The sequence below is a fragment of the Nitrobacter sp. TKz-YC02 genome (assembly GCF_049852135.1).
Classification (GTDB): Bacteria; Pseudomonadota; Alphaproteobacteria; order Rhizobiales; family Xanthobacteraceae; genus Nitrobacter; species Nitrobacter vulgaris.
Map to the genome: position 1 here is coordinate 453,997 of NZ_CP180728.1, position 57,671 is coordinate 511,667.

Below are 57,671 nucleotides of genomic sequence, written 5' to 3' on the forward strand. Positions count from 1 at the left end.
GTCCGATCAGAAACGAGCGGTTGACGGCTTTCTCAGCCGTGAGCCGCAATGCGAGCGAGCCGACGTTGAGGTAAATTTTCAATTCGCGCGCAAGATCGCGATAACCGCTGAGCGAGCGGTCGTCGTCCTCGGTCCGAAGATGCTCAAAGAGTGCGGCGCGATCGGCCTGCATGATGTTGCTGGCTTCGGGGGTCTGCACGAAGTCAGCACCCTGCGCCGCCGCCTCGCGAATCAGCCTTGAACCCTGATCGAAATTCGGCTCGGGAAAAAGACCGCTCCGCATCTGGATCATTGCGGCGATGAACGTGGGCTTGGTGTTCATGTCCTTGCCTTTCGCCCGCGAAAACAGAACAAGGCTCCGGGGTCAAAGCTCAATTATATGGGGGCTTTCATGGTGTCGACAACCCGCGCGAATACCAGCACATCGACCTGTGCGGCTTTCGCGCGCAGCAGGACGCGCGCGCAGGCATCCACTGTGGCGCCAGACGTCAGGACGTCGTCGATCAGGATGACGCGGCGGCCCTGGATCTGGCTGGTGCGTTCCGCCGCGACTTTGAACGCGCCCTGCACATTGCGGGCGCGGTCATTTCGCGACAATCCAACCTGTTGCCGGGTCGGACGGGTGCGCCGCAGCGCGTCTGGCGCGACCGGAATTCCGGATTGTCGGGCGATGACGCGCGCCAGAACGCCCGATTGGTTGTAGCGGCGGCTCCAGCCGCGTCGCCAGTGCAGCGGCACCGGGATCAGAACGTCGGCGCCGTCGAGCAATTCCGAGCCCGCGCGAGCCATCCAGCGGCCCATCGCGGGCGCGAGATCGGTGCGGTCCTGATACTTCAGTGCATGGACCAGCACCTTGGCGACGTCGTCATAGCGTACCGCAGCGCGGGCGCGCTGATAGGCCGGGGGATTGGCAATCGCCTCCATCGACAGCATGCCGGAACCCGGATCATAAACAAAGGGCGTGCCGAGGCGAGGACAATAAGGACGTTCGATGAACGACAATTGCGTCCAGCAATCCGCACAGACGCCGACGCCAGCCACCGGTTCGCGGCAGGCGACACAGAGCGTTGGCAGCGCGATGTCCAGCGCCGAGCGCGCCGCATGGGACATGACGTCGCGACACGCGCGCCATGCGCCGCGCAGCGGATTGGCTCGCTGCGGCGAAACCAGGTTGTCCGTTGTGGTATCCATAGCGGAAGGCTATTCCTCGAGGTGGCGGTACTCAAGCCAGACAAAGCAGGTCCTTTGCAATCGCGTTGCGGCGGATTGCCAGCGCCGGGTTGATCGGCGTACCAAACCGTATGGCTTCGAACCAATCATCGCCGCCTGTTTTGTTCGATCGCACCCTGCTGCGCGTGCGCCAGCGCCGTGCGGCCGGGATGGGAGCTGTGCCGTTTCTGCTCGATCGCGTCGCGGAGGATATGGCGGAGCGATTGAATGCCGTGTTGCGCGAATTTCAACACGCGGCGGATATCGGCACGCCGGGCGATCAGGTGCGCGGCGCGCTCGCGGCTCGTCTCAGAGAGCTTGCCCGCGTCGATCTCCCGATTGATGAGAGCGAAGCCGTGCGATTGTCGCCGGACTCTCTCGATCTTGCCGTCTCCGGACTTGCCTTCCAGTTTGTCAATGATCTTCCGGGCCTGCTGGTGCAGATCCGCCGTGCCCTGAAGCCGGACGGCTTTCTGCTGGCAGCCACCATCGGCGGTGAGACGCTCACCGAGCTGCGTCAGGCGTTCGCTATAGCCGAGGCGGAGCTTGAGGGTGGCATGTCGCCGCGCGTTGCGCCATTCGCCGACCTTCGCGATGTCGGCGCACTGCTGCAACGCGCGGGCTTCGCACTGCCGGTGACGGACGTCGACCGCGTCGTGGTACGCTATGACGATGCTTTTGCGCTGATGCATGATCTGCGCCGTATGGGCGCGACCAATATCATGGCCGAACGGCGGCGGACGCCTTTGCGCCGCGCGACGCTGCTACGGATGGCGCAAATCTATCATGAACGCTTCACTGATCCCGACGGCCGCATTCGCGCCACCTTCGATATCGTCTGGCTCTCGGGATGGGCGCCGCATGAGAGCCAGCAGAAGCCGTTGCAGCCCGGTTCGGCGAAAGCGAGCCTGGAGCAAGCGGTAAAGGGGCGTGGCAAGACTTGAAAAATAGTGTCCCGGGCGCGATGCGGCATTCCCGATGCCGCTCCGCAGAACCGGGACTGCCGAAACTTATTCCGTGCATGAGTCCCGACTGCACAGCACCGTTTCGCGCTGCGCCGCCCGGCGCGCGAACTCACATCAACAGATCAACCAGCGGCGGAATAAGAGGGATATCCGCGGGCGGCATCGGGTAGTCGCGAAGCTTATTGGCCCGAACCCACTTCAGCGCCTGCCCCTCTTTTGAGGTCACCGTGCCTTCCCAGCGCCGGCAGATGTAGAGCGGCATCAAGAGATGGAAGCTCTCGTAAGCGTGGCTTGCGAAGGTCAGCGGCGCGAGGCAGGCCTCCTGCGTGACGATGCCGAGCTCCTCGCGCAGCTCACGAATCAGCGCCCCTTCGGGACGTTCTCCGGGCTCGAACTTGCCGCCGGGAAATTCCCACAGGCCGGCAAGCTGCTTGCCTTCCGGTCGCTGCGCGATCAGCACCCGGTTGTCGGTGTCGATCAGGGCGCAGGCGACGACGAGTGTGAGTTTCACGACCTGTAATCGCCGTTGATCGCGACATACTCCTTGGTGAGGTCGCAGGTCAGCACGCGGTCGCGGCCCTTGCCGAGACCTAGCGTCGTCTTGATCTGAATTTTGTCGTTCTTCATGGCTTTCGAGACTTCCGCCTCGTCGTAAGACGGGTCCCGCGCGCCGCTTTTAGCGACGCGAATGCCGTTGAAATAGATCGACAGCTTGTCGCGGTCGGCCGGCTCTCCAGCCTTGCCCACCGCCATCACCACGCGACCCCAGTTGGCGTCCTCGCCAGCGATCGCGGTTTTCACCAGAGGTGAGTTGGCGATCGACTTGGCGATCCTGCGCGCCGATGTCTTCGACATCGCGCCTTCGACGATGACCTCGACCAGCTTACGCGCGCCTTCGCCGTCGCGCGCCACCTGTTCGGCGAGATCGGCCAGCACGCCGTGAAATGCTTTCGCGAACGCTTTCAGGCGCGGATCGCTGGCGCGGGTAATTTTCGGTGCGCCGCGGGCGCTTGCGTCGCCGGTCGCGAACGCTAGCAGGGTGTCGGAGGTGGAGGTGTCGCTGTCGATGGTGACGGCGTTGAAGGTGTCTTCGACACCGTTTTTCAACAGCGATTGCAATGCTGTCGCCGCTATCGGCGCATCGGTAAAGACGAAGGAGAGCATGGTCGCCATGTCGGGCGCGATCATGCCGGCGCCCTTGGCGATGCCGTTGATGGTGACGGTCGCCTTGCCAAGCTTCACCCTGGCGGTTGCAACCTTGGGGAAAGTGTCGGTGGTCATGATGGCGCGCGCCGCGTCCATCCAGCGATCCGGCGCGGCGTCGCGCGCCAATGTCTCCAGCACGCCGTTGAATTTTGTGGCGTCGAGCGGTTCGCCGATCACGCCGGTCGAGGCGAGATAGATGTCGCTTGCCTTGCAGCCGGCCGCCTTGGCGGCGACGTCGGCGGTCAGCTTGGTCGCCTGGCGGCCGGTTTTGCCGGTGAAGGCGTTGGCGTTGCCCGAATTCACCACCAAGGCCCGCGCGCGCCCGCCCTTCAACTGCGCGCGGCACCACTCGACCGGCGCCGACGGGCATTTGGATTTGGTGAACACCCCGGCCACCGTCGTGCCCTTGTCCAGCAGCGCCAGCAGGACATCGGTGCGGCCTTTGTAGCGGATGCCGGCAGCGGCGGTCGCGAGGCGCACGCCCGCGATTTCGGGCATATCGGGGACATCGGTCGGGGCGAGGGGAGAAATGCCGGTGGACATGTGTGAGGCCTGTCGACAGCAAATTTCGTTGTCATGGCCGGATTTATTCCGGCCATCCACGTCTTTCTTGCGCTGAGCGGATTCCAAAGACGTGGATGGCCGGGACGAGCCCGACCATGATGATTGTCAATACTATCGGTTTCAACGACGCGACAGCGAATTTTACTTCTTCGCTGGCGTTTTGCCGTCCGCGGGTTTGGCAGAGTTGGCCTTGTCCCCGCTTGCATTTGCGGGGTGGGCTGGCTTGTCCATACGCTCGACCTTGGCGGCCTCGCGCAGCTTGGTGACGTATTCCGCCTGCGCCTTTCGTGTCACAAACTGCTCGACTTGCGGCTTTACCTCGTCAAAGTCGGGGGCCTTGCGGGCGCGCTTTTCCTCGACCTTGATGATGTGCCAGCCGAACTGGGTTTTGATCGGGTCGGAAATCTTGCCGGGCTCCAGCGCGAAGGCGACCTTTGAAAATTCCGGTACCATCTGCTCCTTGGTAAAGAAGCCGAGGTCGCCGCCGTCGGAGGCGCCGGGATCCTTGGATTCTTTCTTGGCGAGTTCGACGAAGTCTGCGCCCTTCTTCAACTCGTCCTCGATCTTCTTGGCCTCGTCCTCTGTCTGCACCAGGATGTGGCGCGCATGAACCTCCTGTTCGCTGGTGATCTGCTTGGAGGCATCCGCATAGACCGTCTTCATGGCATCGTCGGTGATCGCCGCTTTAGCTTGGGATGCCAGCAGTCGGTCCATCAGCAGTCGGTCGCGGGCGAAGGCGAGCCGTTTTTTGAACTCCTCGCTATTTTCAATTTTCTTTTCTTCTGCGGCCTTGGCGATGATCTTCATGTCGATAAGGAAAGACAGCACATTCTCCTGCTTCGCCGCCGGATCCATCTGCGCGAGGCTCGGACCCAGTTCCTCCGCAGCAAGATTAACGTCGCTCTGGTGGATCTCGGAGCCGTTAACTTTTGCCAGCACGGGATCCGCATCGGCGCGGAGCGGCGTGCCGACGAACAAGACCGCGGCCAGGCAGCCGCCGAGAGCGGACGAAGCCAGGCGAACGCGCAGACTGTATTTTGTTGCGGGCAATGAGATGGTCATGGGATCCTTGATCTCCAGGAGGAGGATGTGGGCGGACACTCGCTCAATCGTGGGTTCTTGGCAATGCGAAAACTCTGTCAAAATCATGAACGTCCGGACCGGTGGACGCTGCCGCTTTTGTCGCAAACGCTTCGGATCGGTGCTCCGGCCACCGTTGACAACCCACGGGGCCGGCCATATTTCTGCCGGACGGTCGACGGCAAAGGCGGGTTCTGGCTGTGCTTTTGCGATTGAACCCCGGGTCACCGAATCTCAACCCATATGCGGACGCTCGGCTTTCGGGACTTACGGCCCTGATGCGTCACGATGAGTTGAGTTGATAGGCGGCTTGTGCGGTGGTTGCGAAGCTCGCTGTGCAGAACCAAGGCGAACTTTCGGGTTCGGACACTATAGCGTTCTCGAGCGGGATGACCGGTCGCGTGAAGCAAACTCGTTGCCGCTTCTGATCCATCAGAAGCGGAGGGTTCAGGAGACTACCCACATGGCTGCAACGGCGAACCGCGAAGACAGGAATTTGGGATGATTGGCGCGTTTGCCCGCAAGTTTTTCGGTTCCGCCAACGATCGGCGGGTCAAGGGATATCAATCCCGCCTCAAAGCCATTAACGCCTTGGAGCCCGAAATCGCCGCGCTGTCCGATGAGGCGGTGCGGGCGCGCACCGCCGAATTCAAGCAGCAGCTGGCGAGCGGCAAAACTCTCGACGACATTCTAGTTCCCGCCTTCGCCACAGTGCGCGAGGCAGCCAAGCGAACCCTCGGCCAGCGGCATTTCGACGTGCAGTTGATCGGTGGCATGGTGCTCCACGAGGGCGATATCGCCGAGATGAAGACCGGCGAAGGCAAGACGCTGGTCGCCACGCTTGCCGTTTATCTCAACGCGCTCGCCGGCAATGGCGTTCACGTCGTCACCGTCAACGATTATCTCGCACGCCGCGACGCCGGCTGGATGTCGCAGATCTACTCCTTCCTCGGCCTCACCACCGGCGTGATCGTGCACGGCCTCGACGACGTCGAGCGCAAGGTAGCCTATGCCTGCGACATCACCTACGGCACAAACAACGAGTATGGCTTCGACTATCTGCGCGACAATATGAAGTACCGGCTGGAGGATATGGTCCAGCGCGAGCACTTCTTCGCTATCGTCGACGAGGTTGACTCGATTCTGATCGACGAAGCGCGGACGCCGCTGATCATTTCCGGCCCGCTCGACGACCGTTCCGAATTTTACAACACCATCGACACCTTCATGCCGAATCTCGAGAAGGTGACGGACTACGAAATCGACGAGAAGCAGCGAACGGTGGCGCTCACCGAAGCCGGCATGGAGAAGATCGAGACGCTGCTGCGCGAGGCCGGCCAGCTCAAAGGCGACTCGCTTTACGATGTCGAGAACGTCTCCGTCGTCCACCACATCAATCAGGCACTGCGCGCGCATTCGCTGTTCACCCGCGACAAGGACTACATTGTCCGCGACGGCGAAGTCGTCATCATCGATGAATTCACTGGCCGCATGATGCCGGGCCGCCGCTATTCGGAAGGCCTGCATCAGGCGCTGGAAGCGAAAGAGCATCAGCCGGTGCAGCCGGAGAACCAGACGCTCGCTTCCATCACCTTCCAGAACTACTTCCGGATGTACAAGAAGCTCGCGGGCATGACCGGCACCGCGTCGACGGAAGCTGACGAACTGGCCGACATCTACAAGCTCGAAGTCGTCGAGATACCGACGAACCTGCCGATTGCGCGTCTCGACGAGGATGACGAGGTCTACCGTACCCAGAACGAGAAATACGCCGCGATCCTGGCTGAGGTTGAGCGCGCAAATGCGCGGATGCAGCCCGTGCTGGTCGGCACCGCCTCGATCGAGAAATCCGAGGTTCTCGCCGATTATCTGAAGAAGCATGGTTACAAGCAGATCGACTTCAGCGATCCGAAATCGATGCGGAAGCTGTACGCTGCGGCTCGCGCCGGCAAGCCGGCAAAGCTATTTGCGGTGCTGAACGCCCGCTTCCATGAGCAGGAAGCTTATATCGTCGCCGAGGCCGGCGTGCCCGGCGCGATCACCATCGCGACCAACATGGCCGGTCGCGGCACCGATATCAAACTCGGCGGCTCGCTGGAGATGCGCGCTCAAGTCGAGACGGCCGACATCGCAGACGAAGCTGAAAGAGAAGCGAAAATAGGGGAAGTCAAGGCCGATATCGAGCGCTTCCGCGACATGGTGCTTAAGGCGGAGGAGATCGTCGAGATCGAGCCGGCCAAGGGTTCAAAGCCGGCCAAGACCGTGATCCGCCCCGGCGGGCTCTACATCATCGGTTCGGAACGCCACGAGTCGCGGCGCATCGACAACCAGTTGCGCGGCCGCTCCGGCCGCCAGGGCGATCCTGGCCGTTCGAAATTCTTCCTGTCGCTGGACGATGACCTGATGCGGATCTTCGGGTCGGATCGGCTCGACACCATGCTGCAGCGGCTTGGCCTCAAGGAAGGCGAGGCCATCACCCACCCCTGGATCAATAAGGCGCTTGAGAAAGCACAGCAGAAGGTCGAGGCACGCAACTTCGACATCCGCAAGAATTTGCTGAAGTACGACGACGTGCAGAACGACCAGCGCAAGGTGATCTTCGAACAGCGCGTCGATCTGATGCAGAACGAAAGCGTCGCCGAAACCGTCGTCGACATGCGCCATGCGTTCGTCGAGGACCTCGTCACAAAGCATGTGCCGGAGAACCAGTACCCTGAGCAGTGGGATGTCGCCGGCCTGAAAGAAGAGCTGAACCGCGTGCTCGACATCGAGTTGCCGGTGGATGAATGGGCCGCGGAAGAGGGCATCGCCGGCGAGGAGTTGCTGTCGCGTATCGAAAGCCGTGTCGACGAGCATATGGCGGCCAAGGTCGGGCAGTGGGGGCCTGACGTCATGCGCTACGTCGAGAAGACCATCCTGCTGCAGACCCTGGACCATCTCTGGCGTGAACACCTGGTGATGCTGGATCATCTGCGTCAGGTCATCGGCCTGCGCGGCTATGGCCAGCGCGATCCGCTACAGGAATACAAGTCGGAAGCCTTTTCCCTGTTCGAAAGCTTGATTGCTAATCTGCGCGAGGCGGTGACGGGGCAGTTGATGCGCGTCGAGATCGTGCCGCCCGAAGAGGAACAGCCTGCGCTGCCTGTGATGGAAGCCCATAAGTTCGATCCGAATACCGGCGAGGACGAGATGGCGTTTGCGCAAAGCAGTTTTGCCGGGGCCTCGCTGGCGCCGGCAGCGCATGCTGACCGTTCCAGCCGCGATCCGAATAATCCGGCGAGCTGGGGCAAGGTCGGCCGCAATGAGGACTGTCCTTGCGGTTCAGGCAAGAAATACAAGCATTGCCACGGCCGCTACGCCTGAAGCCCTTCCCACGCGGCTGTCATTCCTGCCGGCGAGCGACCCCGAGCGCTTCGAGCGAAGTGGATACCGGTTCGCGTGAAAAACGCGTCAGATTTAAATGATAGAGCTACGCTTTTGATTCTGTCAGAAGCGGAAAAGCTCTTAAGAACGTCGTCGCCGCGCTCGGAATAACGCCCGTCCGACAGTTCTGGATGTTACCGGGATACCGAGAAGCGGCTATCGAACGAGTTCGATGACGCCACCGGCGCTGCGCTCGGAATCGAAGCCGTCGCGGGCGCGTCGACTGCGGGCTTGAGAGGGGGCCGCGCGGTTGCGACGTGTTCAGGCTTAGCTCCCTTTTCAGCGGTCTTCTCTGCTGTTTTGGGCGCTGCGTGTTTCTCCACGGCCGGGCGAGGCGGAACGCTGCGCGCCGGAGTTGCCGTCTTCGGCTTGGCCGGAGCAGATTCTTTGGGTTTGGCCGAAGCCGAAACAGATTCCTTGGTTGTGGCGGTCGTGTCGGCGTCTCCGAAACCCATCTTGCGGGCAAGATTGGTGAAGATGCTGTTCGGCTTGGAGGGGGCTAGCAAAGATGACGACGGCCTTGTCGCGTCGATCTCCGGTTCGTAGGAGGTCGCGACTGTCGCTGCTGCCGAATTGCGTGGCGGGTTGACCGTCGGTGGAATGGTGCCAGGCGCCGGCGAAAACGCAGTGGCCTTCAGGCCGGGTTCCACAGGGTCTGAAAGCCCGGTCTGCCCCTCCGGCAGCTTGGCGGCGAACACCCGGTTCATGCCGCCGTCGATTCCGGTGTTGAGCTTGGCGACCGGCGATCCCTTCGAGATCAGGTTGGCTATTTCGGTATTGTCGCGCTGCTGCTTCTCGCGCACGGCGCTTGCGATCTCGTCAGGCACCGCATAGGCCGGACACTTCGCCGAGGCATTGAACTCAAGCGGTCTGGCGGAGCCGGGCGGGGGCGCCGGATCAAACACGTACTTGTGCTCGCAGAACGCGACCTTCGGTTCTTGATGCGTCGCCTCAAAATGATCGTTGCCTTCCTTGATCATTTTCCAGAACGGCATGTTCGGGTTGTTGCGATGCTTCGCAAAGTTTACGGGCGTCATGCGGAACGGATAGGCCTGGAACTGGAAGGCGCGCTGACCGCCGAAGAATGACTCCCGTCCAATTGCGTAGATTTCGGCGATCTGCTCGTCGGTCATGGCGTAGCAGCCGCGCGAGGAACAGTCGCCATGCACCATCAATTCGGAACCAGTATGACCCAGCGACTTGTCGTAGGCGTTGGGATAGCCGGTGTTGAATGAGAGGTAGTAGGCGGAGCGCGGATTCATCTGCGCCGGCGAGATGCTGTAGAATCCTTCCGGAGCCTGACGATCCCCCTCGCGTGTCTTTGGGCCAAGATCGCCGGACCAGCGGCAGATCGGGTAGGTCTTGAGTAAGGCGAACTTACCGGACCGCTCCTGCTTCCAAACCTCGAGTTCGGCCTCCTGCTTGAATAGCCGGACCAGGATCGGCGATTGCAGTTCCATGTCCTTTGCGGTCATGGCGGCGACAACCTTGGGCGGCACCGGCTGGTTGGCCTTGGCGTTGCTCGCGAGTGAGGCGTCGTCGGTGTTGCAGCCGGCCAGAAGCACACCGCCCGTCAGCACGGCAAAGGTTACGATCGCGCGAGCAGCCGAGCGATTGATCAAAGCAAAGCTCCGCAAAGGACGGGCAAGCTGCACCCCAAATTCATGGCATCGTGCCCCAAGCCATTGAATAAAATATTATCCTTAAGCCTCCGGGCCCGCAAGCCAAGTGGAACCGAACAAGATGAACTACGACTTCGAGTGGTGAATGGAGACTAAATATTCCGGACGGGGCTGAATTAGGGCGGCTCCGCGGCTTCCGGAACCAAAGCCATGGGATTTGCCGGGACCCGGACCCGGTCTCGACAATCGAACAATCGAAAAGAGGCACAGATTCGTATCGCCGAAACGTGGGTAAAGCGCTTGGTACTCAGCCCAGTTTACGCCCGATTTCGAGGAATTTCTGGCGGCGCTGCTTGCGAAGCGAGTCGCGGTCGAGAGTGCGTAGATCGTTCAACGCGTCGGCGATAGCGTCCCCGGCAAGTGCGACAGTGGCGGCGGGATCGCGATGTGCGCCGCCCCGCGGCTCCTTGAGGATGGTGTCGATCACGCCGAACCGCAGCAGATCCTGCGCGGTGATTTTCATGTTGGTCGCTGCTTCCTGTGCCTTGCTTCCGTCGCGCCAGAGGATAGACGACGCCGCTTCCGGCGAGATCACGCTATAGATCGCATGTTCCAGCATCAAAACGCGGTTTGCGGTGGCGATCGCGATGGCGCCGCCGGAGCCGCCCTCGCCGATGATCACGGCGATATTGGCGACGCCGAGCGATAGGCACGCGTCGGTCGAGCGCGCGATTGCCTCGGCCTGACCGCGTTCCTCGGCGCCGATGCCGGGATAAGCTCCGGCGGAATCGACCAGCGACAGCACGGGAATGTCGAAACGGTCGGCCATATCCATCAGCCGGACCGCCTTGCGGTAGCCTTCCGGGCGCGCCATCCCGAAATTGTGCTTCAGCCGGCTTTCGGTAGTTGCGCCTTTCTCCTGTCCGATGACGCAGATGCTTTCGCCTCGGAAGCGGCCGAAGCCGCCGATAAGCGCCTCGTCCTCGCCGAACTTGCGGTCGCCGGCCAGCGGTGTGAACTCGGTAATCAGCCCCTTGACGAAATCAGAGAAGTGCGGGCGCTGCGGGTGCCGCGCCACCTGGGTTTTCTGCCAGGGGGTCAGGCTGGCGTAGAGATCTTTTAGAGCCTGTGCGGCCTTCTCCTCGATACTGGAGATCTCCTCGCTGATGTCGCTGCCGGAGGCGGCGAGCGCACGGAGTTCGTCGATCTTGGAATCGAGTTCGGCGACGGGTTTTTCGAAATCGAGGTAGCTACGCATGGGATCGGGCATTCCAGCAGTATAGAGACGAAGGCGCGTGGAGGCGAAATCTATCGATCGGATAGATAAAAGTCTTTTTGTTCAAATGTTTAGAGATTAGGTGAGGCTGGGGGCCCGATGGCTGGTTAGGTACAGTTGAGCGCGAGCGCTCTTTCGCGGCTGATGGACGTTAAGTCAAGGGTGAAGCGGAAGACGGGAAGTCAGGGTCGGGTCGGGATGGTCTGTTCGAGGGCGTCTGCGCATGAGCGCAGGTCACGCTTCCGCCAGCGGGTGCAGGTCGCGGACCAGGCTTTTCAGGCGTTCTTCCACGACGTGCGTATAGACTTGCGTGGTCGAGATATCGGTATGGCCGAGCAGCGTCTGCACGATCCGCAGGTCCGCGCCGTTATGCAGCAGATGGCTTGCGAAAGCATGGCGTAGCACGTGCGGTGAGACCAGCCGGGGCGCGAGACCGGCCGCCGCCGCGAGTTCCTTCAGCTCACGTGCAAAGTGCTGGCGTGTCAGGTGACCGCTTTCGCCGAACGATGGAAACAGCCATTTTGGCCGTGCTCCTGCGGCTTTGCCTGCGCCGCGCTGATCGTCCATCGCGACGAGATAGTCTGCCATCGCCTGCCGTGACGCGTTGTTGAGCGGTACCAATCGCTCCTTGTTGCCCTTACCGCGCACCACGATCATGCGGGCATCGCGCTGCGCCGCCGACAGCGGCAGCGAGACCAGTTCGGATACGCGGAGCCCGGTGGCATATAGCACTTCCAGCAGGCAATACAGCCGCGCCGCGCGCAATCGCCGGGCAGGTGAGATGTCCGGAGATTCGGCATCCGCCTTTGCGCGGGCGAGCAGGCGGTCCACATCAGCTATCGACAGGATTTTCGGCAGGCTGCGTCCGCGCTTTGGGCCCGAAAGGATGGCCGCGGGATCGTCGCTCCTGACGCGTTCGCTCAGCAGAAAACGAAACAGGTGACGCATCGCTGACAGACGCCGCGCGACGCTTGATGACTTAAACCCCCTCAGGTCGAGGTCATTGAGATAGTCGCGTAGCGCCTGGGTGCCGGCGATGACGAAATTCTGCCGCGAGCTGGCGAGGAATGCGGATAAGTCCTCGAGATCCCGGCGGTAGGCGTCGAGCGTGTTGTCGCCGGCGCCTTGCTCGGCCGCCAGCATGTCGAGGAACAGGGTGGCCAGCTTCGCGTCGGGGGAACTATCGGATTTCATACCGCAGGGGTAGCAGCTATTTCTTGAGAAATTGATCCGGGTGGATGGTCGCCGTCATTTCCCGCGGCGTCGGGTCGACGAAATTCGCCAGCCCGAAAATCACGCCGTAGCCGATCGCACCGAGCGCCGCGACGATTGTCAGAAAGCGGAATAGGCTGGGCATTTGCAGTCCCGAGCACGATATTTACCTTCAGGCGAGCGCAACAAGTACCAACATGTTCGCAAGCCAGGCGCAAGAGTCTCTGGCAACCTCCTTGACGAGAGTAGTATAGCTTGGCCGGGATGAGCGGTCCCGACCTGTCGTGGGCTTGGATTCGAACGTTCGCCGCCGGAAATCATGGAAGGGCCGAATGTCAAATCCACTTCAAACGTGCAACCGCGTTCCAGCAGGTGTTCTTTGACGTCCGAAACCGTTTCACCGACCAACGTCGGCGCATCCCCCGAGACCGCCATTGTCGCGGCGCTCGCCGGGCGGTCGCTGGCGCTTGTCGGCATGATGGGAGCCGGCAAGTCCACCATCGGGCGGCGTCTTGCGGCGCGTCTCGGGATGCGATTCGTCGATGCTGACGCCGAGATCGAGCTCGCGGCCGGAATGTCGATTCCCGAGATTTTCGAAACCCACGGCGAGCCCCATTTCCGGGATGGCGAAGCACGCGTGATCGCGCGGCTGTTGAATGGTGGCCCGATCGTGCTCGCGACCGGTGGTGGCGCCGTGCTACGCGAGGAAACCCGGGCACGCCTTTGCGAGCGGGCGGTCTCGATCTGGCTCAAGGCGGACGCCGAGGTGATTCTGCGCCGGGTGAGGCGCCGAGCCGATCGACCCTTGCTGCAAACGGGCGATGCGGCCGCGACGATCGAGCGGCTGATCGCCGAGCGCGAGCCCATCTACCAGCTGGCGAATATCACGGTCGTCTCGCGCGACGCGCCTTACGAACGGATCGTCGATGAATGCATCGGCCTGCTTTATCTCGGGCTTTGCCGCGGCGAAACGACTGCAAAAAACCCTGATGAGGGATTTAACACCACGCAATGACCACTCCGCTGAAAAACCTGGACCCGATCACCGTTGACGTCGCGCTCGGTGAGCGTTCCTACGACATTGTCATCGGCCGGGGCATCCTGCCGTCGCTCGGCGCGCGAATCGCCGCGCTGCGCCCCGGCGCGCGCGTCGCCATCGTCACAGACGAATATGTTGCCACCCATTGGCTTCAGCGAACCGAGGCATCGCTTATCGGCGCCGGTCTCGCAACGTCGCGAGTTGTCGTCGACGAAGGGGAGGTCTCAAAGAGCTACGAAGGCGTCGAATTTGTCTGTGAGGAACTGATCAAGGCCAGGATCGAGCGCAACGATCTCGTCGTCGCGCTTGGCGGAGGAGTGGTCGGCGATCTCGCGGGCTTTGCCGCCGCGATCGTACGCCGTGGCGTCGATTTCGTGCAGGTGCCAACCTCGCTGTTGGCGCAGGTGGATTCGTCCGTGGGCGGCAAGACAGGCATCAACTCGCCGCAGGGAAAAAATCTGGTCGGCGCCTTTCACCAGCCGATCCTGGTGGTCGCGGATACCGCGGTTCTGGATACGTTGTCGCCGCGTCAGTTCCGTGCCGGTTATGCCGAAGTCGCCAAATACGGCCTGCTCGGCGATGAGGCGTTCTTCGCGTGGCTGGAAGCCAATCATGCAAGCATCGTCCAGGGCGGCGCGGCGCGCGAGCACGCAGTCGCCACCAGCTGCCGTGCCAAGGCTGCCATCGTCGCTCGCGACGAGCGCGAGACCGGCGAGCGTGCGTTGCTCAATCTCGGACACACTTTCGGCCACGCGCTGGAAGCAGCCACCGGATTTTGCGGTCGCCTTTATCACGGCGAGGGCGTCTCGATCGGCATGGTGTTGGCCGCCGAACTCTCGGCGCAACTCGGAATGATCGCGGCTGCCGACGTGTCTCGCATCCAGCGGCACCTGGCGGCGGCGGGTCTGCCGACGCGCTTGCAGGACATCGCTGGATTCAAGCAAGAAGGCTTGGCCGATGCGGACGCGCTGATGACGCTGATGGCGCAGGACAAAAAGGTAAAGCGCGGCCGGTTGACCTTCATTCTGCTGAAGGCGATCGGTCAGGCGGTCGTGTCATCGGACGTCGAGCCCTCGATGGTACGGGATTTTCTGGTCCGCAAGTTCGCAGACGCGCCGGCCTAGAGCCTCGCTTCTGATGGAATCAGAAGCGAGGCTCTAGGATCTTGATTTGACGCGTTTTCTTCACGCGAACCGGTTCCCGCTTCGCTCGAAAACGCTATAGGACGGGATGAGAAAAAGTGTGGGGCGGTTTTCCGCCCGCATCCCGCTCCAAATATTGGAATCGATCACGGTCATGATTTTGGGTCGATTCGATTCAAAGTCCTGAACGTGATCAAGTGTTGATCCCGACGTCGCAATGTCCTTGCAGCAACTTTGATTCTGACATTCGCAGGCAATGCCTGGTGGAGGGGATGTGAATGGTCGAATCGGATAAGTTCGGCAAGGCCATGGGGCCGCAATGAGTTCGACTGTCCTGCAGATACTGCTCGCCTTGCTGCTGCTTGCTGCCAACGGGTTCTTCGTTGCGGCGGAATTCGCGCTGGTGAAAAGCCGCGGCTATCGCGTCAAGGCGATGGTGGAACGCGGTCGGTTCGGGGCGCGGCTGATGCGCGACATCTTGGGCAACATCGAGGCCTATCTCGCCTGCTGCCAGCTCGGCATCACCATGGCATCTCTCGGCCTCGGCTGGGTCGGCGAGCCAACGGTCGCCGCCCTGCTCGATCCCCTGCTGCGGCCGCTCGGCATGCCGGAACCGGCGCTGCATTTGACCTCGTTCCTGACCGGATTTCTTGTGTTTTCGTCGCTGCACATCGTGATCGGCGAGCAGGTGCCGAAGACCCTGGCGATCCGGCAGCCGGAGCCGGTGTCGCAGTGGATCGCTTATCCGCTGTATGTATCCTACATCCTGTTTTACCCGCTGAACTGGCTGCTCAATTCGGCCTCACGCGCCATCCTGCGCGCGCTTCGCGTCAAGGAAGTCTCGCAACATGACGTGTTGACCGGCGCAGAGATCGAAGGGCTGATCGGTGAATCCGCCGAGCACGGCGGAATCGAAAGCGGCGAGGCCGAATACATCCAGAATGTGTTCCGCTTCGGAGATCTCGCGGTGTCAGACGTGATGGTTCATCGCACCGCGATGGTGACGGTCAATGCCGACTTGCCCCCCGAGGATCTGGTCCGCGAGGTGCTTGTTAGCGAATACACCCGCATTCCGCTCTGGCGCGACAAGCCGGAGAACATTGTCGGTGTGCTCCATGCCAAGGATCTGTTGCGGGCGATCCACGCTTCGGAGGGCGATATTGCGCGAATCAACGTCAACGCGATTGCGCTACCGCCTTGGTTCGTGCCGGAGATGCGCCCAGTTTCCGATCAGCTTAAGGCGTTTCGCCGCCGCAAGACTCACTTCGCGCTGGTGGTCGACGAATACGGTGAAGTCGAGGGCATGGTGACGCTGGAAGATGTTCTCGAGGAGATCGTCGGCGACATCTCCGACGAGCACGATGTGGTCGTAGCCGGGGTTCGGCAACAAGCCGACGGTTCGGTCGTGGTAGACGGTTCGGTGCCGATCCGTGATCTCAATCGCGCCATGGACTGGCATCTTCCAGACGAGGAGGCGACCACCATCGCAGGCCTCGTGATTCACGAGGCGCGTTCGATCCCGGAACGTGGCCAGAATTTTACCTTTTACGGCTTTCGCTTCAGGGTTTTGCGGCGCGAGCGCAATCGCATCACCGCGCTGCGCATTCAGCCGGTGCCGCGTGGGGTGGAGACGATCTAGAACAGGTCGGCGCGGGCAGGAGCGTATCCATCATCGAGTCAAGTCCGAGGACATGCTTCGCTCAAAAACGCGCTATGTCACGAATCGGATTTGGCAAGCGCCCGGCCTTTCTTCTTGTTCGGAACCTTGTCCTCAACGAATTTGACGCCAATCTCGTCGCCATTGACGCGGACGAGCTCACAGCGACGAAAGGCGAGGCCGGTCGATGACAGGAGCAGAAAGAACTCCTTGAGGTTCAATCCTTCGATCGAGTCTTTCACCTGAAGACGCGCGCCGCTGTTGGAGATGTCCAGCATGGTGCATGACCGTTGCCATGTTCCGTCGATTCCCATCATCAGGACGGAATAGCCGGTAGCGAACGTCACCCGGTCGTCTTTCCGATTGCCCCAACTCATGGCTCAGATGTCCGAAATGGCGACCGCCGTGTCCGGCGCATCGGCTTTCCTCGCCGAGCCGCGCGCGGACCAGAACCGGATGGTGCGTTGCGCTGATGACAGAGAGAGCGCGTCGAACACTTCGCGGCCGCTTTCGAATTCCTGCTTGGTCAGAGGACGGCAATGCGGGCGATTGCGAAGGATCATATTGGTCGTTGACCAGTCCAGCCGCGCTGCCTTGCAGGCAACGATCAATCCGTCGGGGCGAGGGTTGGAGATCAGCGGCTCGATTGCTTCGATTCTCACTGAGTTCAACAGCGCGAGCGCGGCAATAATGTGGGTGTACTCACCCTGTATCGCAAACCGGTTGATGGTTTGGTCGCCGAGCTTTCCGGCCCGGTTCAGGGCAAGGACCATCGACTCCGACTCGGCGTAGTTGACCGGGGCCACGCTGGGAGAGGCGATCTGTTCGACCACTGATTGGATCGCGGCTTGAATCTTCGCGCGCATTTCAGGGGGCGCCGCCTTGAGCAGACGCTCTCGCACCGCGGCGCTGGCTCGGGAAAGAAGTTCGCGGAGCACCTTGAGCGGGATGTCCAACCGCAGCCCAAGCTTCTCAGCGAGCGTATCGTCCTTTTCGGAGCTTTCAACCAGGACCGCGTAGCCGGTTTCGGAGAAGCGCGCGCCTGCATTCTTGGCCAGCGTATGGGAGACCCGCGAATCGCCGCGTTTAAGCAGCACGTCGGTCACTCCCTCGCTCAAAGTATCGCGGTGCGATATGGCGAGCAGGTGCTGCGGCCCGCGCAGGCTCGCGATTTCAATCAGGTCGCCATCAGACAGTCTGGTTGATTTTGTCAAAACCGGTACTGCGACTGACTCATCCTGATGATAAGCAAGTTGCCGGACGGTCTCCTTCGGCGCGAGGCTTGACCCCGAAAGGTTCGTGCTGAGTTGCGCCAGCGTGCGCGCCTCCATCTGCTCCATCAGCCGGACGAGAACGTCATCGAAGACGCCGATTTGATTTTCGTTGAGCCGGTCGACATCGGACAGGAACAGGTCGGTGACCTGGCGAAGCATCTGGAGCCGTCGCTCGGATGAGCCGCCCTTCACCGCACTTTCCAGTTCGGCGATGAGCGCCGTCGAGGCTGCTTCGGCCATGGATGATTCCAGCGAGTCGAATCCGAATGCGTTACGCCCTACTGCGTTCGCGTTTTGCCGTAACACGGAGGTAGTCTGCTCCGATGTACTGAAAAGCGGGTTAATATCCGATAAAAGCGCAAGGTGAATTTTGAGCGGCGTGTGCGCTGGCGATGGACACGCTGCTTCGAAGCGGTTCTTGCCGGCCGACTATCCACATCCAGTTGAAACCACCACGAGGGACGGACCTTGCTGTCCCCGTGCCCCGCATTCAGCTTCCCGGTTCGCCCGGTACCGTCGCCCGAATCGCCAGCGCGTGAATGGGTCCGGCCAGTTCCACGGCGAGCAGCGTATTTATCATCCGATGACGCTCGACCCGGCTCTTTCCTTCGAAAGCTCGCGACACAATATGAATACGGAAATGCGTCTCGCCGCCCGGCCGATGGCCGGCGTGACCCTCATGAAGATACGACTCGTCGGCGACATCGAGGCTTTCTGGCGCGAAAGCTTCGTTGAGTTTCTGCGAGATGCTATCCTTCACGCTCATGGCGAGCGACTTAACGCCCATCGTTCGTTTCCGTCAATGGCGCGGACGCCGGACGGAATAAATGCGATGTCAAGACTTGAAGCCTAGAGCATTGCGGTGTCAAACACATCATGCCGATAGATTCGTCGAAATTCTTCGATAGCATCCGCATCAAGCCAAGGGCCGGTGCGAAGCAGCCGCGCGCGCGCGAGGAAGTGGTCGCCTGCGAGTGGCCGGACTGTGAGAGCAGAGGGTCACACCGCGCACCGAAAGGCCGTGGCAACGAGCGCGAGTATTTCCATTTCTGCCTCAATCATGTTCGCGCGTATAACCAGTCCTACAATTTCTTTCAGGGCATGAATGCGGACGCGGTCGCGCGCTATCAGAAGGATGCGCTGACCGGCCACCGCCCGACCTGGAAGATGGGCGCCAACGGCACCAAGGGCAAAGGCAAGGCCGGCGACATCGATCTCGACGGCATGGCCGATCCCTTCAGCGTGTTCGGTGAACTCAATGGCCGCGGAAAATGGCGTCCCGGTCCGGGGTCAGGCTCCGAAGCCAAACCCGAGACGCGCAAGGTATTCAACGCGGAGCGCAAGGCGTTACAAGTATTGGGCCTAGGCGCCGACGCGACGCTCGAAATTGTGAAGGCGAAATACAAGATGCTGGTGAAGCAGCATCATCCCGATGCCAACGGCGGCGATCGCTCGACGGAAGATCGCCTGATCGAGATCATCAAGGCGTACAATTACCTGAAGACGGTCGTGCGCAGCGCGTGAGGCGTCGCCTCGCGCGGGTTCCCATCGAAGGTTGACGCGTGTCAACGTTCATCCGTTTTCTTCTCGAGCATCAGTGTGCCTTTTTTCTCAATCACGCCTTGAATTCCGTGGGCCAGGCGACTGAGCAGCCACGGCAATGTCACTTCGAGACGAACATGGTCCTCGGACACATCCATAATTCCCGACACCTGTTGTTTCATGGCAGTGACGGAAAAAACCAGGCGGTCGCCGCTCCACAGTTCTTCATTGACCTGGATTAACTGGGCGTATTGCGTTCGGGCGCTGCCAAGTCCCGCTTTCATCCGGCGCACCGCTTCGTCCTTGCCGAGGCGGTGTGGAATGGACACCACAAGAGGTTTGGTCATGATCGCTCCAATGATAGCGAGTGGAGTGGATTGACATTCGCAACTCACCTGCTGCGGGCGCGCATTGCGAATGTAAAATCCAAAACTCCACTAGAAGTTTCTAGTTGTAGTGGTCCCGTGTTTCTAATACCCGCAAAAGCGCCTGCTGAACCGGGATGCGAATGTTAGAACCGGACCACTAGCCGGTTCGCTTATCCACAGTGGCAGACAGGTTGCAGCCGCGCCCGCGGTAACGCCACCATGTCCCGGCGCCGATGATCGCGGCAACGACGATCACGGCAGCAATCCAGATCAGTTTGCCGAAATGATGAGGTAGCCCGCCATAATGATGCAGCGCCGATATTGCGAGCGCGCCGGGCAAGATATGCGCGGAAGCCCAGAGCAAGATCGCCGGGATGTTCACGGCAGAAAATAGCAACGGCGGCATCCCCAGCGCGCCGGCTGTCAGCGGCACCAGGGCGCGTACCGGTGCGACGAAGCGGGCAAAGAATACGGCCAGCGTGCCATAACGATTGAAGAAGGTTTTGCTCTGCCCGACGAGGCCGGGATAGCGCGACATCGGCCAGATCCCGAGGATTTCGCGTTCGGATCGATGCCCGATCCAGAACGCGCTGCCGTCGCCGATGACGGCCCCGACGATCGCGGCAAGCATGACTGGTAAAAGTTTCAGTTCGCCGCTGCCGATCAGGGCGCTCATTGCGAGAATGATTGTCGAACCGGGGATAAGCGAGCCGAACACCGGAACGGCCTCGAGCAATGCGGCGAGAAAGACGACGAAATAGGCGAGCCCTGCATGGGCGGCCACGAGGCTGCTCAAATGCGCGATGAAATCGGTCACGAAAGTCCTCGCGCCCCGGCTGACGCCTAGTTTCACCAAATGTCTCCAAGGTCTCCTTGGTTCAAGAGTTCTTCCGGCAAAATTTTGGCTGAGCGGGCCTGATTCGCGGAGCAGTCCTTCAAAATCTGCATTTGGTGCATATCTCGATGATATCCCAATGGAACTTTGATCGTCTGACGGGCTTCTGCCGGCTACTGCTCTCTGCTAAATTTCGCGCGGGCCTCTCATCCGTAGCCATGCGCGTCCTGGTTTCGGGAGCGCCCCCCGAACCTCGGAGGATTGATGACGACCGCCGCCATGACCAAAACCGAAACCTCCGCAGGCCTGCCAGACATGAAGGTGTCGGTGCGGCAGGTGTTCGGAATCGACAGTGATCTCGAGGTTCCCGCCTATTCCGGGACCGATCCACACGTGCCGGATATTGATCCCGATTACCGCTTCGATCGCGCAACCACGCTGGCAATTCTCGCCGGCTTCGCCAAGAACCGCCGTGTCATGGTGACTGGCTATCATGGTACCGGCAAATCAACCCATATCGAGCAGGTGGCGGCGCGGTTGAACTGGCCTTGCGTGCGCGTCAATCTCGACAGTCACATCAGCCGGATCGATCTCGTCGGCAAGGATGCGATCGTGGTCAAGGACGGCAAGCAGGTCACCGAATTCCGCGACGGCATTCTGCCATGGGCCTACCAGAACAATGTGGCGTTGTGCTTCGACGAATACGATGCCGGCCGTCCGGACGTGATGTTCGTGATCCAGCGCGTGCTGGAATCCTCAGGACGCTTGACGCTGCTCGATCAGAGCCGAGTCATTAAGCCACATCCGGCGTTCCGCCTGTTCGCGACTGCGAATACCATCGGTCTCGGCGACACTTCCGGCCTTTATCATGGCACCCAGCAGATCAATCAGGCGCAGATGGACCGCTGGAACATTGTTGCCACGCTGAACTATTTACCGCACGACAACGAGGTCGAGATTGTTCTGGCCAAGGCCCGACGCTATCGCACGCCAGAAGGCCGCGATACTGTCGGTAAAATGGTGAGGTTAGCGGATCTCACGCGTAATGCCTTCGCCAACGGCGATCTCTCCACGGTGATGAGCCCGCGTACCGTCATCACCTGGGCAGAGAACGCCGAGATTTTCGACGATCTGGGCTTTGCCTTTCGCGTTACCTTCCTCAACAAGTGCGACGAACTCGAGCGCCCGCTGGTCGCTGAATTCTACCAGCGCTGCTTCAACGTCGAACTGAGCGAATCCGCGGTCAACGTAGCGTTGAGTTGATTCTGTATACCTCTCCCCGCGCGCGGGTCGAGGGAAAGGCGTTATGAGCACCGCATCACCCAGTAACAAGTTCCGTACCGCGCCGAAGGAAGCGCCGACCGAGCCTTTCAAGCGTGCGGTGACGTCCTGCCTGCGCGCCATCGCCCGACAACCTGAGCTTGAAGTGACGTTTGCCATCGAGCGGCCTGGTCTGTCGCCGGGTAAGGCGCGGCTACCTGAGCCCGGGCGCAAGATGAGCAGGCGCGACGCGGCGATCGTGCGGGGTCATGCGGATTCGATCGCGCTGAAGATCGCCTGCCACGATCCGAAAGTGCACCGCAAGCTGATGCCCGGTAATCCGCAGGCGAAGGGCGTATTCGACGCAGTAGAGCAGGCTCGGGTCGAGGCCATTGGCTCTCGCCGGATGACAGGGGTCGCAAAGAATCTGACTGCGATGCTCGACGATCATTTCCATCGCGGCAAATACGACGAGATCACCGACCGTGCCGACGCGCCGCTATCGGATGCGCTGGCGATGATGGTGCGCGAGCGGCTAACCGGCCTGCCGCCGCCTACCGCTGCGTGCAAGGTGGTCGATCTTTGGCGACCGTTCCTGGAAGACAAGATCGGCACTCGGCTGGATCAGCTCAGCCATTTTACCGAGGACCAGGCGAAGTTCGGCGACCTCGTGCACGACCTGTTGTCGGAGCTCGATCTCGGTGACGACACCAATACTGAGACAGAGAAGGAGGAGAACCAGGACGACAACCGCGAGGGCGAGAACGATCAGTCCGGCGCGGAAGGCTCGCTCGACAGCGAGGCCGCCCAGGAGATGAATGCGGATCAGGCGCAGGATGCGACTGATGAAATGCCGGACGGCGCCATGGAAAGCGCGCAGGCTTCCGCGAGCGATACTTTCGAGGATGGCGACCTTGCTGAGGATGAGATGCCCGGCGAGGCAACGCGGCCCAATGTGAGGGGCGCCAATGAACCGCGCGGCCCGGAATATCACGCTTTCGCGCCAAAATTCGATGAGATCATCGCTGCTGAAGACCTCTGCGATCATGACGAACTGGAGCGGCTGCGTAGCTATCTCGACAAGCAGCTTGCGCACCTGCAGGGCATTGTGGCGCGGCTCGCCAATCGCCTTCAGCGTCGCTTGATGGCGCAACAAAATCGCGCCTGGGAGTTTGATCTGGAAGAAGGCATTCTCGATCCGGCGCGGTTGGCGCGCGTGGTGATCGATCCCTATCAGCCGCTATCGTTCAAGCACGAGAAAGAGGCGACCTTCCGTGATACCGTGGTGACGTTGCTGCTCGACAATTCCGGTTCGATGCGAGGCAGGCCGATCACGGTGGCCGCGACCTGCGCCGATATTCTGGCGCGCACGCTGGAACGATGCGGCGTCAAGGTCGAAATTCTCGGCTTCACGACGCGAGCCTGGAAGGGTGGACAGTCGCGTGAGGCGTGGCTCGCCGCCGGCAAGCCGGTCACGCCGGGGCGGCTCAACGATCTCCGTCATATCATTTATAAAGCCGCCGATGCCCCCTGGCGGCGGGCCCGGAAAAACCTCGGGTTGATGATGCGCGAGGGTCTGCTCAAGGAGAACATCGACGGTGAGGCGCTGGACTGGGCGCATAAGCGGCTGCTGGGCCGTTCCGAGCAGCGTAAAATTTTGATGATGATATCTGACGGTGCACCGGTCGATGATTCCACTCTCTCGGTCAATCCGGGAAATTATCTCGAGCGTCACCTGCGATGGGTGATCGAGGAAATCGAAACCCGATCTCCGGTCGAATTGATTGCCATCGGCATCGGTCACGATGTGACGCGCTATTATCGCCGCGCGGTGACCATCGTGGATGCCGAAGAACTCGGCGGCGCTATTACCGAACAGCTCGCCGAACTGTTCAGCGAGACGCATGATCCGCCGCCGGCGCCAGTGCGCCGCCCGCGCAAGCTGCATTCGTAGTAGCTCGGCGCGCGTTGGTGGCATCCCGCCCGGGACGCAAACGCGTTGCTTCGCAAAAGCGGGGCCATTACACACAGCCGGTGTGCGCAGCGACCCCCGGCGGTGCCAACATGCCGCGGCTGCGTATGGGACGCATCGCCGACAGATCGGTCCTCCGCGAATGGCACCATTGATCGATCGCCGCAGCCTGCTTTTCCTGATGTCAACCGGCCTGCTGTTGACGGACCCCTCCGCGGCCAGCGCGAGATTCGCAACCCACGCGCTTGAACAACCGCCGCCTGACGAGCTTACGCCGCCAGCGGCGGTGTCGATTGCCGTGAACGCCCGTCATGTCGCCTCGTTCGATCTGCGTGATCACTCGCGCACACGCTTCGGATCGCTCGCCTTTCGCAGCGGGCTGATCCTCACCTCCTCGTTTCGCGGCTTCGGAGGGTTGTCGAGCTTGCGGTTGGATTCAAAAGGGCAACAGTTCATTTCCGCCAGCGACAAAGGCACCTGGTTCACCGGCCGCATCGTCTACGGGACGGTCGGTGAGATGGTCGGGCTCGCGGACGTCGAGGCTGCGCCGATGCTAGGACACGATGGCAGGCCGATCACAGCGCGCGGCTGGTTCGATACTGAATCGATCGCGCTCGATGGATCGCTGGTCTATGTCGGCATCGAGCGGGCCAACCGGATCATGCGCTTCGACTTCGACAAGGGATATACCGGCGCGCGGGGAGAAGAGGTCGAAGTGCCGGCGGCAATCCGCGGGCTGTCGTTTAACCGGGGGGTTGAGGCGATGGTGGTCGTTCCACGCGACAGACCGCTCGGCGGCACGCTGATCGCGATCTCCGAACGTGGGCTCGATACGGGTCGCAATATCATCGCGTTCCTGATCGGCGGACCCTCGCCCGGCCGGTTCGCCATCCATCGGACCGAGAATTTCGATGTCAGCGACGCCTGTTTACTGCCTGCGGGGGACCTGTTGATTCTCGAACGCAAATTCTCGCTGACCGGCGGCATCGGTGTTCGCATCCGCCGGATCAAGATCGACGCGATCGCGCCCGGCGCGCTGGTGGATGGCCCCTCGATTTTCGATGCCGATCTCGGACAGGAGATCGACAATTTCGAAGGAATCAGTGCGTTCGTGAACGACAAGGGCGAAGTCGTTCTAACGCTCGTGTCCGATGACAACTTTTCGTTGATCCAGCGCACGCTGCTAATGCAGTTCACGCTGGTCGAGAATTGAAGCGGTGGGAAGGTCAGCGCTCGAGGCGGACAATCGGAGCTGCTGCTACTAGAGGCGTTTCCGAGCGAAGCATGTCCTCGGGCTTGACCTGAGGATTATGACCTGTTCGCGTGAAGAAACACGTTAGATTAAAATCATGAGCCTCGCTTCTGATTCCGTCAGAAGCGGAAAGGCTCTAGCTGGCCTTGGCGGTCTGCTTCTTTTGGATCTGGCGCTTGATCTCGACCGCTTTCGGTGAAAGCTCTGAGTCCTTCGCCTTCAATAAAAAGGCATCGAAACCGCCGCGATGGTCCACGCTCCTCAGGGCATGGGTCGACACCCGGAACCGGAGCGAACTAGCCAGAGTTTCTGACACAAAGGTGACGTTCACCAAGTTCGGCAGGAAGCGCCGCTTGGTCTTGATGTTGGAATGGCTGACCCTGTGGCCCACCAAAGGAGCCTTGGCCGTCAGTTCGCAGCGCCGGGACATACGAAAATCCTCTGTCGTCCCCGGCATCTGCTTTCAAGGCGGGCTCGGGGTTCGAAATCGTGTCCATTTTAGGAACGCCGGACGTATAGGGGGACAGCAGCAGGGCGTCAAGGCGTCGGGACCGAACTCGGCTTATTTGCGCTCATGAACCCCATCCGTCTCATTATTCCGGCCGGATTTCTGCGCGCGTTGCCTGCATCGTGTCCTGCATCATATAAAGGGCGCAATCCGTATCGACGGATGGCCATCGACCACGGTGTTGCAGAGGAGGCCGAGATTTGTCAGGGCCCGAAGCGGTAATCCCGAGCCGACCCTGTTTTTTCACGTGTTCGCAGATGTGCCGGGCTGGGTTCCCTCGGTGGCTTCTGCTTAGATGAGGATTCAACGGTCGTTACAACCGGCGATAGTCTGCAGGCTTGGGAAAGCCAAGTCTGTTGGAATATTCGGGACCAGACGGAGACATGCAGGGCCACCCGTTGTGAGCTTATGCCGGACGACGTTGCTCCGATGGATTCTTTGTTCAATTTGGCAACTGGCCGGCGTGCCGTTTGCCATGTTTGCCGCGATGTTGACGGTAGCGGCGCCGGTGGCGGCGCAGGGCAAGCTTGAGGCTCGCTATGACGTCACCTTGGCGGGGATTCTCGTCGGCACCGGCGCCTGGACAGTCGATATCCTCGACGATCAGTATTCGGCCGCGGCAAGCGGGGGCGCCACGGGGCTTCTTAAGGCGCTTGCCCACGGGACCGGCACGGGCTCCTCGCAGGGCCGCATCGTCAACGGCGCGTTGATTCCCGCGAGCTATATTGCGACCATCTCGTCCTCCAAGAAATCCGAGACCATTCGCATGTCGCTGGCGGGCGGCAATGTAAAGGATTTCGTCATCGAGCCGACCCCACCGGTCGACCCCAAGCGCATTCCGGTCAACGATGCGCACAAGCGCGGTGTGTTCGATCCAATGAGCGCAACGCTGCTGCGGGCTCCCGGCACTACCGACCCGCTCGGCCCCAGCGCCTGTCATGCCTCGACCGGGATATTCGACGGCCGCATGCGCTACGACCTGCGCCTCGACTTCAAGCGCATGGACATGGTGAAGTCGGGAAAAGGCTATCAAGGCCCGGTCGTGGTCTGTGCGATCTTTTTTTCGCCGATCGCTGGCTACGTCCCGGACCGCTTCGCGATCAAATATCTTGCCGCCGAGCGCAATATGGAGGTCTGGCTGGCGCCGATCGCCGGCACACGCGTGCTCGTACCCTATCGTCTGACGATTCCAACGCCGCTAGGCACGGGCAAGCTGGAGGCGACAGAGTTCCACACGACTGCCATACCGCCGCAGACGGCAGCTAAAACCCGGTAGGAGTGGGCACTGCGCGGGACCGGCGACAGGTCGTTTCGTTTCAAGAGAATCCTGTTGACTCCTGCTGTTGAATTCATGCGTCCATGGATTCATAAACGAAGAGAAATTGCTGCTCTTGTTAAGCGGCGCAGAACTTGATCTAGTTTCCATAGGTCCATTCAAACACGAGATGTTGCGGTGAACGAAGCCAGATAGATCAGGAGTCAGCGATTCGGGCGCGATTCGTTCCGGACTCGTTCCAAAGCTTAAGCTGCGGCTCGGCATGCGTCGCATTGTGAAACACATCCGATCCCGTGGTGCGGTTGCGTCCCCTCCAAGCAGGGTGCCTACGCAAATGTTGGGATCGATCGAGCCAGGCCAATAGCCTCCAGTGGAGCTTTGGATTTGACATTCGCCTTCCCGCTCCGCTAGCGCCGCAAAAGCCCTCGGAAAATATGGCCTTTTCAGCTTCGATATTTCCGCCCGGCAACGGTCGCGCGCCCGGCGCGGGCGTGACGGCAGTGCTCGGTCCGACCAACACTGGCAAGACCCATTTGGCCATCGAGCGGATGCTGGCGCATTCCTCCGGCATTATCGGCCTGCCGCTGCGACTGCTCGCTCGCGAGATCTACAACAAGATTGTCGACCGCGCCGGGGCGGATTCCGTCGCCCTGGTCACCGGTGAGGAGAAGATCAAGCCGGCCCGCCCGCGCTTTTGGGTCTCGACCGTCGAAGCGATGCCGCGCGATCTTGACGTGTCTTTCCTCGCCATCGATGAAATCCAGATCGCGGCCGACCTTGAAAGGGGCCATGTTTTCACCGACCGCCTGCTACGCCGGCGTGGCCGCGACGAGACGTTGCTGCTCGGTGCAGCCACCATGCGCCCGATCGTCGAGCGGCTTTTGCCTGGCGCGAGTATCGTCACGCGCCCGCGGCTATCCCAGCTTGAATTCGCCGGCGACCGCAAGATCACCCGGCAGCCTCGCCGCACTGCGATCGTCGCCTTCTCGGCGGACGAGGTTTACGCCATTGCCGAACTGATCCGACGCCAACACGGTGGGGCAGCGGTGGTGTTGGGATCGCTTAGCCCGCGCACCCGTAATGCGCAGGTTGCGATGTTCCAATCCGGTGACGTCGATTATCTGGTCGCCACCGACGCGGTCGGCATGGGTCTCAATCTTGACGTCGATCACGTTGCCTTCGCTTCGGACCGTAAATACGACGGCTACCAGTTTCGCCGGCTCACGCCGGCTGAGTTCGCGCAGATTGCTGGCCGCGCCGGCCGCGCCACTCGCAACGGCACCTTCGGCACCACCGGACGCTGTGCGCCGTTCGAGCCCGAACTCGTGGACGCGCTGCAGAACCACACTTTTGAGGCCGTCAGAACGCTGCAGTGGCGCAATTCCGATCTCGATTTTTCTTCGCTCGGCGGGTTGCAAGTCTCGCTGGCGCTGATTCCCTCGCACGAGGCGCTGACCCGCGCGCCGATCGCCGAAGATTTGCGGGTGCTCGATCACGCGGCGCGCGACGTCGAGGTGCGCGCCATGGCGCAAAGCGCGGCTGCGGTGGAGCGGCTGTGGGACGCTTGCCAAATCCCGGATTATCGCAAGATCGCGCCGGCGGCTCACGCCGAACTGGTGACGACACTGTTTGGCTTTCTGATGCGTGAAGGCAAGATTCCTGACGACTGGTTCGCGGCCCAGGTCGCGCAGGCCGATCGTGCCGACGGGGATATCGATACCTTGTCGGGACGGATCGCGCAGATCCGGACCTGGACTTTCGTGGCAAATCGCCCGGACTGGCTGGCTGATCCCGGGCACTGGCAGGCAATTTCGCGAGAGGTCGAAAATAAATTGTCCGATGCGCTGCACCAAAGGCTTACGGAGCGTTTCGTTGACCGCCGGACCAGTGTATTGATGCGCCGCCTGCGGGAAAACACGATGTTGGATACGGAAATCGGCAAGACGGGTGAGGTGATCGTTGAGGGCCATGTGATCGGCCGTCTTGACGGATTTACGTTTGCGCCGGATGCGGCGGAGGCGGGTTCCGAAGCCAAGGCCTTGCAGGCGATCGCGCAAAAGGCGCTAGCTGGCGAAATCGAGGCGCGCGCGGAGAAATTGTCGGGGGCGGCGGACGACCAGTTTGTGCTGACCTCGGATGGCACCATTCGCTGGACGGGAGACGCGGTGGCGCGACTGGTGGCTGCAGACGACGCGCTGCATCCGCGGCTGCGGATCATTTCCGACGAGCGGCTGACCGGAGCGCCGCGCGAGGCGGTGCAAGCCAGGCTCGACCTATGGTTGAAAACCCATATCGAGAAGCTTCTCGGGCCGCTATTCGAGTTGTCTAAAGCGGAGGATATCACCGGTATCGCACGCGGCATTGCCTTCCAGTTGATCGAGGCGCTCGGCGTGCTGGAGCGGCAAAAGGTCGCTGCGGAACTAAAGGATCTCGATCAGCCGTCGCGCTCGTCCTTGCGCAAGTACGGGGTGCGTTTCGGCGCTTACCATATCTATTTCCCCTTGCTTTTGAAGCCGGCTGCGCGGTCGCTGGCCTCACTGTTGTGGGCGCTGAAGCAGGAGAATGCCGACCTTTCGGCGCTGTCCAGCGCGCAGCATCTCGCAAGCAGTGGCCGCACTTCGTTCCCGGCGGACAAGCTGCTCGATCGCGACGCCTATCGCGCCCTCGGCTATCGGCAATGTGGCGGACGCGCCGTCCGCGTCGATATTCTCGAAAGGCTTGCCGACCTGATCCGCCCGGCGCTGTCCTGGCGGGAAGGGGCGCCCGGCGAAAAGCCTGCCGGCGCATTCGATGGCCGCGGGTTTGTTGTGACGCAGGCCATGACGTCGCTCGCAGGCACTGCTGGTGAGGATTTCGCCTCCATCTTGAGCGCCCTCGGCTATCGCATGGAGCGGTGTCCGGTACCGCCACCTGCGACGGAGAGTGGTCCTGTGACGGGGATCACCGCGGAAACGGTTTCTGGCGGAGTACCGGAAAGCGCGTCGCAGCAAGCGGCTGCGATCGGTGGCGTGCTTGAGGGGCAGGAGCCTGTTTCCGACCGCGCGGATACAGCCGATATCCGGCCTGTTGAACCGGAGACTGCGGGGGATGCAGATTCATCCGGAGTTGCGGCAACGGCCGTCGAAGCGGCGACTGAAGTTGCCGAGGAGTCGTCTGCGGCATTCTCAGCCGTCGGGGCCTCGGCGGCTTCCAACGCCGGCGAGGCGGCCATCAACAATGGTGTGCCGACTGATTCCGCGCCCGTTGTTGCCGGGAGCACAATCGAAGGCGATGCGGTCTCCGCCGAGATCGCCGTGAATGTTGCGACACCGGCTGAGGCGGACGGCGCGCCGGCGATGATTGAGGTCTGGCGGCCCGGCGGTCGGTCCGTCGATCGGCGTCCGCGCCACGATCGCAATCGGCATCGCCGGCAACAGGCGCGGCCGGATGGCCCGCAGCCGGCAACCGCTGACAAAGAGACGTCCGAGGGAGCGCAAGGGCGCGAGCGGTATAGGCGAGGCCGGCGTGGACAGTCTGCCGGTGGGGCAGCCGAAAGCGCGCCCGCGGGGAACGAGAGGGAATCGCGTGAAGGCAAGGGGGGGCGTCCGCGCGAGCGCTTCAAAGACAAGGGTCGGGACAGGGACCAGGACAAGGGTGGGGTTCAGGGTTCCCGCAAGGGCGGTCGCGAGGGGCGCTCCGACGCCGGACCCTCGCATCGTCCCTACGCCAGCAGCGCGCCGCGCGAGCGCGAGCAGTCGATAGATCCGAACTCGCCGTTTGCCAAACTGGCCGCACTCAAAGAGCAGCTTGCCGGCCGCAAGGATTGAACGATCGGTCCTGAGAGCATGTCCGGCTGAGTGGAATCCGGATGCTCTCAATCAATAACTTGCGCGTATTCTGATCGCAAAACCGGTAATTACTTTTACGGAACACATGCTAGCGGCGTAGTTTCGCGATTGGAGTGACCGGGTGTGTTGGAGCGCCAGCGTCTCGATAAATGGTTGTGGCATGCGCGGATGGTCAAAGCCCGTACCCAAGCTGCTGCGCTGGTCGAAGCCGGCCATGTTCGTGTCAACGGCATACGGGAGAAATCCCCCGGTCACTCCCTCAAAATGTCTGACGTGCTCACGATCAGACTGGAGCGAGGCATCCGTATCCTTAAGGTCACGGGATTTGCCGAACGGCGAGGCGGTTCGACCGCAGCACGAACCCTTTATGACGACATGTCGGATGTTTCCGGCGGAGCTGATGGCTAGATTGTGATTCAGCTGCACCCGCGCGTGCGACCGTCGTCGTCCGTTTCGATCCGGTTCCTCAGTCGCGGTTCATGGATAACTTACGCCCGTTGAGCGGTTCCCCCGCTTGCGGCAGTGCTATTCCTGCGCTACCCCAGCCTGCAAAACTGAGCGTGCCGGAGCCTTGGATGACTTACGTCGTCAACGATGCCTGTATCAAATGCAAATATACCGATTGCGTTGAAGTCTGCCCTGTCGATTGCTTTTACGAAGGCGAGAACATGCTCGTCATTCATCCGGATGAGTGCATCGATTGCGGTGTTTGCGAACCGGAATGCCCCGCCGAAGCGATAAAGCCGGACAGTGAGCCGGGGCTCGAGAAGTGGCTTGAAGTCAATGCCGAATACGCCAAGAGCTGGCCAAACATCACGCAGAAGAAGGAGGCTCCGCCGGACGCCAAGGAATTTGAGGGCCAGAATGGCAAATTTGAGAAATATTTTTCTTCAAATCCCGGTGCAGGGGACTGAGTCTTTCCGGCGTGTTTTACGCGTCTGATTTTGGGCAGGCGTTTACTGGCCACTATTTACCTTTTTGCGACCAGAAGCGCCGGAGGTCCCGCCAGAGTGCGGGCGGGCGAGCATAAATCATTGATTTTCGCAGAAAATGTGCTAAACTGAGCGGGTTTTCGAATTCGACGATGCTTTTACCTGCTTATGGGTCCGGAAGGGCTCTGGCGTGAACATCCAGGAAGGCGTGGGAATACCCGCGCGCAGGCTGTGTCACAGAAAACACGCAACAAAAATAAAAAAACGAACTCGAGGGCCTCTACCCCTCACCGCGGTGCAGCAAAAGCTCGTACCCGGACTGCTGCCCCGATCACCCGAACGACGGCTGCCAAGGGTTCGGCCGGAAAATCCTCAAGAAATAAAAGAGGCGAAATGCCAAGCAAGACCGCCAGGATGTCCGCTAAGACCGCTGCTTCGAAGACCGCTGCTTCGAAGACCGCTGCTTCGAAAGCCGGTTCGAAGACGATTGCTTCGAAGACCGCGTCTGCTTCGAAGGTAGGTTCAAGGACCTCTGTCAAGCCGACTGTAAAGTCCGCTGCAAAAGCAACCATGGCCAATAAGCCTGCGGTCAATACGCCTGCAGTGAAGTCTGTTGCAAGGGCTGCCGCACACGTCGAGGAGCCGAAGAAGGTTCTGACCCAGCGCCAAGGGTTCAAGACCAACGAGTTTGTGGTCTATCCGGCGCATGGTGTCGGCCAGATTTTGGCGATCGAAGAACAGGAGATTGCCGGAGCCAAGCTCGAACTGTTCGTCATCAATTTCATCAAGGACAAGATGACACTGCGGGTGCCGACGGCGAAGATTGCCAATGTTGGCATGCGTAAGCTGTCCGAGCCTGGTCTGGTCAAGCGGGCGCTCGAAACCTTGAAGGGCCGCGCGCGCATCAAACGCACCATGTGGTCGCGGCGGGCGCAGGAGTATGAAGCGAAGATCAATTCCGGGGACATTGTTGCGATCGCCGAAGTGGTCCGCGACCTCTATCGGTCGGAATCTCAGCCCGAGCAGTCCTACAGCGAACGTCAGCTCTACGAGGCCGCGCTTGATCGTCTGTCGCGCGAGATCGCGGTCGTTCAGCACGTCACGGAGACCGAAGCAGTCAAGGAGATCGAGGGGCAACTGGCCAAGAGTCCCCGCCGCGGTGCCAAGGCGGAGATGGACGCCGAGGCCGACGGCGACATGGAAGCCGATGGCGATGATGCTGCGGTTGCCGACGAAGCTGCGTAACCGGGTTCTGGTGAACCAAGACAAACAAAAAGCCCGGCCGAGAGGCCGGGCTTTTTGCTGTGTGCTGTTCTGATTCCGTCAAGCGCGTATCTTCGTTTGCTCTCAAGCACCCTTACTCCGCTTGCGCCTGCGGATTGGCAATGCGCGTTTAAAAAGTTGGAGAGGTCAGTGCGAGAAATTGCCTGCGCGAGCCGGCTTTGGCGGATTTCGGCCTGAAGTGAGAGGACGGCTCTCGCAAGCGCGAGCGAAGCGTCAAGGGATTCCGTGCTAGTTTAAACCTGTCCTGATGCGCGGTGCTTCGCGTCACTCCACCACGATCTTGACTCGGCTGCGGACACTGACTTGGGCGCGCGGATCGAGGCCATTGACGACGCGAAAACGCTCGGCGGGATGATCGACGCCTGCCATGCGGTGTGACAGCGATTCCACGGTATCGCCCGGCTGTACGGTGATCACCTTGATTCGCAGCGGTCGTGCTGCCTGAATCTCGTCCAGCGACAGACGGCGGAAGGAGGCGACCGTTTCACGCGCGTTGCGTTCGCTTTCCGTTGTCTTACGACGGGTGGCGAAAATGAAGCGATAGACGTCGCTGCCGAAGCGCAAGGCATAAATCCGGAACTGCCATTCCTCGCCGCTGGCAACCGCTGATGCCGCGGGAAAGCCGTTGATAGTTAGTTCCTCGGTCGATGCCTTGTTGACGTTCTCCATCCACCCGGAGTTGAGATACTCGGTAAGCTTCTGTTCCGCGGGCACCCGGACGACGTCGAAGCGCATGGCCTGACTGCCGCCCTCGCGAACGCCGATCACTGCCTGAGCCGTATTGTCGAGTACGAAACCTTCTGGCGCCTGAAACGTAAAGCCGAGCTTTGGATGCAGGAAACGCCGGCCACGAACGAACCCCTCACTCGGATCCTCGCCGTAGACAACGTTGTCGATCGCGTCGAGGTAAGTCTCGCGGTCTCGTTCGCCTTGCGCGGGAGCACTGTATTGCCGCGCATTGACCTGTGCGTTCTGGACGCGCTCTGGCGTTGCGGGATGCGACGACAGGAAGTCCTGCGAGCGCGGGTCCAACGAGGGCTTGCCGGCCTTGAGCGCCGCATTGCGTTCCATTGCCGTCAGGAAGCGCGCTGCGCCATAAGGGTCAAAATGGGCCCGCGCGGAAATCCCGACGCCGATGCCGTCGGCTTCGAATTCCTGGGTGCGCGAAAAGCTTGCGAGCGTCAGCTTGGATTTGGCGAGCGCCAGCGCCGTCAGATCCGGGTCGGTCCCCATTTCGGTGACGACGTGGCTGACGAGGGCGGCCTGCCGCGCCTGGTCTTCGCGGATGGTGGCGTGCTTGGCCAGAACATGCGCCATCTCGTGCGACAGCACCGAGGACAATTCCGAGGTGTCGTTGGCCAGCGCCATCAGGCCGCGTGTCACGTAAAGCTGGCCGGTTGGCAGCGCGAAGGCGTTCACCGCGCCTGAATTGAGGATCGTGACCTTGTAGGTGAGGTCGGGCCGCTCGGACGCCGCCACAAGCCGCTCGACCGTTTTGTTGATCAGCGCTTCGAGTTTGGGATCGTCATACGCTCCGCCGTAAGAGGCGAGGATGCGCTCGTGCTCGCGGTCGGACGCTGGAGTATGGGTCGCGGCCCGCGCGGGCTTTATCGGTTTGACGGATGAGGGAGAGTCGGTCTGGAACCGGGTCATGTCGCCGCATCCACTGAGGGCAAGCGCCGCGCAGAGCAGCACGACAGGCGCAGCCAAAAGGCGGCTCACTCCTGTCCCGCGCCATACTGGGCTCGCCGTCATGGTCGCAACGTCTCCCTCGGACTGAAGTTTCGATTTCAGAAGTCGCAATCTGTCAGCAAATCTGACGGCAAATGCTGACACTCGACCGCCGCATCTTGTATGTCCAGCGTAGGCCCGGTTGGCTCCGGCAGAACACCGAGCCCTCTAGTCGCCGGCCACTTCGATCTGCCCAACCCGGAGCACCTCAATCCGCGGTCCTCCCCGCCGTTCGACCCAGCCGCGGACCCCGAACCCGCCGATGCTCGAAAGACGTCGGCACTACGCCTGCCGCCTCGAAGGATGGCAGTATGCGCCTTGAAATAGTCGCAGCAAAGTCTCGTGTCCAGCGTGGGCCGAAGTTGAGATATATAGTGCCGCCGGCCTGCCTGACAGACCGGACGTAGCCTTCCACGATGGTGAACTGTCCAATACGCGCCAAAATATCGCCCGGACGTTCGGCGTTTTTGACCACGGACGATTCTGCCCAGGTTCCACGTCGGGCCTGTCGCGCCGCCGTTTCCGCAGCCGTAAGTTCCGCCGCGCACGCCCTGTCGGTGACGTCGGCAGACACAAGTGCGTCGCCGCGTGCCAGAAGATCGCTTTGGACCGAACTGGCGGATGGCCCAAGATATATGAAGGCGGTTTGCCGGCCATAGCGATCCGGATCGTCGCGCTCTCCGCGCAGGGTCACGCGCCGACCGATCAGCCCTGCGAGTGCTGGCTGGCGATTGGCGGCCTCCCCCGCGACCACTTCGACGCCTGCGAGGCGCACCTCACGGCCATCATCGAGACGGAGCGTCCGCGGGTCAATGACGGCGTTCACGACGCCGTCATTCTGAATGACCGGTTGGCAACCGTCGGCGAGTGTCGGCGCTGCGCTGAACAACATTCCACAGACCACCAATCCGAGCAGAATATTGCACATGCCAGAAGGCTTGGCCGTGGCCTGACCGCGCCTCAAGACGTTACCCGAGGACGAGGTTGCTATTTCGATCCAGGACCGGAAATCGCGCCGCGCGCGACCAACCTGTTCCAGATGAACAGCACCACAATCGCACCGATGGTTGAGGTGATGAAGCCTGCGCCCTGATCGGGGCTGTAGTGACCGATTGACTGCCCGATGAAGGTGGCTAGGAACGCACCGCCAATGCCGAGCGCCGTGGTGAGGATGAATCCGCTCGGATTGTTCGGGCCGGGCGATAAGAACTTTGCGATAACGCCGGCGATAAAGCCGACCAGAATGATCCAGAGAATGCCGCTCATGATGAAAGTCCTTCCTCAGAATGATATCGTGACATTGAAGTCTCCGCGCGATCGGCCGGTTCAGGAGGCTGATCCTGTAGTGGGTAGGCAATTTCATCAAAGCATCCGTGATAGCTCATTCTCGGTCGGAAGGCGCCCGTCGGGCGTCAGATGGTTCACGACCTCGGGCAGGTGCTGACTCAAGCCGACGAGCAACTCTTGCCGGGACAGGCCGGTCTGCGCTGCCAGGGTGTTGATCTGGTCGGCGCCCAGCGCGTCGGCGAGGTCGCGTGGCGCGATCTGCTTGTTCGGCCCCGGACTAACCCAGGAATTTGCAGTCTCGCCATGGCCTTTGTTCTGAAGCTGGTTCAGCAGGTCGCCGAGACCGCCGCTCAGAATACTTCCGGCCGCACCGCCCGCCAGCAGACCACCAAGCCCGCCCTTGAGCAGGTCACTAAGGCCGCCTCCGCTGCCGGGCAGACCAGCATTGACCGTGCCTCCGGGTGGGCCCGCATTGATCGTGCTTCTGGGCGCGGGAGCCGGCGGCGCGGACGGGCTGCCTCCAGATCCGGTGAGATGTTTCAGCGCCTTGTAGCCCAGCACAGCGAGGATCGCCATTGTTAGCGGCGACATGCCGCTGCTTTCGCTTTCCTTATTGGGCTCGCTTGGACCGCGCGGGCCGTTCTGCATTCCGTTGAGGACGTCGAGCAAACCCATGATCATCTCCTGTTGCGATCCAGCCCCGCGGCAAAAAAGATAAGATTGCCATATGACAGTCACAAGGCATTTTTGGCGGACGAGAAGAGGCTGCCGCTTCATTCTGCAAGCGAAACGAGAGTGGCTGGGGGGATGAATGGCGGATCCTGGGAAAAGCGCTCGACGAGCGCAACAGGTCGCCGTGTTCTTTTTAGGACGCCTTCCTTATGAAATGGCGAGCCGTACCGGTAGTGCATGTTGGCGAGACATCCGGTCCGGTTGGGGTGGGTCGCGCGACGGCACCAGCCTCTTGAATCGGCAATACGATTCGGCTTGCCCGAGGCGCTGATGTGCCGGATAAGTGGCAGGGTTCGGCGTACAGTCCCGGTAGCTCAGCTGGATAGAGCACAGGTTTCCTAAACCTGGGGTCAGGGGTTCGACTCCCTTCCGGGACGCCATTGCTAGAATTTGGCATTGAATTAACTCGTAATTTTTTGCGATTTGTCCCACTTCGCTTTGTGGTGGGACAGTGTTTGATCATCAACCGTTCTTCGCGGCACATGATCAAAGGTCACTTCCCATCATTTGAGCCATTCCCTCGTTTCCATCCCGTATCGTTTGGAGAAGGCTTTTTCCGTTTGCCAAAGGCAAACCCATCATCGGAGCTATCAGACCGCCGCTCGCGCGTTTTTCATCTTGCCAGCTTCGGCTAACGACTCCTTTGGTGATAATGCCCGACCCAACAAGGATTGGCGCGCCGCTCATCTTTCCAGGTATTTTGGCGTCGAATTCAAAGCATGGCCCCGGCGTTGTCGCTTCCTTCTTTGTGATATTATCTGGATAGATGTTCGTAACGGAGCCTACCGACACCACTAATGACGGCTGATAAGTCGCGATCTCGCGAAACTGGATATTCTTCATCTCGGCGTACCCGATTGCGACTGCGCGATCGCCGATTTTTAAATTATGCTGACTGATGTTGAGCGGTTGGTATGAGTCCCCAACTTGATTTTCGGAGAGCTTGCAAACCGCGATGTCGAGATCGAGTTTGTACTCTGGCTTCATGTGAAACAAAGGTCCGATGACTTCTTGTCCCCAATGATAGGCCCATTCGATGGGCGCAATGAATGAGTTTGCGGCGCGCATTTCATCTGGCACGTTGAATATATCAGGAGGGCAGTTTCTCATGGCTGGATTGGCAGGAAGCAACGCTCCCATATGCAACGACTTGTCGAACCTAAAAGCGTTATCGCCGATTTTGGTATGCTCGGCGTAGCTGTCATCTATTGGGTCCCTGATGACATGAGCTGCTGTCAGTAGAAGGCCAGAGGCGCTTATGAAAAAGCCGGTTCCAATACAGCGCATCCCATGATCGCCATCGTTCCAAGCGACGATTGGAACGATGCTTTGTCGAATTAAATATTCAGTCAGGCCAAATGTTGCGAAGAAATCTTGCATTACCGGCCCCGGCCGATCCGTGAGCAAGAGCATTTCGTCTTTAATTTTGAAATAATTGGCCTCAAAGCCCTCGCGTGGCTTTAAGTCGATTCCCTTCATGCCATGTAGAGCCCAGACTCCATTCGCGTTCTTCGTCCAGAGTGATTTTAGTATCCCTATCGGATCGTTTTGATCTTTCTTCATTGATACCATCATCAGCAATCATTTCAGAAGCAGGCCGCTTAAACCGCGAAGTTTTTCATTTCAACTTCCGCATTGCCGCATCCGCCGACTTCCCACGGTTTGCCGCCTTTGTATAACGATCCACTTCTTTTATGCTTTGGTGGCCTGTCACCGCCATGATCTCGTGCGGCGTCGCGCCGGCCTCGGCGAGTGCCGCCGAAGTCGCTTTTCGAACGCCGTGCGCCGAGCAATGCGGAAGGTCGGCCTGTCGGCACCAATCCTTGAACTTGTTTCCGAATCCGTTCGCTGTGAACGGCTTACCGAATTCCGTGAGTAAGAACGTCATGTTTTTACTCACCTGCGCCGCCGCGATGCTGTCGGCAAGCGCCGGGTGCAATGGGATATCGATGTCTATAGGATTGCGGTGCTCGTTCTTTGCTTGGCGGAAGCGCACGCGGCCGGCGCGTACATGTTGCCGGCCAAGGCGCGGCGCATCCTCGCGCCGGCCCGTCGTGTAGCGGAGCAAATCGAGCGCGAGTCGCGCTTTTGTTCCGATCTGGTGCCGCTTGTAGTACTGTTGAATCTCGTCGTCGGTCCAAGTGTGGTGCCCGTCCGATCGATATTTCAATTTTTTCACACCGATCATCGGATTGACCGTCGTTTCCTCGGCCTCGTTGGCCCAAGAGAATAAAGATCGCAGAGCTTTCATAAGCTGATTTGCGGCGGCCGGAGTAGCCTCCTTTGCATCGCGAAGTCTACGCACATGGCGAGCCTGCATCATCGCGACGGGTTTAGCTCCATGTTCGCCCGCAACCTCGTCGAGCGCCCGCCGCTGCCAACTGCGCGTTTTGATATCCAACGCCTTGTAGGGCGTGCTTGCATAGTAGCGGATGCAGAGATAGCGAAACGAACCCTTTTTAGACTCATTGGCCTGCCGCAAAGGCGCGTCGGCAGAGGTCGCGATCGCCGCCTGATATTCTTCCATAAATTCGGGGGTGCCAGGCAAAGCACGAATACGTACCTTTCGCTTTCCGGGTGCGCGAACGTAACACCGCACATTGCCGTGCGGATCGACATCCTCGGAAACATACTTGAGAGGGACACGCATGTTCGGTGATGGATTCAATCCCATGGATTTTCCCCGCCATCGTCGAATGCATCGAAGGCGTATCCTTGAAGGCCTGCCGCCGGTTGAAGATGTTGACCAGCGGCCACGCCCAGAAATAGGCATCGCGCGCCACCATCGCCGCATAGGCCTCGGTGATCGTCACGCTGGTGTCCGGCCCGGGCGGCTGCGCGCGCGCCCATTCCGGTGAAGGAGGTAGCGGCTGCGGATTGAGCGACGACCTCTCGGCGCGTGCGCGCGATACGGTAGTGCTGGCAACGCTCGAAGTGATTGCAAGCGTCGGTCCGGCAAGCAATATCTTCCTGCGATCAGGATGTGCGTTCGTGGTCATGGTGGATTCTCCAGATTGTTTACTGCGCGGCAATCTTCTCGACATCCGGCAGCACTCATTATCTTTTCGAAGAATTCCGGTTTCGGCCCGTAGAAGCGGGCCATCAACTCGAACTTGCGTGATGGATCGGTCGACACCCAGTTCGCGTCCTTGCCGGCTGGAGCGTGCGGTCCGAAATAAACATCGATAGAACCGTCGTGCGCGATGATTCCGAACGTCAGGAATACTTCAAGGATGAAGAGGCCGAGGCCCCATTTGGCAAAGTGCGTGCCGATGATCATGACCTCATTTCCTGCAGCCCGCGACTTGCATTGCTGGCTACGGCTCGAATGCGAAAACCTTGTTCCAGTCCTGCTTCATATCGACGACAGTCCAGCCTTTGGCCTTCGCCTCCTCCCAAGCCTCGTCGAGCTGCCCGACCTTCGACGGGTGGTCGTAGGCATATTCACGCGCCGCATCGGTGTGGTGCACGATCCCGGCAAAGCGCGCCCCGCTTCCCGCCATGGTCCATTGCAGCATCTGATGGTCGCCGTCCGAATTACCGAAGGCGAGAATCGGGCGCCGGCCGATCATCATGTTGATCCCGACGGGCTTGCCCGGCCCATCGTCGATGAATTGGATCTTGGCCGTCTTCAGCAACGACGGCTTGCCCGCGGTGTCTAACTGATATTTTGTGACGCCGGACGAGCCGACCACTTGCTCGGGCGGAATGCCGTAGGCCTTTTCCGCCCACACCCGCATGAACTCGACGCCGCCACCCGACACGATAAACGTCTTGAAGCCGTTGGTTCGCAGATAGGCCAGCAGTTCGACCATCGGCTGATAGACGAGCTCGTTATAGGGTCTGTTGAAGCGGGGATGTTTCGCGGTTGCGAGCCAGTCGGCGACCGACTTTGCGAATTCATCCGTCGTCATGCCGCTATGCGCCGCGGTCACCAGCGTCAGCAGGCCTTTCTCGCCTTGCTCGGCGAGCGCCTTCTTGTCACCGGAGAGGAACGCCTTGAACGGCTGCCGGCCTTTCCATTCCGGATGATGTGGCGCCATCGCCTTGACGCGGTCGAGCGCGAAGGCGGCTTGAAAATAGATCGGCTGCTCGCACCATAACGTGCCGTCATTGTCGAAAACGGCGATACGCTCGGCCGGAGGTACGAAATCCGCGCCGCCTGGTGTCGAGACCCGCGCGACGAAATCGGTGATTGATGTCCTGACCGCGCCGCTATTCCAGGACGGCAGCGGGTCATTCTGTGCGAGGGCGTTGGAATACGGAAGGATGACGCAACAGAACCCCATCAGAACAACGAAGACGGCGCTCCGAACGACGGTCGCAAGGGACGCAACCATAGCAGTCCTCACACAGGTTTGAGAGGGAAGAGGTTGAACCAATCCGGCTCGCTCGTGGACGAGCCGGATGACGCGCGGTGTGGCGACGCGCCTATTTGACCCCGCGTTGCTGAATTTGCTCGTCGATTATCCTGTTCAACCCGCCGCGAATGCGGTCGAGGTCGAAGTTCTTCTTGAACGACTCCCTGCGTTTGATGCCATCCATCTCGCTTTCCAGGATGTTCGCTGGATTGACGCTCGGCGGGAATGAGCGCGGCGGAAAGTCCTTGAACGACGCCGCAAACTGAAAAACCTCATCCATGACGCCGTACATGAAGCCGACGTGATCGAGTTGCCAATCCCAGAAGGTGTTGGATGTGAAGTCTGCGCGCTCGAATGGGTCCTGAAACAGGTTGAAGATTTTTTGCAATCGAAGCGTCGTGAACGGTTCGGTCCACAGACCCATGGTGCCTTGCATGCGTTGCTCAGAGAACGAGCCCAGCAGGATATTCCGGCGACTGAGAGCGTGATTGTCGGCCTTGTTCGATGGAGCTGCGGGTTTGTCTTGGTCGTTCGTACTGCTCGTCATTGCACACTCCGTTCTTCACGAGGAAGTTGAAGGTCATTGCGAAGCGAGTTTCCTTGTCACACAGCGAAATCCGACATGGCTGGTCGACGTATCGACCGGTTCGGCGTGACGCGCGGCCGGACGGTAGCGGCGGCAATAGTTCGGCGCGCAGAGGTGCGAGCCGCCTTTGAGGACTTTGCGAGGGATTTTGATGCTTGGCTGGCAGGGATCGTAACTCGCGTCCTCTCTGCCGCCGCGCGGGTTCGCGGGGATGCAGCATGCCTTGGGCGCATCGGCTTCATGCTTCGTGGTGTACCAGTCACTGGTCCACTCCCACACATTACCGATCATGTCGTGCAGACCGTAACCATTCGGCGGAAACGCCGTCACCGGCGAAGTACGTTCGTAGCCGTCTTCATTCAAGTTCTGCCGCGGGAATTCGCCCTGCCAGGTGTTGGCCATGTGGTGGCCGTTCGGCGTGAATTCATTTCCCCACGCAAATTCCATCCCCTCGAGTCCGCCGCGCGCTGCAAACTCCCATTCTGCCTCGGTCGGCAGTTCCTTGCCGGCCCAAGTTGCATAAGCCAGCGCGTCGGCATAAGCGACGTGGACCACCGGATGATGGTCCTGCACGTTGATGTTGCTCTTCGGTCCATAAGGATGCCGCCAGTCGGCGCCCTTCATGAACGTCCACCACTGGCTCCAGTCGCGGAGATTGGCTAGGCGCGCGGGTGGACAGAAAACAAGCGATCCCGCGTAAATCATCTCTGGGCGAGCGCCTGGATAGTCCTTGGGATCCGGCGGCACCTCCGCGACGGTGACATGGCCGGTCGCTTTCACAAACTGTTTGAACTGCCGGTTCGTGACAGTTGTTTTGTCGATCCAGAAGCCATCAACCGTCACGCGATGGCTGGGCGCTTCTTCGGGATAGTGACGGTCGGAGCCCATGCGGAACGTGCCGCCGGGAAGCCAGACCATCTCATTCAATGACGCGCTGGCTCGCCCGGGTTTCTGAACATCGGCCTGCGCCATGGTGTTGCCCCCGCTGCTCCAAGGTTATCGGGGGCAACAATCCCAGAAGCGCTGCCTGCGGGAGGAGTCCGTGTAGTGCCAGCACATCCCAGGCGAGGGCGCTGCAGATGCAGGCAAAAATTTCACTGGCGAGAACGATGATAATGCAGCACGGACAACTTTAAATCCACACAGCGACATCAGGCCCACCACTTCTCGTGTTCCAGGACCACCGACGAACGGACGTGTCAGCCTTGTTGTCTTTAGTGTTCGCTGAAAGAACGTCCGCGGTCGTTTGGCAATGACTTCAAGTCAAACAGTTACAGCACAGTTTAACGTAATTCCTTAGGGATGTCATGGGTGGTTTTTGCAAACGTAGCGCGGTGCCGCACGCTCGTTAAAAATCGGCTTTCGTCCGCTTGGACGATGGGGAGAAAATTTGATGCGAGTTGTCCGCGCTGCTTCCCGGACGGCGGACAGGTACAGTATTTATTCCGACACCTGCAGCGTCATGACGTCAACGAGAGCGAAACGGTTTAGCTGCGCAGATGACGATGGGCGATGTCAGTATTTGGTTCTGATCGCGGTCGCGGAAGGCACTGAGGGTGAGCCTACGTGGATCGGGAGCGATACGGTGAGGTATCCCGCCGTTCCCTCCATGCGGTTCTGCACATCGAATTCGCGGTACACCTTGAGACGCGTTGAAATTGGAAGTTTTCCAACCTCGAAATTGTATCCAATCGTGCCACCGAGTGCCGCCACTCGGCCTCTAAAAGGACCAAGTACAGCACCCGTTCCGGTATCATCGGTGAGCTGCTGATAGTAATAGCCGACGAGTCCGATGGAGATGTCCTTGTTGAGGGATTTCGACGCTGCCCATTCGAGATGGAATTCATTGCCAGTTTTGTAGTCGGTTGCTGTGTTGGGTTGATTGAAGGTGAATCCCGCGGCCGCGGAAAGGTCGACCCCCGTAGCTGGATCAAGCCACGTCAGCGCACCGGATACGTCCACCGCCGGCCGATTGAGGGAGGCGTTTGAAAGTTGACCGGTAACATAGCTTCCGGACGGGATAATGCCTGCAACGCCAAGCTGCCAATGGAGTTTGCCAGCGTGCCAGCCGACGAACGAGTTGACGAAAATGTCGCTCATGTTGAATTCGGCATCGGTTACGTTTCGCCCGATGGGCCCGAACCGGGGAGAATTCACCAGCAGATTCGCATTGATGCGCGGTTCACCGAACGGCGTGGTGACTGAAACGGCAAGGTCGCCGCCGAGAACCTTTGCTGGCGTCACCCAGATCAGCGTCGGAAGGTTGAGCCAACTTTGCGCGCTGATGCCGGCTGTCAGCAGACCGCCAGTCGGAAGCGCACGGCCCGCGCCGATCTTGCCAGTATAGAAGTACATATCGTCCTGGAAATAGAGCCCTTCCGGTGGTGTGAAGCCGGCCATTGGGCCCTTCCCACCTAACAGATAGGCTCCGACTCCGCCTTCAGCGGCTAGGGCGGATCCGCCAAACGACAACAACATCCCGCCCGCGACCAACGTCGCTTTCAAGTCGTAGCGCATCGCCAACCCCAATACAGAGTGAGAACGATCAAACGATCACAACCGGAGATCAACTTTGGACAACTTAGGCGAATCGCTCAAAGTGCAGCAATCGATTTTTAGGATGGAGCTGCTTTAGCGATGCCACTTGGGTGTCGATAGAAGCTTGATGCAACATTCTAGTTCGAACTAGCTGTGAAATCGGAAGCAAGATTGTCGGGTGCCTTTCAGGCGGCAAATCCCTTCCGCGATTCAAGGGGCGGATCACCTTCCAGAGGGGCCAGTTCATAACTTAAGGATCAATCGCGAGCGTTTGGCTCGAGACAGTTTTTAGAATGGATATAAATCATTGCGGTTGCAGAAGAATTATGGACGCAATAACGATTGGAGGCCCATCGCGCGACGATGACGTCGTGTCGGCATCTAAACCTTGGCCTTAGCATCATGGTTCTTTTCGCTCTCGGTTCCGTGCATCTGCGGTTGCTGTCACCGGCTGAATCTGCGCGCCGACGATGCACAGGTTGGTCCGCGGGGCGCCTATGAGCTGGGATTTTCACAACCTGTTCGTCCGGCATGCTCGCGAAATCAATCGCTTCCTCCGTCGTCGCGGGCACAATGCCGAGACGGCCGCCGACATCACGCAGGATACTTTTCTACGGGTGCTGGCGTCGCCTCCTGCGGCAGTCTGCACCAAACACAATCCTCGGGCCTATCTCTATCAGGTCTCGCGTAGTCTTAGCGTCAACCATCACCGTCGGGAGAGTTTGATCCAGACGACTGATCTCGACGAGGCTGCCGCCGTCGCCGATCCTGCGCCCACGGCGGAGGCCGTCGTTTATTCGCGCCAGTGCCTCACCCAGACACGGCGAGCGCTGGCGGAGCTTCCCGAGCGCACGCGCAGGGCCTTTGAGATGCATCGGCTGGGCGAGCACACGATCCAGGAAGTCGCGGATGAGTTGAACGTGTCGGCTTCACGGGCCTGGGTTCTGATCCGGAACGCCTACCAGCATATCCTGACGCGGGTGGACGATTTCTGAGGCTTTAATTTGTCTGCTGTGTGAAATTCGACACTGCTCGTTTGTATAAGTTATGGGTAGGCGCGATGTTCGACCTGTGGTCGGCGCCTATCGAAGGGATATGAATGAGCCAGCCTGGGCTAGATCAAAATCGGCTCACGGATGAAGCGATCGACCTCGTCATCCGCTTGCAGAATGACCCGGGCAATCCGGTTGCGACCGAGATGGTGCGGGTCTGGCGTGCGCGCAGCGCCGAGCATGAGCGCATCTGGGCGCGGGTAGCCAAGGTCCACGGCGCCAGCGGCAAGGTTCTGACCCGGCGTCGCAATGCGGAACGTCGCGAAAAACTGGGATTGACGCGCCGAAATTTCGTGATCGGCGGCCTCATCGGCGTTGGAGCCGTCGGCGCCAGCTATTCCATTCTTCCCCGTGCCTTGCTTCTCAGCCGGGCCGACCATGTCACTGCAAAGGGTGAAATCCGCAGCGTCAATCTTCCGGACGGAAGCGTCGCGACGCTCGGGCCGGATAGTGCCATTGCCTTGGACTTTACGGCCCAACTGCGCCGCGTTCAGCTTCTGGCTGGCATGTCGTTCTTCGAGGTCGCATCCGATTCGCAGCGCGCCTTTACCGTTCAGGCTGCCAAGCTGACGGCGACGGCGCTAGGGACGGCCTTCGATGTTGCCAACGATGCCGGCATGCTCTCGGTCTCGGTTGATCATGGCGTCGTCGAAGCGCAGGCGCCAGGTTCGACGATCGCGGCGGGCACGAAGCTCACGGCCGGGGAGTGGGTGACGATCGACAGCGCCACCCATGCCATCGAGCGCGGATCGCGCGAAGCGAGTCAGATCGCGTCATGGCGCGACAACCTTATCGTCGCCGAGAAGGAAGCAGTCTCGGCGTTGGTGGCGCGCATCGGCCGCTGGATTCCGGGGCGGATTGTGATGGCCGATCCCTTTATCGGTTCTCAGCGGGTCAGCGGCATTTTTGATTTGAATAATCCTAAACGGGCGCTCGAGGCTGTCGTGCATCCGGCTGGCGCTCATATACGGCAGGTTTCGTCCTTCCTGACCGTGATTTCGCCCATCTAAAAATAACTTCGTGGATACGTAAAAAAATCCCGGCCCCGATTGTATCAGCTACAGGGGTTGGCGTCGTCCGAGCGTTCAGGCAACCGCAGGCCCCTTCACGAGACGAATTTGGGGTGGGACTTATGGGTTACAAGGCTCGGACGTTTTCTGGCAGGACCAACAGAAGCAGGGTGTTGGCCGCAGCGCTGATGATGAGCACGGCGATTGTCGCCGGCGTCGTGACGGACCGCGATGCTTATGCCCAGAACGCGGCGCAGGCTTCGTTCAATGTGCCGGCTGGCCCGCTCAATCGCGCACTGACGGCATTTGGTCGACAGGCCGGCCTGCAAGTGACCTATCTGACCAGCATTGGGACCGGAAAGACGTCGCCGGGTATCTCAGGTTCGGCCACGCCTGAACAAGCGCTCGCTCGCATTCTTCAGGGCACCGGCCTGAGCTACCACTTCACCAATGCCACTACGGTTGCGATCTCGCAGCAGGCAGTGAGTGGCGGTGGCGGTGGCGGTGGCGGCGGCGCCGCGCCGGCTGGCGCGATCGCCCTCGACACCATCGATGTGCAGGGTGAGAGTGCCACGGGTCCGGTTCAAGGTTACGTCGCGAACCGAAGCGTCACGGCAACCAAAACCAACACGCCGCTGATTGAGACGCCACAGTCGATCTCGGTCATAGGCGCGGAGCAGATTCGCGATCAGAAGCTGGTTTCAAAATTCGATGATACCCTGCGCTATACGCCGGGTGTCGTTGCCGGGACCTTTGGGACGGATTTTCGCGACGACTGGTTCATGATCCGTGGTTTTGACGCCCAACAGGACTCACTTTTTCTCGACGGCATGAACCTTTTCTATTTTGCGTTCGCCGGCTTTAAACTGCAGCCATTCAATATCGAGCGTGTCGAGGTGCTTCGCGGCCCGTCGGCCTCTCTCTACGGTGGATCGGCGCCGGGCGGACTGGTCAATGCCGTGAGCAAGCTGCCCCCAGGGGAGCCCATTCGCTATATCGAAGCCGGCGTCAATAATTTCGGCAACGCTTACACGCAGTTCGACTTCGGCGGTCCTGTCGAGATGCAGCCGGGCAACGGCAAGTTGCTCTACAGAGTCGTCGGCCAGGTTCAGGGCGGTGGTACGCAAACGAACTTCGTCAATAATGACAACTATTTCATTGCGCCGTCCGTGACCTGGATGCCCGATGTGGACACGCGATTGACGGTCTTCGCGATGGCGTCCCACAACCGGACCAGAGCACCGAATTTCCTGCCGTATGAAGGCACCGTGACCAATGCTCCGTTCGGCCGGATACCGACCAGCCTTTTCACCGGCGATCCCTCGGCTGACCGTTATACGCGCACCCAACAAATGGTCAGTTACCAATTCGAAAAGCATCTCACGGACAATGCGACGTTCCGCCAGAACGCGCGCGCTGCCCATGTCGAGGTGAATTACACGGGAATGTTCGGCCAAGGCTGGGCCACCACTGCGGCCGACGCTAACATTATGCGGGGTAACTTCCTTGCGGCCTCGAAAGCGACTCAGCTCAATATGGACAATCAGTTCGAGTATCGCTTCGCCACGGGCGAGTTCCAGCATACCGCGCTGATGGGTCTCAACCTCAGGCATTATGCGATCGACGACAAGCAGGGTATCGGAACCGGCACGGATCTGAACGTTCTCAATCCGGTCTATGGCGTTAACACACCCTACGACGGCCCGCTTTATCAGGATGGTTATTTGACCCAAGGTCAACTCGGCGTCTACTTGCAAGACCAGATTAAGTGGAACCGTTTCACGCTGATCTTGTCGGGCCGCAACGACTGGGTGGACTTGATTTTCAACAATCGGCTTGGGCCCAGCCCTAGCCGGAACGATAGCAAATTTACCGGCCGCGCCGGGCTGATCTACAACTTTGACAATGGTCTCGCGCCCTATGCGTCATACTCAACGAGCTATAATCCGATCATTGGCCTGAACTCCTCCGGCGGATTGCTGTTACCTGAAACCGCGGAGCAGACCGAAGTCGGCGTGAAGTATCAGCCCGTGGGCCTCAACGCGCGGTTCGGCGTCGCTTTGTTCGACTTGAAGCGCAAAAATGCCCTGACCACCGATCCCAATAACGTGTTGTTCCAGACCCAGAATGGCGAGGTGACGTCGCGCGGCCTTGAGCTGGAGGCCCTTGCCAATATTACCCGCGACTTCAAGGTGGTCGCGAGCTACACCAACTACGAGTTATTCATCAGTAAGGATCTTGATCAGACTTTGATCGGTAAGGTGCCCACTTCGAGGCCGCGCCAGGTGGCTTCGTTATGGACGGATTACACGATCCGCGAGGGCTCGCTGGATGGGCTGGGTTTCGGCGGCGGCGTGCGCTATGTCGGCTCGTCTTTTGCAGATAATATGAATACTCTTTCCGTACCGGCGGTGGTCCTCGGCGATCTGGCGGTTCACTACGAATGGGCGAACCAGTGGCGCGCGGCGGTCAACGTCGTCAACATTGCCGACACCCAGTATGTCGCAAGCTGCGGCTTTATAACGTCATGCTTCTACGGCGACCGTCGCCGCATCACGGGAAGCCTCTCCTATAAGTGGTGATGGTGACGGCCTCAAAATAAGTCAGTGCCTGCAAAGCAAACCCCCGCCGGCTTAATGCTGCGTCCACACTCACGGCGATAGGCAAGGTGAGGGATCACTCATAGCCGATATCATTATGGTGGCGATCCGGAAGACCGCCACCACCATCGCGATCTAGGTTTTCGCCGGCCAACGCCGCTCGTGGAACCAGGTGCGGTACTCCGACGACATCTTCGCGCGTTGCGCCTGCGGCGCGTGCCGCTTGCACGTGGATGCCTCCTCGCTCCCTTCCGGCGCCCCCCACCTGACCTCGACGCAGTCGTTCGGGTTATAGGCCATCTCGAAGTGCGCTGCCCGGTCGATGACCTCCTTGAGCGAAAGCGTCCATTGCGAGCCATCGCTGCGCATGTAGGATATTTTTCGCGAGGCAAGCTCGGACGCCAGCACCCCTTGCAATTCGCTTTTGAGGTCCGCGGTGCTCTTGCCGCTCGGCATCGCATAGCGCGGCGCTCGCCGAATGACGCGATCGGGAAATCCCCGCACGACATCGATCGCGATCAACAAACGGAAATCGCGCGCCGGAGTGGAGTAATCTTCCCATGCTCCCGTCGTCCCGAAGATCGAGGAGCCATTGGGCATAGCCACCTCTCCGGCGTGTTTTTGCTGATATTGTCGTCCGTTTTCGATCGCGGTCACACGCGTCTTCACCTGTTCGTTCAGACTTGCGATGGCGTCTGTCATCGCTTTCACGGGATCGAGCGGCTCCGGCGACATCACGTCATCCATGCGATCGTAAAAATCCTCGGCACTCATCTTTGTTTGATCGAGCGAAAAATCGGCGTATTCGGGATTGTTGGTGATTTCGGCGTTGACCAGCCGCCGCAACGAGCCGCCTTTGTTGCGCACGATCGGCCGAAAGTGCTTGAAGCCCGGGCTGCCCAGCGCAGGATCATGCACGAACAGGAAATTGCCGCGCCAGAAACGCTTTCGCGTGATCGAGCCGTCGGGCTCGGCATCGACGGCGAGGAAGACGCCCGGCTTGCCGTTCATCTCCATCACGCGATGCACGAGCATCAGCACGTGGCCGTAGGGGTCAGCATACATCGTGCCCGGGCGAAGCGCTTCTTGGGTCAGTGAGACAGTATAGAAATCGGTGTTGTCGTCACTCGCGCCGACGCGCGCGGCGCCCGTATGCACGACGTCGCCAACGTCCCGCAGGTATTCGCTGAACGTTGTCGGCCGTTTTGGCCGCACCTTCGGCGGAGCTGCAGGCGTTCCGGTCGACTGCGGCCGGGCAAACCCGGGCAGAAGGATGGGCGGTTGCTCGGGCAGTGGGGCATTGGTGATCGCAGCAGACGCAATTTCCTGTTCCGGAGGCGGCGGCGGACGCGTGACCTCGGGATGCTCCATGTCGAACCACTGGTAGCACTTGGGCGCTTTGCCATTGGCGCCTCGTGAGCAATTGGAGTAGCCGAACGGTAGCCCCATCTTGTAGGCGAAATAGGCGCGCAGAAAGTAGACGAAATCTGCGCAGTCGGGGCGAAGGCCCGTCCGCACATTATCTTCACCGCGGCCTAGATAATTGAACAGGAAATTGCGTGATCGGTCGTGCAGGATTTCATGCCAGACTTTCCAAGACAGATCCTGATCGGGGGGCGCGTCAAATAGCTTTTCGATCCACGCAGAGAACAAGGATTCCGTCGCGCGATCCCAGCTGTTACGCACCTTCCAAAAGGCGCCGGATGGAATAGGCAGAGGGTCTGGTTTGCGCGCGCTTACGGAGATATCGCGTGCGATCGTACTGCAGTCCGCCGTTGGGTGGTCGAGCGTCAGGGTAGCGTGCCACGTACCCGCGGCCGGGGCGGCGACCTCGGCGAACCAGAAGTACGGCGCACTGCCGCGCCGCTCAGACGAGTTGGCCGCGACGCTTCCGTCGGGCGCAACCAGCGACATCTTACCCTGGAGCGGCTTTTCGGTGACGATCATGACGCGCAGCGGCGTCCCCTTCCAAGGTGCAAACGGCGAGGGCAAGATCGAGAACCCGGTCGCCTGCTCGCACGTGCCTGGGGCCGCTTCGGCCGCCGGGTCTGTCGTCGCGAAAATGAACGCTGCTGCCGCGGCAGCGGCGAATCGGGTGGCGAGACGAATCTTGCCAACCTTCTTAGAGGAACCGGGAACTGCACTCGGTCCCGCCGATCTCGGCTGGGAATAGCGACGTTCAGGGCTTGTCATACTAAGCCTCCATGTTGCATCGCTGTCCCCCAGTGAGGTCAGCTGCCATACCCAGCCGCCGGAACTCTCAAAACGGACGGTTCGCCCGCCAACGGCTGAGACAGATTGTCAGGCAAAACACCGTAGATGTGGCGAAAATCGGCGCGACGCGCGACTTTCTCAAAGGTTATCGCCGAACGGTCACGCAGAGGTCAGTGTTGAATGCAGGCTGGCTCGGGTCAGAAACAGAGAATCTGAAATATAGCAATAAGACCAGTTGGTTACGAAACTGGCGGAGAGGGAGGCCAAATCTATAGGTATCGCCCTCATTCACATACGTTCGCTGACGTTCAAGAAACACTGCGTTACAGGCGCAAGCTGTGCGTCGGAGTTCTCGCGCATTCGTCCCAATTCGCGTGCAGTCTTTGCGTAAATATGGGCCGGCGTATGGACGAAAACGTTCGGCGGAAGATTGGGGCTAGTTGGAAGTATTCCTACTCGCTAGTTGATGCGAAAGCCTCTTCGGCTCCATCCAGACGCTTACGGCGCAGGCTTCGAGGGCGGTCTTCTAACCGGCCGCGAACGAAGCCGCGGCATCGTCCTCGTCAAAAGGCGTGTCGCTGCAGCGTCGCTCCCGCTGCGGCGAATCCAGGGTTGAGGCTTGTCGCGCAACTGGGGCACGGTGCGGAAATACGCAAGCGACCAAGTTCTGTGCAAGTCGCCGCCGTGAAGCAGGCGCAGCACCTCGCTGAGTACCGCGTCGCAGCAACCCCCATGAACGGGGCACCAACGGCCTTGCCCGCCGACACGGCGTTGGTCGCCGGGTTGGTGGTGGTCAATGGGTTGTCAGCAAGGTCGCGCCGGCAATGCTTCTGGATGGCGATGATGTGGTGTTGACTGCGCATAAGGCAGGAAACCGATCCAACAACTGCGTGGCCCCTACTTCAGAAGAGATGGGCTGGAAGGGCTGCTCGAGAATCGCGGAAACCTTGTGCAATCTGGAACCCCGCGGCAAACCCAATCTTAAAGGTGGAGGCCTTGTGAACGGCGCCCATGGATTTTACCTCCAGAGAATGAGCTAAGATTTGCCGGAATACGGAGGATTGCTGATGGCTGGAACACGGACTCTCTCAGAGATTGATGCCCGGATCGGCATCATCCGGGACAATATCCGGCAATTGATCGAACAGGCGACAGCGACGTCAGGAGCCGAAAGCGAAGCCTTGGTGTCAGATAGGATCGCTCAACAAACGGAAGAACTGGAGCGACTCACCCACGAGCGGGACGCGCTTGCGAAGAAAACGAGCTGACAGGCGCGTCCTTTTCAAGGTACGAACGGAACGTACTGATTTATAATCACTTCTGACGCTGTATGGCGGAGAGGGAGACCAAATCTATAGGTATCGCCCTCGTTCACATCCGTTCGCTGACGTTCAAGAAACACCCGCGTTACAGGCGCAAACTGTGCGTCGGAGTTCTCGCGCATTCGTTCTAATCCGCGTGAAGTCTTTGCGCAAATATGGGCCGGCGTATGGGCGAAAACGTTCGGCGGAAGATTGGGGCTAGTTGGAAGTATTCCTATCGCTAGTTGATGCGAAAGCCTCTTCGGCTCCATCCAGACGCTCACGACGCAGGCTTCGAAGGCGGTCTTCTAAGGACCGCGAACGAAGCCGCAGCGTCGCTCCCGCTACGGCGAATCCAGGGTTGAGGCTTGGAAAGTCGCGCAACTGGGGCATGGTGCGAAAATACGCAAGGTCGACCAAGTTCCAGCCTGTGCAAGTCGCCGCCGTGAAGCAGGCGCAGCACCTCGCTGAGTACCGCGTCGCAGCAACCCCCATGAACGGGGCGCCAATGGCCTTGCCCGCCGACAGGGTCACGCCGCAACGGTCGAGAGAGCCTTCGTCTTCCGATAGGCCGCGGCATCTGCTGCCATCTTGACGGCTTTGCCTTCCTCCTTCCACAGGCGCTTGCTGGCATTTCACCGGGCAATGTGTGGATCAACAGGCTCAGGAAATCCTGATGACCGCGGCCAGGCACGATACGCAACTGGTGCATCGAACACGGCGTTGGTCGCCGGGTTGGTGGTGGTCAATGGGTTGTCAGCAAGGTTGCGCGATGTTTCTGGATGGCGATGATGTGTTGACTGCGCATAAGGAAGGAAACCGATCCAACAACTGCGTGGTCCCCTACTTCAGAAGAGAGGGACTGGAAGGGCTGCTCGAGAATCGCGGAAACCTTGTGCAATCTGGAACCACGCGGCAAACCTAATTTTGAAGGTGGAGGCCTTGTGAACCGCGCCCATGAATTTTACGTCCAAAGGATGAGCTAAGATTTGCCGGAATACGGAGGATTGCTGATGGCTGGAACACGGACTCTCTCAGAGATTGATGCCCGGATCGGCATCATCCGGGACAATATCCGGCAATTGATCGAACAGGCGACAGCGACGTCAGGAGCTGAAAGCGAAGCCTTGGTGTCAGATAGGATCGCTCAACAAACGGAAGAACTGGAGCGACTCACCCACGAGCGGGACGCGCTTGCGAAGAACGCGAGCTGACCGGCGCCTCCTTCCGCGACTGCTAACTCAAGGGCCACTAGATGCCAGACCCAGATCCTCTCGAATCTGTTGCCGCGTCCGAATTGGTTTCGTCATCGCTGCTTGCCGCGCTAATCCCAGCGCTGGTCAATCGCGGCGTCCTGACTCAGCAAGACGCCACGGAGATTTATGAAAACGCCCTGATGTTGCTTGAAATGCAACAGGGTGCCGATCCTGCTGTGCAACATGTCTACGAAACAGCTCGTGAGTTGATCGAAGCGCATTTGCCGGTGGGGCTCCCTTGCCGGCGGGTTTTTGTCACGAGTCGCCGCCAACCATATCTCTCAAGCCCATCAGACATTCCACTTTCTCAGGACTGAGGTGGCAGGCATCGGCGCGCCTCGTACTGTGATCCGCATGACATCAGCATGCGGACTCGCTATGGAATAGCACACCAAGCTTCTGCAGTTTCGCGCGCCCGAACCGATCTCAGAAGCGATAGACCTTGCGGCGCGGCGAGAACTTCAAACCAAATCTGAATACGTCCGCCGCTCTGTTATCGACCGCCTTCGCGCCGGCGGTGTCGATCCGTCGTGTCTGGTTGCCGATACCGTATGCCACGGCCGCCCATCTCGCGGTCACTAAACCGGCGAGGGTGACGGCCCTTGCCCGTGTACTCCATTTTTTGCCGACTTGAGCAGCTCGAACCCGGCGGTCAGCAGCTGATGCGCCAGGGTACGGGTTGGTACTCATTGGTACTCAATCGCCTTGTGGACGACACTTGATTGTCATTCGGCATGCAAAATTGGCTCTGACGCAACTTCGATGACGGCTTACCGCAACTAGGTCGCGCCTATCAGCCGAGCTTGCAGGAGGTCGATTTTCGCCCGCCCATACATCTGGCGTTTTACGAGCTTTAGTTTCGTGATCTGCCCTTCTGTCTGGCCATTGGACCAAGGCTCGGAGATGGCAGCACGGACGGCGGCCTTGTCCCTGATGATGCCACTCGCAAAAGAGCCGATCAGGCTCAAGCTGGCGGTGGCGATCCATGGATCGAGATCAGCGACGAGCTTCTTGCGCACCATGGTCTGGAAGCTTTCGACGAGCATGCGGGCTTCGACGAGTGTGGGAACGCGCGCCTCGATAGCAGCGATGGTGACCGTATCTGCTTTGCTGAGATTGTCACGCGCCGTGGTCATCAATCGTGAGATTGTTCTCGCGGATGGCACTTTTTGCAGTTGTTGATTGATCGCCTTCTCGGCCCGTCGTCGCCGTGCCGTCCACTCACTGACGACACGCAAGGAGCCTTGGAAGCCTTGCCTTTGCAAACGACGCCAGAGCTCTGCGCCGTTACGGCAGCCCTCGTTCCATTGCGCATCCAGAAAGGGCAAGTGGGCATCGAGCGTGCTCTGCCGTGTCCGGAAGACATCCGTACTCTCGCCGCGACTGACTTGGCGAACGAGTTTACGGCTGTGTCCTGTTCGACGGACGATCTCCTTGAGTGGCACTGCGTCTCCGACGCGCGCCATGATCGCGGCATTCGTCCGCTTGCGTCGGAGATACCCTTCATACTGCAGCCGTTCCGCGCAAGTGAGCAGTTTTGGATTGATCGTCGTCGCACCGATGGAGGTGCGGATCACCTGCATGGAACGGCGCACCGCGTTGAGGAAGGCCGCGCTTGCGTTCTCCATCAGGTGCCAACGGTCCGCGACCTGGACCGCGTCCGGCAGCGCCTTTGCCGCGGCCTCACCGTAGCCGCCGCCACGGTCGCGCGATACGACCCTGATCTCCGGATGGTCGGAAAGCCAAGCCCGCACCGTTGCAATCTCGCGATCTGGAAGCAGGGTTACGATCCGCCGTCTCTCCAGATCGCACACGATTGTTCCGTAGCGATGGTTCTTGCGAAAAGCCCAGTCGTCAATGCCGGCGACGATCAGAGGCTCCATTCGCGGGCGCGTTCGTCGCCTAACAACCCGCAGCAGAGTATCGTTGCTCACCGGCAGCATCAGTCGCTTGGCAAAGCTCGCTGCCGGCCTGCCGCCGAGTGCCAGCCCCAGATGGTGGACGATGCATTCCAGCCGTGCCGTCCGGCGCGACCGGGTCGGGAGAACGTCGTCCCCGAACCGTTCAGCGAAAATCCGCCGCCGACAACGAGGTAGTTCGCAAACAAACCGTCGCGTGATCACGCGGAGGCGTATTTGCTTGCCTGCACATGGCAAATCCGCGACCTGTCTGTCGTATCGGCTATGGATTCGGCGCGATCTCGCCCCGCATAATGGACACTCGGCCACGTCGCTTTCGGATCGGACGGCTAAAATAATCGAGTCAGATGAATCGCTTACGCTCTCGATAACCAACCCGCTCGGGACAAGCGACGAAATTCGAATACCGGCTCGCATGGCGCTGTTCCCCCGTTGAAGAACCGCAAGCTCGGCAGAAAAATCATCAGATGTGAGTCAGAGCCAAATTTGCGAGCCGATTGACAATACGTCTTCCTTGCGTCCGACGAGTCCGACATTGAGAGCATCGCCCGGGATGCCGTCGGCGTTTCGAGTCACCATAGGCAAGAAGGCAAGGCCAGGCTCGTGCTCGTGATGGGTCCACAAGGCGGGCAGCACGATATAGGCGGGTATCAGGTAGGCTACGAGTACGCCGCTGACCAAAGCAATCCAACGTCGCCGCCATGCAATCTGTTTCATGCTTGAACGCAATAGATTACCTGAGAAAATTGAACTACGGCCCTCCTGAGGTCTGATGCAGACTAGAACCTCTGCTATTTGCTCTCACGGTTGAACTTACCGTTGACCAGCTGCTCTCTTTTGATCGCTTTCGGACATTGACTGGCGCTGCCCGTCGGCCTCCCGCTGCCAGCTCAGTATCTAACGAACGGGCGCGCTTCGCCGGCGGCGAGCGACCGATACGCAAAGGCAAGCAGTGATTTTCGCCGAGGGCACTCAAGGAATTGATGATATTTGGTCCATTTTATCATCAGTTTGTATAAGCCATTAACTCACCAACATGATTCCTTCGAACCTTCCTACCTAGCTATTGCAGCTGATTTCAAAAATGCGCCTAGGTGAAGTTCTATAATTGGCTGGGCCCCGCTCCTTAAGTCACCGAACCGGTGCAGCTCATGGGGGTTAACGTGAGTGACCAAAAATCCAATGTTTTTCCAAGGTTTGCTCCCGGTACTGTGACGCACCTTGTCACCAACTTCGCGGAAGTTTATGGGGCCGAATACGCCGATATCAGACAGGCACCGCGCGCGACTAGGTCGCCGAGCGCTCAGGACGGCATGATCGGGTTGGCTCTTTCCGGTGGGGGAATCCGTTCTGCTTCGTTCTGCCTAGGTGTCTTGCAAGCTCTCAATGCCGAAGGCGTCCTGAAGAAGTTCAACTATCTTTCGACGGTGTCGGGCGGCGGCTACATTGGGACTTCAATGACAGTCTCGATGTCTGCGGCCGAGATCGAAGAGAGGGAGAAAGCGCCGGCGTCCGCCGTGCAGCCAGAAGCTCACGACCGGGCGGCTTGGAGATTTCCGTTTGGCAAGACCGGAGAGGAGATCGGAGAGACCGACGAGACGCGGCATTTGAGAGATCGCTCGAGATATCTGCTGCAAAATGGAATTGCCTCCGCTTTATCCGCTCTGGTGATTTACCTCCGCGGAATCGCAATGAATGTGCTCATTGTGTTTCCATTTTTGCTTTTGGGTGCCGCATTTTTCGCGCTCTGCAAACCGGATACACACGCGCTCGTGAGCCCTCCTTCATGGCTGTCGTGGCTGCCCAAGGGCGTACTTGAAAGTGGATGGCCGCTGACGATTTGCGCGAGCGGAGCATTTGCCGTTTTCCTGATAGTCTATGCGGTTGCGGTATCAATCGTACCCATTCTTCGCAAATCCGTCCGTCAAAATATTGCGAAGGGAGCAACGATCGTTCTCCTACTCTGTATAGTCCCCGTTCTGCTCGAAATTCATTTTGCTCTCCTCCGGCTTATGTTCAAGCCTGAGCATATGGGCATAGTGTCGAACGCCGCGGGTCCTACTGCCGAAACTACCACGTGGTTCTCCGATGTTCCTCGGCTCGTGGGACTCATAACGCCGGTGGTAATTGCCGTGATGCCGTTCCTAAAGCGTATATCGGAGAAGGCCGTCAAAGCGGCAACGACATCGCTTTCGGATGCGGCATCAAAATGGACGAGCAGAATTGTCCTGATCGTCGTCGCGGCAGTCATTCCGCTTCTTCTATGGCTCGTCACCCTTCAACTCGCCTATTGGGCGATCGGTATCAGTTCATGCGAAACGCAGGGTACTGCCGGATGCAATGGGCCTTGGGGTAGCGT

At 59.9% G+C, this 57,671-nt stretch carries 51 protein-coding genes, 1 tRNA gene and 1 pseudogene (2 of these 53 only partly in view); 22 read left to right on the forward strand and 31 right to left on the reverse strand.

The features are described 5' to 3' along the window. Together ACM561_RS02150 and ACM561_RS02155 are read right to left on the reverse strand one after the other, a co-directional pair. On the reverse strand, positions 1-322 hold the beginning of the coding sequence (locus tag ACM561_RS02150; protein ID WP_425907697.1) for a carbon-nitrogen hydrolase family protein. Its footprint begins 560 nt before the window's first position; the window shows 322 of its 882 coding nt (coding positions 1-322); the start codon lies at positions 320-322; the stop codon falls past the left edge of the window. Positions 323-375: 53 nt separating this feature from the next. Next, entirely contained in the window at positions 376-1,191 is an 816-nt protein-coding gene (locus ACM561_RS02155; protein ID WP_425907699.1) for a ComF family protein, read from the reverse strand. A gap of 110 nt (positions 1,192-1,301) precedes the next feature. Here ACM561_RS02155 and ACM561_RS02160 point away from each other — a divergent pair, with 110 nt between their 5' ends. Next, positions 1,302-2,153, forward strand: coding sequence for a methyltransferase domain-containing protein (locus ACM561_RS02160; protein WP_425907701.1), 852 nt, complete (start codon positions 1,302-1,304; stop codon positions 2,151-2,153). Between the two features lie 130 nt (positions 2,154-2,283). Here the strand turns inward: ACM561_RS02160 and mutT are convergent, their stop codons facing one another. The 3 genes from mutT to ACM561_RS02175 form a co-directional block, all read right to left on the reverse strand. Continuing rightward, positions 2,284-2,685, reverse strand: a complete 402-nt coding sequence (gene mutT, locus ACM561_RS02165) for an 8-oxo-dGTP diphosphatase MutT (RefSeq protein WP_425907703.1) — start codon at positions 2,683-2,685, stop codon at positions 2,284-2,286. Continuing rightward, on the reverse strand, positions 2,682-3,923 hold the full coding sequence (argJ, locus tag ACM561_RS02170; RefSeq protein ID WP_425907705.1) for a bifunctional glutamate N-acetyltransferase/amino-acid acetyltransferase ArgJ: 1,242 nt from the start codon (positions 3,921-3,923) through the stop codon (positions 2,682-2,684). Before argJ ends, mutT begins: the two co-directional genes overlap by 4 nt. A 162-nt stretch (positions 3,924-4,085) precedes the next feature. Continuing rightward, positions 4,086-5,006 carry a peptidylprolyl isomerase gene (locus tag ACM561_RS02175; RefSeq protein WP_425907706.1) on the reverse strand — a complete coding sequence of 307 codons (921 nt, stop codon included), beginning with the start codon at positions 5,004-5,006 and terminating at the stop codon, positions 4,086-4,088. A 519-nt stretch (positions 5,007-5,525) separates the two neighbouring features. On the opposite strand from ACM561_RS02175, the gene secA reads away from it, so the two are divergent. After that, complete coding sequence (gene secA, locus ACM561_RS02180; RefSeq protein WP_425907708.1) at positions 5,526-8,387, forward strand: preprotein translocase subunit SecA; 2,862 nt, start codon at positions 5,526-5,528, stop codon at positions 8,385-8,387. A 194-nt stretch (positions 8,388-8,581) separates the two neighbouring features. Here the strand turns inward: secA and ACM561_RS02185 are convergent, their stop codons facing one another. The 4 genes from ACM561_RS02185 to ACM561_RS02200 all read right to left on the reverse strand — a co-directional run bounded on the left by ACM561_RS02185 (position 8,582) and on the right by ACM561_RS02200 (position 12,702). Further along, a complete protein-coding gene (locus ACM561_RS02185; RefSeq protein ID WP_425907709.1) occupies positions 8,582-10,069 on the reverse strand; it encodes a L,D-transpeptidase family protein in 1,488 nt (495 codons plus the stop codon). 307 nt (positions 10,070-10,376) lie between these two features. Then, positions 10,377-11,339 carry an acetyl-CoA carboxylase carboxyltransferase subunit alpha gene (locus ACM561_RS02190; RefSeq protein ID WP_425907711.1) on the reverse strand — a complete coding sequence of 321 codons (963 nt, stop codon included), beginning with the start codon at positions 11,337-11,339 and terminating at the stop codon, positions 10,377-10,379. Positions 11,340-11,579: 240 nt separating this feature from the next. Then, positions 11,580-12,539: a site-specific tyrosine recombinase XerD gene (gene xerD, locus ACM561_RS02195; protein ID WP_425907713.1), complete on the reverse strand. Its 960-nt coding sequence runs from the start codon at positions 12,537-12,539 to the stop codon at positions 11,580-11,582. Between the two features lie 16 nt (positions 12,540-12,555). After that, the gene (locus tag ACM561_RS02200; RefSeq protein ID WP_425907714.1) at positions 12,556-12,702 is read right to left on the reverse strand and encodes a histidine kinase; all 147 of its coding nucleotides are present in this window, start codon (positions 12,700-12,702) and stop codon (positions 12,556-12,558) included. Positions 12,703-12,936: 234 nt separating this feature from the next. Here ACM561_RS02200 and ACM561_RS02205 point away from each other — a divergent pair, with 234 nt between their 5' ends. The 3 genes from ACM561_RS02205 to ACM561_RS02215 all read left to right on the forward strand — a co-directional run bounded on the left by ACM561_RS02205 (position 12,937) and on the right by ACM561_RS02215 (position 16,377). Further along, complete coding sequence (locus ACM561_RS02205) at positions 12,937-13,572, forward strand: shikimate kinase (RefSeq protein ID WP_425907716.1); 636 nt, start codon at positions 12,937-12,939, stop codon at positions 13,570-13,572. Further along, positions 13,569-14,720: a 3-dehydroquinate synthase gene (aroB, locus tag ACM561_RS02210; RefSeq protein WP_425907717.1), complete on the forward strand. Its 1,152-nt coding sequence runs from the start codon at positions 13,569-13,571 to the stop codon at positions 14,718-14,720. The genes ACM561_RS02205 and aroB overlap by 4 nt, the downstream gene beginning before the upstream one ends. 337 nt (positions 14,721-15,057) lie before the next feature. Next, positions 15,058-16,377: a hemolysin family protein gene (locus ACM561_RS02215; RefSeq protein ID WP_425907719.1), complete on the forward strand. Its 1,320-nt coding sequence runs from the start codon at positions 15,058-15,060 to the stop codon at positions 16,375-16,377. 77 nt (positions 16,378-16,454) lie between these two features. Here the strand turns inward: ACM561_RS02215 and ACM561_RS02220 are convergent, their stop codons facing one another. The 3 genes from ACM561_RS02220 to ACM561_RS02230 all read right to left on the reverse strand — a co-directional run bounded on the left by ACM561_RS02220 (position 16,455) and on the right by ACM561_RS02230 (position 18,435). Next, positions 16,455-16,772: a PilZ domain-containing protein gene (locus ACM561_RS02220; RefSeq protein WP_079445466.1), complete on the reverse strand. Its 318-nt coding sequence runs from the start codon at positions 16,770-16,772 to the stop codon at positions 16,455-16,457. A 3-nt stretch (positions 16,773-16,775) separates the two neighbouring features. Continuing rightward, positions 16,776-17,909, reverse strand: coding sequence for a DUF2336 domain-containing protein (locus ACM561_RS02225; protein WP_425907720.1), 1,134 nt, complete (start codon positions 17,907-17,909; stop codon positions 16,776-16,778). A 250-nt stretch (positions 17,910-18,159) separates the two neighbouring features. Continuing rightward, complete coding sequence (locus ACM561_RS02230) at positions 18,160-18,435, reverse strand: BolA family protein (protein ID WP_425909611.1); 276 nt, start codon at positions 18,433-18,435, stop codon at positions 18,160-18,162. Between the two features lie 110 nt (positions 18,436-18,545). Between ACM561_RS02230 and ACM561_RS02235 the strand changes: the two genes are divergently transcribed. After that, positions 18,546-19,193: a J domain-containing protein gene (locus ACM561_RS02235; RefSeq protein WP_425907722.1), complete on the forward strand. Its 648-nt coding sequence runs from the start codon at positions 18,546-18,548 to the stop codon at positions 19,191-19,193. Positions 19,194-19,234: 41 nt separating this feature from the next. On the opposite strand, the gene ACM561_RS02240 is transcribed toward ACM561_RS02235, so the two are convergent. Both ACM561_RS02240 and ACM561_RS02245 read right to left on the reverse strand, forming a co-directional pair. After that, the gene (locus ACM561_RS02240) at positions 19,235-19,558 is read right to left on the reverse strand and encodes a polyhydroxyalkanoic acid system family protein (protein ID WP_425907724.1); all 324 of its coding nucleotides are present in this window, start codon (positions 19,556-19,558) and stop codon (positions 19,235-19,237) included. 178 nt (positions 19,559-19,736) lie between these two features. Next, on the reverse strand, positions 19,737-20,396 hold the full coding sequence (locus ACM561_RS02245) for a DedA family protein (protein WP_425907725.1): 660 nt from the start codon (positions 20,394-20,396) through the stop codon (positions 19,737-19,739). Positions 20,397-20,678: 282 nt separating this feature from the next. Between ACM561_RS02245 and cobS the strand changes: the two genes are divergently transcribed. The 3 genes from cobS (at position 20,679) to ACM561_RS02260 (ending at position 24,859) form a co-directional block, all read left to right on the forward strand. After that, positions 20,679-21,677 carry a cobaltochelatase subunit CobS gene (gene cobS / locus ACM561_RS02250; protein WP_425907727.1) on the forward strand — a complete coding sequence of 333 codons (999 nt, stop codon included), beginning with the start codon at positions 20,679-20,681 and terminating at the stop codon, positions 21,675-21,677. Between the two features lie 43 nt (positions 21,678-21,720). Further along, on the forward strand, positions 21,721-23,628 hold the full coding sequence (gene cobT / locus ACM561_RS02255; protein ID WP_425907729.1) for a cobaltochelatase subunit CobT: 1,908 nt from the start codon (positions 21,721-21,723) through the stop codon (positions 23,626-23,628). A 160-nt stretch (positions 23,629-23,788) separates the two neighbouring features. Next, positions 23,789-24,859, forward strand: coding sequence for an esterase-like activity of phytase family protein (locus tag ACM561_RS02260; RefSeq protein WP_425907730.1), 1,071 nt, complete (start codon positions 23,789-23,791; stop codon positions 24,857-24,859). A 175-nt stretch (positions 24,860-25,034) separates the two neighbouring features. On the opposite strand, the gene rpmB is transcribed toward ACM561_RS02260, so the two are convergent. Continuing rightward, a complete protein-coding gene (rpmB, locus tag ACM561_RS02265; protein WP_425907731.1) occupies positions 25,035-25,328 on the reverse strand; it encodes a 50S ribosomal protein L28 in 294 nt (97 codons plus the stop codon). A 553-nt stretch (positions 25,329-25,881) separates the two neighbouring features. Between rpmB and ACM561_RS02270 the strand changes: the two genes are divergently transcribed. From ACM561_RS02270 to ACM561_RS02290, 5 genes are all read left to right on the forward strand, one after another. Continuing rightward, entirely contained in the window at positions 25,882-26,682 is an 801-nt protein-coding gene (locus ACM561_RS02270; protein ID WP_425907732.1) for a DUF3108 domain-containing protein, read from the forward strand. 434 nt (positions 26,683-27,116) lie between these two features. Continuing rightward, entirely contained in the window at positions 27,117-30,488 is a 3,372-nt protein-coding gene (locus tag ACM561_RS02275) for a helicase-related protein (RefSeq protein WP_425907734.1), read from the forward strand. 147 nt (positions 30,489-30,635) lie between these two features. After that, positions 30,636-30,917 carry an RNA-binding S4 domain-containing protein gene (locus ACM561_RS02280; RefSeq protein ID WP_425909613.1) on the forward strand — a complete coding sequence of 94 codons (282 nt, stop codon included), beginning with the start codon at positions 30,636-30,638 and terminating at the stop codon, positions 30,915-30,917. 167 nt (positions 30,918-31,084) lie between these two features. Next, positions 31,085-31,423, forward strand: a complete 339-nt coding sequence (fdxA, locus tag ACM561_RS02285; protein ID WP_079445480.1) for a ferredoxin FdxA — start codon at positions 31,085-31,087, stop codon at positions 31,421-31,423. 411 nt (positions 31,424-31,834) lie between these two features. Continuing rightward, complete coding sequence (locus ACM561_RS02290) at positions 31,835-32,686, forward strand: CarD family transcriptional regulator (RefSeq protein WP_425907735.1); 852 nt, start codon at positions 31,835-31,837, stop codon at positions 32,684-32,686. A gap of 303 nt (positions 32,687-32,989) precedes the next feature. Here the strand turns inward: ACM561_RS02290 and ACM561_RS02295 are convergent, their stop codons facing one another. The 4 genes from ACM561_RS02295 to ACM561_RS02310 all read right to left on the reverse strand — a co-directional run bounded on the left by ACM561_RS02295 (position 32,990) and on the right by ACM561_RS02310 (position 36,418). Beyond that, positions 32,990-34,480: a M48 family metalloprotease gene (locus ACM561_RS02295; RefSeq protein ID WP_079445482.1), complete on the reverse strand. Its 1,491-nt coding sequence runs from the start codon at positions 34,478-34,480 to the stop codon at positions 32,990-32,992. Between the two features lie 184 nt (positions 34,481-34,664). Continuing rightward, entirely contained in the window at positions 34,665-35,384 is a 720-nt protein-coding gene (locus ACM561_RS02300; protein ID WP_425907737.1) for a thermonuclease family protein, read from the reverse strand. Between the two features lie 59 nt (positions 35,385-35,443). Next, a complete protein-coding gene (locus ACM561_RS02305; protein WP_079445484.1) occupies positions 35,444-35,722 on the reverse strand; it encodes a GlsB/YeaQ/YmgE family stress response membrane protein in 279 nt (92 codons plus the stop codon). Positions 35,723-35,818: 96 nt separating this feature from the next. Continuing rightward, positions 35,819-36,418 carry a YidB family protein gene (locus ACM561_RS02310; RefSeq protein WP_425907739.1) on the reverse strand — a complete coding sequence of 200 codons (600 nt, stop codon included), beginning with the start codon at positions 36,416-36,418 and terminating at the stop codon, positions 35,819-35,821. A gap of 360 nt (positions 36,419-36,778) precedes the next feature. Between ACM561_RS02310 and ACM561_RS02315 the strand changes: the two genes are divergently transcribed. Next, positions 36,779-36,855 (forward strand) — tRNA-Arg (locus tag ACM561_RS02315). A gap of 106 nt (positions 36,856-36,961) precedes the next feature. Here ACM561_RS02315 and ACM561_RS02320 read toward each other — a convergent pair. The 8 genes and pseudogenes from ACM561_RS02320 to ACM561_RS02355 form a co-directional block, all read right to left on the reverse strand. After that, complete coding sequence (locus ACM561_RS02320; RefSeq protein WP_425907740.1) at positions 36,962-38,038, reverse strand: S1 family peptidase; 1,077 nt, start codon at positions 38,036-38,038, stop codon at positions 36,962-36,964. Between the two features lie 55 nt (positions 38,039-38,093). Continuing rightward, positions 38,094-39,002 (reverse strand): tyrosine-type recombinase/integrase, encoded by a 909-nt coding sequence (locus ACM561_RS02325; protein WP_425907742.1) that lies wholly within the window; start codon positions 39,000-39,002, stop codon positions 38,094-38,096. Continuing rightward, complete coding sequence (locus tag ACM561_RS02330; protein ID WP_425907744.1) at positions 38,941-39,474, reverse strand: hypothetical protein; 534 nt, start codon at positions 39,472-39,474, stop codon at positions 38,941-38,943. The genes ACM561_RS02325 and ACM561_RS02330 overlap by 62 nt, the downstream gene beginning before the upstream one ends. Before the next feature lie 19 nt (positions 39,475-39,493). Beyond that, positions 39,494-39,671 (reverse strand): annotated as a pseudogene (locus tag ACM561_RS02335) (DUF1214 domain-containing protein); the annotation flags it as partial. Between the two features lie 121 nt (positions 39,672-39,792). Next, complete coding sequence (locus ACM561_RS02340; protein ID WP_425909614.1) at positions 39,793-40,764, reverse strand: HAD family hydrolase; 972 nt, start codon at positions 40,762-40,764, stop codon at positions 39,793-39,795. A 142-nt stretch (positions 40,765-40,906) separates the two neighbouring features. Next, positions 40,907-41,383 (reverse strand): hypothetical protein, encoded by a 477-nt coding sequence (locus ACM561_RS02345; RefSeq protein ID WP_425907746.1) that lies wholly within the window; start codon positions 41,381-41,383, stop codon positions 40,907-40,909. 33 nt (positions 41,384-41,416) lie between these two features. Next, positions 41,417-42,394, reverse strand: coding sequence for a formylglycine-generating enzyme family protein (locus ACM561_RS02350; protein WP_425907747.1), 978 nt, complete (start codon positions 42,392-42,394; stop codon positions 41,417-41,419). A gap of 543 nt (positions 42,395-42,937) precedes the next feature. Next, complete coding sequence (locus ACM561_RS02355) at positions 42,938-43,822, reverse strand: SphA family protein (protein ID WP_425907749.1); 885 nt, start codon at positions 43,820-43,822, stop codon at positions 42,938-42,940. 635 nt (positions 43,823-44,457) lie between these two features. On the opposite strand from ACM561_RS02355, the gene ACM561_RS02360 reads away from it, so the two are divergent. The 3 genes from ACM561_RS02360 to ACM561_RS02370 all read left to right on the forward strand — a co-directional run bounded on the left by ACM561_RS02360 (position 44,458) and on the right by ACM561_RS02370 (position 48,604). Further along, positions 44,458-44,955 carry a sigma-70 family RNA polymerase sigma factor gene (locus tag ACM561_RS02360; protein WP_425907751.1) on the forward strand — a complete coding sequence of 166 codons (498 nt, stop codon included), beginning with the start codon at positions 44,458-44,460 and terminating at the stop codon, positions 44,953-44,955. A gap of 104 nt (positions 44,956-45,059) precedes the next feature. Next, the gene (locus tag ACM561_RS02365) at positions 45,060-46,022 is read left to right on the forward strand and encodes a FecR family protein (RefSeq protein WP_425907753.1); all 963 of its coding nucleotides are present in this window, start codon (positions 45,060-45,062) and stop codon (positions 46,020-46,022) included. A gap of 173 nt (positions 46,023-46,195) precedes the next feature. Next, a complete protein-coding gene (locus ACM561_RS02370; protein ID WP_425907754.1) occupies positions 46,196-48,604 on the forward strand; it encodes a TonB-dependent siderophore receptor in 2,409 nt (802 codons plus the stop codon). 153 nt (positions 48,605-48,757) lie between these two features. Here the strand turns inward: ACM561_RS02370 and ACM561_RS02375 are convergent, their stop codons facing one another. Continuing rightward, entirely contained in the window at positions 48,758-50,815 is a 2,058-nt protein-coding gene (locus ACM561_RS02375; protein ID WP_425907756.1) for a hypothetical protein, read from the reverse strand. Positions 50,816-51,903: 1,088 nt separating this feature from the next. Between ACM561_RS02375 and ACM561_RS02380 the strand changes: the two genes are divergently transcribed. From ACM561_RS02380 to ACM561_RS02390, 3 genes are all read left to right on the forward strand, one after another. Beyond that, complete coding sequence (locus tag ACM561_RS02380) at positions 51,904-52,104, forward strand: hypothetical protein (RefSeq protein WP_425907758.1); 201 nt, start codon at positions 51,904-51,906, stop codon at positions 52,102-52,104. 1,046 nt (positions 52,105-53,150) lie between these two features. Beyond that, a complete protein-coding gene (locus ACM561_RS02385; protein ID WP_425907759.1) occupies positions 53,151-53,351 on the forward strand; it encodes a hypothetical protein in 201 nt (66 codons plus the stop codon). 41 nt (positions 53,352-53,392) lie between these two features. Further along, complete coding sequence (locus ACM561_RS02390; protein WP_425907760.1) at positions 53,393-53,710, forward strand: hypothetical protein; 318 nt, start codon at positions 53,393-53,395, stop codon at positions 53,708-53,710. Between the two features lie 109 nt (positions 53,711-53,819). Here ACM561_RS02390 and ACM561_RS02395 read toward each other — a convergent pair whose 3' ends face one another. From ACM561_RS02395 to ACM561_RS02405, 3 genes are all read right to left on the reverse strand, one after another. Beyond that, positions 53,820-53,951: a hypothetical protein gene (locus ACM561_RS02395; protein ID WP_425907762.1), complete on the reverse strand. Its 132-nt coding sequence runs from the start codon at positions 53,949-53,951 to the stop codon at positions 53,820-53,822. Positions 53,952-54,172: 221 nt separating this feature from the next. After that, the gene (locus ACM561_RS02400) at positions 54,173-55,729 is read right to left on the reverse strand and encodes an ISL3 family transposase (RefSeq protein WP_425905502.1); all 1,557 of its coding nucleotides are present in this window, start codon (positions 55,727-55,729) and stop codon (positions 54,173-54,175) included. Between the two features lie 57 nt (positions 55,730-55,786). Beyond that, positions 55,787-56,029, reverse strand: a complete 243-nt coding sequence (locus ACM561_RS02405) for a hypothetical protein (RefSeq protein WP_425907764.1) — start codon at positions 56,027-56,029, stop codon at positions 55,787-55,789. Between the two features lie 446 nt (positions 56,030-56,475). Here ACM561_RS02405 and ACM561_RS02410 point away from each other — a divergent pair, with 446 nt between their 5' ends. After that, positions 56,476-57,671: the 5' end (the start) of a patatin-like phospholipase family protein gene (locus tag ACM561_RS02410; RefSeq protein WP_425907766.1), read on the forward strand. The gene runs 1,318 nt beyond the window's last position; 1,196 of the gene's 2,514 nt are visible here — the first part of the coding sequence; it begins with the start codon at positions 56,476-56,478; the stop codon falls past the right edge of the window.

Coding starts and splice junctions, on each gene's coding strand:
- ACM561_RS02155 (WP_425907699.1), bottom strand. CDS start 1,191: ATGGATACCACAACGGACAACCTGGTTTCGCCGCAGCGAGCCAATCCG.
- ACM561_RS02305 (WP_079445484.1), bottom strand. CDS start 35,722: ATGAGCGGCATTCTCTGGATCATTCTGGTCGGCTTTATCGCCGGCGTT.
- ACM561_RS02350 (WP_425907747.1), bottom strand. CDS start 42,394: ATGGCGCAGGCCGATGTTCAGAAACCCGGGCGAGCCAGCGCGTCATTG.
- ACM561_RS02275 (WP_425907734.1), top strand. CDS start 27,117: ATGGCCTTTTCAGCTTCGATATTTCCGCCCGGCAACGGTCGCGCGCCC.
- ACM561_RS02240 (WP_425907724.1), bottom strand. CDS start 19,558: ATGACCAAACCTCTTGTGGTGTCCATTCCACACCGCCTCGGCAAGGAC.
- ACM561_RS02220 (WP_079445466.1), bottom strand. CDS start 16,772: ATGAGTTGGGGCAATCGGAAAGACGACCGGGTGACGTTCGCTACCGGC.
- ACM561_RS02320 (WP_425907740.1), bottom strand. CDS start 38,038: ATGAAGAAAGATCAAAACGATCCGATAGGGATACTAAAATCACTCTGG.
- argJ (WP_425907705.1), bottom strand. CDS start 3,923: ATGTCCACCGGCATTTCTCCCCTCGCCCCGACCGATGTCCCCGATATG.
- ACM561_RS02200 (WP_425907714.1), bottom strand. CDS start 12,702: ATGCCCAGCCTATTCCGCTTTCTGACAATCGTCGCGGCGCTCGGTGCG.
- cobS (WP_425907727.1), top strand. CDS start 20,679: ATGACGACCGCCGCCATGACCAAAACCGAAACCTCCGCAGGCCTGCCA.
- ACM561_RS02365 (WP_425907753.1), top strand. CDS start 45,060: ATGAGCCAGCCTGGGCTAGATCAAAATCGGCTCACGGATGAAGCGATC.
- ACM561_RS02340 (WP_425909614.1), bottom strand. CDS start 40,764: ATGGGGTTCTGTTGCGTCATCCTTCCGTATTCCAACGCCCTCGCACAG.
- ACM561_RS02380 (WP_425907758.1), top strand. CDS start 51,904: ATGGCTGGAACACGGACTCTCTCAGAGATTGATGCCCGGATCGGCATC.
- ACM561_RS02190 (WP_425907711.1), bottom strand. CDS start 11,339: ATGCCCGATCCCATGCGTAGCTACCTCGATTTCGAAAAACCCGTCGCC.
- ACM561_RS02300 (WP_425907737.1), bottom strand. CDS start 35,384: ATGTGCAATATTCTGCTCGGATTGGTGGTCTGTGGAATGTTGTTCAGC.
- ACM561_RS02290 (WP_425907735.1), top strand. CDS start 31,835: ATGCCAAGCAAGACCGCCAGGATGTCCGCTAAGACCGCTGCTTCGAAG.
- ACM561_RS02225 (WP_425907720.1), bottom strand. CDS start 17,909: ATGGCCGAAGCAGCCTCGACGGCGCTCATCGCCGAACTGGAAAGTGCG.
- ACM561_RS02385 (WP_425907759.1), top strand. CDS start 53,151: ATGGCTGGAACACGGACTCTCTCAGAGATTGATGCCCGGATCGGCATC.
- ACM561_RS02175 (WP_425907706.1), bottom strand. CDS start 5,006: ATGACCATCTCATTGCCCGCAACAAAATACAGTCTGCGCGTTCGCCTG.
- fdxA (WP_079445480.1), top strand. CDS start 31,085: ATGACTTACGTCGTCAACGATGCCTGTATCAAATGCAAATATACCGAT.
- ACM561_RS02215 (WP_425907719.1), top strand. CDS start 15,058: ATGAGTTCGACTGTCCTGCAGATACTGCTCGCCTTGCTGCTGCTTGCT.
- rpmB (WP_425907731.1), bottom strand. CDS start 25,328: ATGTCCCGGCGCTGCGAACTGACGGCCAAGGCTCCTTTGGTGGGCCAC.
- ACM561_RS02270 (WP_425907732.1), top strand. CDS start 25,882: ATGTTTGCCGCGATGTTGACGGTAGCGGCGCCGGTGGCGGCGCAGGGC.
- ACM561_RS02345 (WP_425907746.1), bottom strand. CDS start 41,383: ATGACGAGCAGTACGAACGACCAAGACAAACCCGCAGCTCCATCGAAC.
- ACM561_RS02230 (WP_425909611.1), bottom strand. CDS start 18,435: ATGAGCGTGAAGGATAGCATCTCGCAGAAACTCAACGAAGCTTTCGCG.
- ACM561_RS02325 (WP_425907742.1), bottom strand. CDS start 39,002: ATGGAAGAATATCAGGCGGCGATCGCGACCTCTGCCGACGCGCCTTTG.
- ACM561_RS02330 (WP_425907744.1), bottom strand. CDS start 39,474: ATGACCACGAACGCACATCCTGATCGCAGGAAGATATTGCTTGCCGGA.
- ACM561_RS02260 (WP_425907730.1), top strand. CDS start 23,789: ATGGCACCATTGATCGATCGCCGCAGCCTGCTTTTCCTGATGTCAACC.
- cobT (WP_425907729.1), top strand. CDS start 21,721: ATGAGCACCGCATCACCCAGTAACAAGTTCCGTACCGCGCCGAAGGAA.
- ACM561_RS02360 (WP_425907751.1), top strand. CDS start 44,458: ATGAGCTGGGATTTTCACAACCTGTTCGTCCGGCATGCTCGCGAAATC.
- aroB (WP_425907717.1), top strand. CDS start 13,569: ATGACCACTCCGCTGAAAAACCTGGACCCGATCACCGTTGACGTCGCG.
- ACM561_RS02310 (WP_425907739.1), bottom strand. CDS start 36,418: ATGGGTTTGCTCGACGTCCTCAACGGAATGCAGAACGGCCCGCGCGGT.
- secA (WP_425907708.1), top strand. CDS start 5,526: ATGATTGGCGCGTTTGCCCGCAAGTTTTTCGGTTCCGCCAACGATCGG.
- ACM561_RS02235 (WP_425907722.1), top strand. CDS start 18,546: ATGCCGATAGATTCGTCGAAATTCTTCGATAGCATCCGCATCAAGCCA.
- ACM561_RS02355 (WP_425907749.1), bottom strand. CDS start 43,822: ATGGCCGGCTTCACACCACCGGAAGGGCTCTATTTCCAGGACGATATG.
- ACM561_RS02390 (WP_425907760.1), top strand. CDS start 53,393: ATGCCAGACCCAGATCCTCTCGAATCTGTTGCCGCGTCCGAATTGGTT.
- ACM561_RS02400 (WP_425905502.1), bottom strand. CDS start 55,729: ATGCGAGCCGGTATTCGAATTTCGTCGCTTGTCCCGAGCGGGTTGGTT.
- xerD (WP_425907713.1), bottom strand. CDS start 12,539: ATGAAATCCGATAGTTCCCCCGACGCGAAGCTGGCCACCCTGTTCCTC.
- ACM561_RS02375 (WP_425907756.1), bottom strand. CDS start 50,815: ATGACAAGCCCTGAACGTCGCTATTCCCAGCCGAGATCGGCGGGACCG.
- ACM561_RS02405 (WP_425907764.1), bottom strand. CDS start 56,029: ATGAAACAGATTGCATGGCGGCGACGTTGGATTGCTTTGGTCAGCGGC.
- ACM561_RS02160 (WP_425907701.1), top strand. CDS start 1,302: ATGGCTTCGAACCAATCATCGCCGCCTGTTTTGTTCGATCGCACCCTG.
- ACM561_RS02295 (WP_079445482.1), bottom strand. CDS start 34,480: ATGACGGCGAGCCCAGTATGGCGCGGGACAGGAGTGAGCCGCCTTTTG.